Origin of the sequence: Paenibacillus lautus NBRC 15380 (assembly GCF_004000945.1) — a bacterium.
GTDB classification, from domain to species: Bacteria; Bacillota; Bacilli; order Paenibacillales; family Paenibacillaceae; genus Paenibacillus_AQ; species Paenibacillus_AQ lautus.
Map to the genome: position 1 here is coordinate 1 of NZ_BIMF01000003.1, position 57671 is coordinate 57671.

Sequence of the window (57671 nt, forward strand, 5' to 3'; positions counted from 1 at the left end):
CCCTGATGACGGCAACCGTGCAAAACATGAAGAAGATGGCGATCCACCTGGATCGCCTAAACAAACAGGGGTAATCTCTGTTAACCTCCTATTTTTTCGAACAACATATACACAATTACGTGAAGAAACCCTGATCCTTTCGAAAAAGGACAGGGTTTCTCGACATTCTGAAGACATCATTCATGATGTCTCCTTCGTCATCGTATATGGGTCCAGGTCAACATCCTCGAAGATGACTTCATGGACGGATTCCCCCAAAGAATACGCCAGCTGTCCATTGATAAAAACGGCGCAGGCCTGCTCATCGATGCCGATCCCGCGCTTCACCTTCTTAGTTCTCATCCCTTCCAGCAAATTGGACTGGTCGCTCCACTCCGTATAATGAACGCTAATCAATACATTCGAAAGTAAGCCTACCCCTTGCTTAAACAGCATTACGCTTTGTTCATTATCCAGCGGCGATATGAGGCAGATCTCCGGAAGAATCAAGGCGCCTGCCGAATTCCCCGCAATTGGAACACCGTTCCCGTAACGATCAATTAACAGCTCTTTAAAAGGACCTGTTGCGTAATAGTGCTGGTATTTCTCCGTGTTGCCACCGCCAATAAATATTCCCGTAGCCTGTGACAACACCTGTTCGGCATGTTCCATGTCCAGCTTTCCATCCTCATCTGGGACGATCACCTGCATATCCTCGGCACCCGATTCTTTCCACATCTGCTGAAAAAGGGGAACATATCCCTCCCAGCCCGGTCTGTTCATGATGCATAATGCGATTCTGGCGTTGGAACCGCCGGCTTGCTCTATAAATTGTCTATTGGCCTCTGCTTGAAAGGAATGTCCTCCGAGCAAATATAGATATCGATCCCTCAAGATAACGCCCCCTTACTACTTCTTTTTCGGACCTCGTTTGTAAACATAGAACAGCAGCACGGATATAAAATAAATCGGAAGCAGGATCATGCCAATCACGGCACTCAGCAGGACGATGGAGACCTGGCCGCGGTCTGCCATAGCATCGTAATTCACATACCCGTATACAATCCAAACCAGCCATACCAACGTCACGGCATATCCTATTTTATAAGGTAATCTCACAGCATTGTTCACATCCTAGAAGTTGTTTGCGTGACACATTCATAAACATTTCGAATACAACAACTCAACAAATTCATGTTGGTTCCGTTCCATCCATTCTCTTCTGATCAGAAGTTGCTTCAACATCAGGTGGAAATAGGAGGCAATGTTCCTTCCGGCCAAATGCTGTCCGATATAGATGCTTAATAATGAAACATAGTATAACTGCATAATGTAGGGGATCCACTGAATCTCTGCAAGGGTTAACCTCATATATTTTCGATATTCATCTAAAAACAACTCGACCTTCATTAAGGTCTGGTCCTCATGCTGAAGAAGATGGTTCAGACAGATGGATATTTCCCATATCCGGATGTCCATAGCCGCAAAATCAAAATCCAACACACCGCTCATTTCCCTGGACTGGGGATCGATCAAGAGATTAAAAACTAAAATATCATGATGGACCATTTGCTTAGGCAGTACATTCAGTTCAGCTACATGGTTAAATCCTGATTCATAGTATCCTTGCAATACAGCTATCTGTTCGGCATCAATTTCAAAAGGAGGGTATGCCAAAAACTCATTAATTTTCGTCTCAACTGATAGAGAATGGAGATTGTAAAAATCATGGAACGCAATCGCAGGACAAACCACATCAACGGAATCTGATTCGAATTGCTGAAGAGCATATGATACTTCCCCAACTGTCCGCCCATAACTAAGCACATCAGGAATTCTGGATAGATCAGGGAGCTCTCCTTCGATAAACCGTGTCAGGGAGCCCAGGGAACCGTCCGACAGAACCACGTACTTCGCATTATCCTTACTGGAGACGAAACATGGGACATCAAACGATAAGGAACAGCGCTCTAGATAAGCTGTTAATTCAACCTCAAACCGCAATCTATCTTCACTCTTCGTATGACGATTGTATATTCTTGCGACGTATCTCTTTTGGTTCATTACGACAATTCGGGAGTCATTCGTCATGCCGAATGGCACAGTCTCGATCGAATGCACTGGGCCATGAAAATAATGCTGCAACAGCTCCTGAAATAAGTGGTCCAGTGTTTACACCTCTTTTCTGCAGCGCATTCCCTATGATCACGGGTATAAGTCTTTCTACGTTGATACACCTCACTCCAGAATCAGGCAAATATTGACGTTCCGAATCATTTGGAGATCAGAGATAGTCACGTGGTCAATCTTTAACCTTTTAGAAATAATCTTCGTCGGGTCATCCCCAATCCAGACAGACCATATTTCTATGGAGGACTCAAGAGGATTTCTCTTCTCTAGGTATAGACATAATTGTTCGATATACTTGGGATCATGATCGATTACAATCTCGTAGATGTGCGTTTTATTGGTATAGTCTTTTAAGTAATACGGTGGCCGGGGACAGTATTCAACCTGAAATTTTCCTTGAACCGAATCATCAAATCCATGGACTATAGTAATGTCATCCGGGGGGGACTTAATGGGAAATTCTTCATTGAGCGTAAACCCTAATTTCCTATGTTCCTGCAGGGTCATTTCAACAAAACGACATCCACCCGGATTAACCTCCGGGAGCTGGCAATCCGATGCAATAAATTGATAGAGAGTCAAGACAAATCTCCTTTACTAGTGCTGGCAGTGTTAATGGACAAGACCTCACACGCCCTGCTCTTCCCTGTAATGACTGACATCCCCATGCAGGATAATAGTAGGCACCTCATCGCTCAGCTCGATCTTACTTAGGCATGTCGGGTGGATATATGGCAGATCCCACAGCCGGTCCATGCTTCTCCCTTCAAAATGAGCCATTAACAGCTTGACCACCACGGTATGCGTGACCAGCAAAATTCTGGCGCCTGGATTCGAAGCAACAATATCGACAAGTTTGTTAACCGCACGTTCTCTGACCTCATGAAAAGTCTCGCTGCCCTCTACGCCGAACAGCTCCGGATGATTCCAGAAATGCTCCAGCTGCTGAGGATATAATTCGCCGATCCGTTCCTGTGTCTGTCCTTCCCAAACGCCTAAATTAATTTCTTTGAATTCATCGCAAGCCGTAACCGACACATTTCGGTTCCCTCTAATAATCTCGGCTGTATGAAATGCTCTGTTACTGGTACTTGAGTAGATGAGGTCGATAGGGTCATGCTGCAAGGCTTCGCCGAGCCACTCCGCTTGCTGAATGCCCAGCTTCGTCAGCGGCGAATCCATATGTCCTTGAAAACGGTCCAACACATTCCACTCGGTCTGTCCGTGTCTGACGAGGTAGATGGTGGTTGTCTCTTTTATGATCTTTCCTCCCTAACATCGTGAGTCATCGACTATTTCATCAAACGGTCTTCTTGACGTATGGCATAAGCCAGCTTGTACAGGTCCGCAATATCTTGCCTGCCGGTCTCTTCAAATCGCTTAACGGCTTCCTCCAAATCAACCGCCTCTACCGCGATGACCTGCTCGCCATCTTCGGGATTTAGCGGTTCTCCGACGATGCGTACGTCCCCGTAACCTACCAATCTGACAAAATGAGGATGGGGAATATGCGGCCGATAGGGGGTCTTGCTGCTGGATTCACAACGAAACTGGCCGAAGACCCGATACGACTCAAGTTCTGCACCCAGTTCCTCCCTCACTTCCCGTCTGAGTCCATCCATATAGGACTCCCCGGGTTCCAGGGTTCCTCCAGGAAGCTCCCAGCTTCCGTCCGCTACCTGAAAAATAATGCAGCGATCCCCGTCAAATGGAAGAATGGTGACATTGCTGACCTTCGATTCTTCGATTTCTTCCTCAAAGGCAAACCTGGCTCGAACTACGCCCCAATGGATATCATTCGAGAGAGCCGGGTACAGGCTCAAATCCGTGTTTTTTCTCATACACGCAATTCCTTTCGAATTTTACAATTATTCATGCAGCCTATGTAGCGCTGTATTCATGAACCATAAGCACCTGCTCCATCGAGCTCGTAAATCCAAGCTCCTTCAGCACGTTCACCAGTTTCTTATGCGAATCCCGGATGTTGAATGCGGATCGCTTGCAGGCAAAACCGGGTTGTATCATCTCCAGTACCGCGGTCTTCATCACGGCTTCTGCATCCGGATGTCCTGGAGCGGCCTCACAGCGAAACAGCGTAATTGCTGCCAAACTACCTGTGGCATCAAACACCCGCTTAAACAAACCAAAGCCCACCTGTTCTTCTCCTTCATACACAATAACGCATTCGCCATCCTTGATACTGGAAGCGTCTGTCTGCCAGACTTCACCGGATCGATAGAAGGCTACCGATGCAGCCTCCGCTGCTAGGCCTCTGACCAGCGTATACGGTGAACGGGTATTCTTCGCATCTTGCTGCTCCGGAGGCTGTTCATTCGTCATGATGAGCAACCGGTCGATGATATGATATCCAACGCTTTCGTAGAGACGAATCGCTGGCGCATTTGTACTGATCGCCTCTAAATAGGCACGACGGACGCCTTGTTCTACGTACAGCTCTTCGTTTTTCTCCATCATGTTCTTGCCGATTCCCTTCCCCCGGAAATCGGGGGCTATCGCCGTCCCGCCGTTACGTGCAATCTTAACGCCATCTTCCTCCCGAAAGCTGTTCATGACGATGCCCGCCGGTACGCCATCCATGTAACAAGCGAGGGATCTCTCCATGCACAGACCATCATTTCCGATACGGGCAATGAAACGGTCCAGCGGCATCGAGGCGTTCACCATGTATCCTTCAAATGAGTGATTCCAGAGCTCCGATACTTCCCGTATCGGAAGCTCGCTTAACGGTTTGTATGTAATCATATTCAAATCCTCCTAATTAGCCATGAGTGAGTAAGGCATATTTAAAAACATGCAGGAAGAACACCTGAGTAACGTACTCATCGTGTTCTCCTGCATGTCTTAGCCATGCTTATTTACGTTTAAAGAGCTGCATCATCTACGCTATCCAGCCAAGCCTCGATGCTGCCAATGACGGAAGTGACACAGCCATCCTCGAATGGGGAGATCAGACCTGCCACCTTCACCAATTCGGTGAACGACTTGCTTCCGCCTTGGCGGCAGAGGTGCAGATAATCTGCCCATGCAGCGGATTGATCCTCATGCATCTTTTTCCAGAATTGGAATGCACAGATTTGAGCCAGCGTATAGTCGATATAATAGAACGGCGAATTAAAGATATGACCTTGTTTATGCCAGAAACCGCCTTGTTCCAGATACGCATTATCTTCATAGTTCCGGTGCGGCAGATATTTCCGCTCAATCTCGCGCCATGCCTGTTTCCGTTCAGCCGGCGTTGCATCCGGATTTTCATAAACAAAGTGCTGGAATTCATCAACCGTAACCCCGTAAGGAATGAAGATAAGTCCGCTTGCGAGATGGTCGAAGCGGTATTTATCCGCCTCATCTTCGAAGAAGCGGTCCATCCACGGCCATGTGAAGAATTCCATACTCATGGAATGAATTTCACACGCCTCATAGGTAGGAAATCCATACTCCGGTACTTCGAACCCTCTGCTCTCGTACACTTGGAACGCATGACCGGCTTCGTGCGTCAGCACATCAATATCACCGGACGTCCCGTTAAAGTTGGAGAAAATAAACGGTGCGCCGTACTCGCTAATATAGGTACAGTATCCGCCGCTCTGCTTGCCTTTTTTGGCAACCAGATCCATGAGACCGTTCTCCTGCATGAAGGTAAAGAACTCGTGAGTTTCCGGAGACAATTCTTCATACATCTTCGCACCATGGTTTACGATCCAATCCGGGTCACCCTTAGGTGTTGCATTCCCCGATTTGAATGAGAAATTCTCATCGTAGTACAGCAGTTGGTCCACATCGATTCGTTTCTGCTGACGTTCTTTCAGCTTGGTTGCAACGGGAACAATATGCTCCAGCACCTGGTTGCGGAAATTAGCGACCATCTCCGCGTTATAATCCGTGCGGGCCATGCGAGCGTAACCAAGCTCTACGTAATTGTTAAATCCAAGCTTCTTGGCAATTTTGGTTCTCACCTTAACCAGATCATCATAGATACGGTCGAAGGTTGCTTCGTTCTCAGCCATGAAACCGCTGGACGCCTCCATTGCACGTTTACGCATATTGCGGTCCGTCGATTGCTGGAAAGGAATCAATTGCGACAAGGTACGCTCTTCACCTTCGAACTGAATTTTGGCAGAAGCGATCAGCTTCGAATATTCCGTCGTCAGTTTATTCTCCTGCTGCAAATCCTCGATGATCTCAGGGCTGAAGGTTTTGAGAGAGAGCTCTGCCAGCTGGAACAGCTGCCGCCCCCATTTGTTCTCAAGCTCGGCTCTGAATTTCGAATCCACGAGGGCCCGATAATAATCCGTTATGTATTCCTGGATGACCGGTCCGTTCTCGTCGAAGAAATCCTGCTCTGCCTTATAGAACTCGTCGTTCGTATCAATCGAGTGACGGATGTACACCAGTTGACCCAGGGTATCCATCTCACTGCGGAGTTTGTTAATGCGGGTCATCGCCTCATCCTGCTCCTCATACGTGCTGGCGGAGGTGAAGGCGCTAAGCTGTTCCTTAAACTTTTGCTCAAAAGCTTTAACGTCGGGGCGTTCATAGCGATATTCGCTGAATTTCATAAGATACACCTGTCCTCTCCCATATAAAAAAATACATCCTGGCGTCTGATCGCATGGATTCAAAACACCAAACTATATCTAAATTCTATATGCTAATCACAATATCCTTCACAGTTTCTATGAAATTCTACACACCCCGATTGATTACGTGATGATCTTAAGACCAATCGCTGAAGCCAGGATTAAAGCAATGAAGAAAACCCGACGCGCTTCCTTCGGTTCTCCGAACGCAAACATCCCCAGCAGGGTGCTGCCGGCCGTCCCCATTCCCGTCCAAATCGCATAAGCGGTTCCCATGGAAATAAAGGCCATCGCGTACGTCAGCAGCAGGAAACTCGAACCAAGCGAACAGGCTAAAAAGATGTAGGAGCCCAAGCTTCGAGTCAGGCTCACCCTTCTTAATGCGATCACACCCAACACTTCACATAACCCTGCGGCGATCAGAGCGACCCATTCCATTACGCACCACTCTCCTTCGCCTGATTATCCGTATCTTTCGTGACCAGTTTGAGTCCCAACACCCCTGCAGCCAACATGCCAATCAGCAGCAGCTTGATGGGATTCGCCTGCTCGCCAAACACGAGGATCTCCACCAGCACCGTACCGGCTGTCCCGAGTCCTGTGAAAATCACATAGACCGTACCGATGGGAAGTTTAGCCGCAGAGTCCAGAAAAACTTTGAAGCTGAATATAATCGAAGCGATGGTAATGATCCACTGCCACCAGGTATCGGAATGCTTCAAACCGGATACCCATACAACCTCCAGTGCCCCCGCCAATAATAAGAGCCACCATGCTTTTTTCATCCTCCAACATCCTTCCGCTCCGTATTTGTATATAAAATGTTTGTGATGTAGTTGTGATTGTAATCTAAAAATGGCATACCGTATAATGATAATTAGTAATGAGGTCATCATTTTTAGTGATGTCTGGAGGAGAGAGAGGATGGTTTAGATGGAGCTTACCGATCTGAAGGTTTTTCTGAGGATTGCCGATGAAGGGAATATCACCCGCGCTGCGGAGCAACTTGGGTATGTGCAGTCTAATGTTACGGCCCGGGTCAAAAAGCTCGAGAATGAGCTGGGGGTTCCCTTGCTCAACAGACACTCCAATGGAGTGACCTTGACGGAAAAAGGGCGCATGTTCCGGGACTATGCATGTTCCATTCTCAATCTGTCTGAAGAAGCGGTGCGGGCTGTACAGGAAACGCCTTATCCAAGTGGTTCACTGACCATTGGCGTCGTGGATACGGTGCATTGCGGACATTTCATTAAATCCTTGTCGGACTATCAAACCATGTACCCGGACGTCACGCTATCGCTCTTGACCGGCAGCTCTTCGGAGCTGATTGCCCAAGTATTAAACTATCAGCTGGACGGTGCATTTGTGACAGGAAACATTCCGCCGAAGCTGGTTGCCGATTATGTAGAGGAGGACGAGGTTAAACTGCTGACCCAATCGAAGGAACAGCCCTTTCCCGATCTTGCGGTGACCAAATGGGCCGTTGCTCCGGCGGGATGCCCGTTTCGAAGCCTTCTCGAAAGATGGCTGTTAAGCGAAGGAATTCCGTTAACCAATATGATCGAAGTCTCATCGTTAGAGACCCAGTTAGGCATCGTACGATCAGGTCTTGCCGCTACGCTGCTCCCCACCTCCGTCTTAAGCGGAGAATTTGCGAATATGGGCAGCTTCTCGATCCCGGAAGCCTTCCGGCATACCTCGACAAGCCTGATCCGGCGCAACGACCGGTTCAGGAACAAGGCATTTTCCGCTTTTACCGAGCTGGTTAAGGTTAATTTCGATAAGACGGAAGGTTTATGAACTGTGACGCTTTCAACATCATAATTGTCCTCCCAGGGTGGATATGGTGGTATTCTTCCGCGATAGTTCCATCTGCTGCTCGATATAATGGGCGACACCATCAAGCTCATTCGAGTCGATAATATGGTCAGCCAGCTGCAGTATCCTCTCGTGCGCGTTTCGCACCGCAATCCGGGTGCCCCCGGCTTCAAACAGCCCCACATCATTGATGTGGTCGCCGAAGACCACCGTGCTCTCCAGATCAATCCCCATATGGGAGGACCATAATCGGAGCCCGTCACGTTTGTTTGCTTTGGCATGACTGAATTCCAGGAAATAGTGGTTGCGAATGTAGTAATCCGGCATCATATGCGCGTGAATCACATCGCCGTATAATGCCATGACCTCTTGCCGAATCGGCTCCAATTCCTCATGTAATCCAATGTATGTAAGAGCTAAAGTCCGGTAATCCGGCGGGCAGCTCAGGTTCTTCACTTCCAGGAATCTCGGATCATGGGGGCGGCTATCGTAGAAGGACATTTCCCCCTCTCTGCGCAGCGTCTCATGCAGAACACGCTCCCGCTGATCCATATCAAGCGAAAAATAAAAGGGAGTAATGCCAAACTTCCTCCCAACGCCGATAATTTCATTCGAGATATCCCGCTCCAGCCAATATCCATCCATTACGTTTTGATTCAACCCGTCATATATCAAAGCACCGTTATAGAGAATCACGGGGTATTTCCACGGGATATCCGAGACAACGCTTTGAGCGCTAATATAGCCGCGGGCAGTGGCAAACGTAACAACCACGTCCTGCTCCAGCGCATTCGAGATAACATCCCTAGTATAGGGTGAAAGTGTCTGATCTGATCGTAGAAGCGTTCCATCCAGGTCCGTAATATATACTCTTTTCTTCATCAAGAAGCAATGCCTCCTTCGCCGTCCAGTATGTGACAAAACCCAGCCATAGAGCAGCTCTATCTAAGACTGGGTCATTATTATGAATTAGACGTCTTCCTGATTATACAACTTCTATGATAGAGATGGTAAAGGTTAATTGCTTATTTCGCTTCAATCCCCATTTATTTTAGATCCTTTACCTGATCGGATCATGTCAACACTACCCCAAAACAACATTAAAGCAATGACCGGGTGAAGTGCAGATAGAAATCCGATCTGAGACGAGAATGCCGCTGTTAGGAACATCCCGATTACCATACCGAATAAACCTATGCTTTTCCGAAGTAATCGTCGGGAAAGTCCTCCTATCCATGCCATGATTGCCATGATGAGTGGTACAAAGGCAAAATATCTTGCAAAGCTAACATGGGCTGCCCAACTTCCTGGATCCACAAACAGTGCCATTCCGGCGATAAGAACTTGAAGCGCAACACTAACACTGAATATCAAAGTGAGCACGATAAACGAAGCACGGGAAACTCGAACCAAGTTTATGTTATTCATACCTCTCATCCCCCCAACCTATAGATCCCCATGCTTCCGGTTGCAAATGAGAAATCACCTCTTTTATTGCTGTTACGTCGGTTTGAGGAATGGCATATATTTGCGGCACGATAGGAATACGAAAAGTAGTATGGTCGTGAAAAAAACGCGTGATTAAGGTACCTATCGCCCTTCCATTATCATAGTGAATCACGCTCCAAAATCGTCTTTCCCTCTCTTCCCATGGCCCCCAAAGCTCCTCAGATTGTGGAAAGGCACCCGGCATTACGGGTTTAGGGGTTAAACCGGCTTCGTATACCTCTGCTTCCAATGGACGGAATAGCTTGGAACAAAAGAGTCCGTAAGCATAATCTCCTTTATTTTGGAAAATATGCTCAAGCTCGTTCTGGTTCTGTTCCCATACATTCTGCCACTGATCATCCATATATCTCTGGCAGTAATGAGCCAATGCCTTCATCATGGATTCGTTTAAATGCTCTGTTAAGATCATAATCTATCCTCCACCTTTTAATTTGGATATGTGAGTTATACACGATGATGATCAGATCTCCAGTTCCGGATAGCAAGCTTGATATTTTTGGATGATAAGTTTTCCTTAACAGCTTTCTCACACAGCATTAGAAACTCATCATCCGCAGCAAATCGAAGTGCAATGATTTGTTCTATTGTCAGATTTAGATCCGGGAGCCTCCCTGTCATTACAAAATGCCTTAGGTTCTCTTCTGCTCGAATTACGCGATCTTGCACCTTACATACGAATTGCCGGATGAGAAATAAGGTCATAACCACCGAAAATGACATGAGTATGAGAAGCAATGCCGTAAATAACGATATTCCACGCATATTCGTCACAAACAGATAAACGAGTGCTGCGGCAACCAGAGCAAAGCTAAGCGGCACAAGAAAAAAATGAAATGCAGGTACATGTCTTTCATGGTTGCTGTAGGATTGATTTTTCATAGGAATACCTCCTTTCTCTATTGTGAGTGAGCACACACTCATTACGGGATATAATGTTTCCTAACTCATCCAAGGTGAATGCCTTGACTTTGAGTGAGTGCACACTCATAATACAAGTGGAACCATTACAAAGTCAACAGAGCGAGGGGATTATTTTGGATTTAAAGAGCAAGATCGCCGATGCAGCGGAGCTAGTCATTCGCACAAATGGATTGGCCAAAGCAACAACGAAAGAAATCGCCAGAACCGCCGGGTGTTCAGAAGGCTCGCTGTACAATCATTTTAAGAGCAAAGACGATCTATACCTTCACATTTTACGCGGACAATTACGAAATTTTATGCAGACACTCGTATCTCTCAGAGATCTTATCGGAAAAGATACAGTACGTAGTAATCTGGAAAAAGTGGCTCGTGCGGGCCTATCGGATTACTATCAATCCATGCCTCTGATCAGTTCCATCTTCTCTGAGCCAGGACTGTTAGCACAACATAGGGAAGGTTTCACCACTCGGAATGAAGGCCCCCACCGGGCAAATGAAGCAGTTGAATCCTATTTGCTAGAGGAGCAGCGACTTGGGAGAGTATCGGAGCATGTTAAACCGAGATCCGTTGCGGACATGCTGCTTGGAAGCTGCTTCCAATATGCATTTCAATTAAACTTTCTAGGCCGACCTTTATCCGATGAAGAACAGAATGAGTTTGTACATCGGGTGTTGGATACATTGTTTTTAGGGATTGGGAATAAATGACCGGAGAGCAACGGGTGGTAACAGAAGAATCGCAGCATATGAGAGTCCCTGTAAGGGACTGCCTGCCTCAGGTGGAAACATGAAGCTGTACAGCGTGAATTGGGTGATGCAGACAAATAAATTAAGAACTCATCACGTTGCCTCGGCCAACATTCCCGACAGAATGCCGGCCCTGCGGATGACCTCAATCCTTTCCTCGCGGCCTTCAATCGCCCTTATCATTTCGATGGCAGTATCAAAATTCATTACGACATATCCGGTTGTTTCATAACTTTCTGGAATCTCCGCTATAAAGCTCAGCACAGGGATGGCACCTCCGATACTTATTTAGTGATACGCGGCTGAAGATAACCTACGACTTCTTGTATATGCTGAATCTCGGCAAACGGAAAAACACCCATGCTGTTCATTCTCGCGATGTCCCCGCGATAGGAGATAAAAGAAATTCCTGCGCTCTCGGAGGCTTTGCCATCCACCCAGGCATCTCCGACAGACAACCATTCCTCCGGCGATGTATGAGGGAAATGCTTCAACACCTCCATATAACCATCGGGTGCCGGCTTTAACAAGCCCATGGCCTCCCTGCCAATAATGAGATCAAAATAATGCGCAATCTTGTTCTCTTCCAGTGCGGCCACCGCTGCTTCCACCGCATTATTCGTCACAATGGCCAGATGCAGCTGCCCATACAATTGCTGAACAAGCTCGCTTGCTCCCGCTTCAAGAACCGCACTCATCATCCCTCTCATCTCATGTTCCTTGGCAATTTCCCACATCGCGTGACGAAGATCTTCCGACAGCAGCCCTGTATTCATGGCTTCAGCAATGATGGTTGAGGTGGTGTGGGTATCCATGGCCAGACCTTGGGGCAAGATTCTGTGATGGCACAGAAAGTCGTAGACGTCCCTCTTCATTGCGCCAAAATCAATGGTGGAATGCAGCAGCGTATTATCCATATCAAAGACAATGCCTTTTATCGTAAAAGCGATATCTAATCAACTCCAGTCATGGAAATGCCTTGAATTGCTGCCCCGTCAGGCAATCCAGATTTGGGTATGCTGATCAAGGATGTGACGCTTGCCTGACCAGGGTAACCCTCCGTCCCTTCATCCTGTTGTGACGCTAAAGTTCTCCTAATCATGCACAACTTCCGTACCGGCGATAAAATCGTGAAGGGAACGCTTATCCTCGCGCATCGCAACCATAAAGATGCTCACAATGAGTCCAATTCCAAACGTCAGCGCATACACAATTCCGGCTACGAGGTTGCGGAGCAGCATCGTTCCAATGCCCGGCGGCTCAAGAAAATCGAATTTGCGAATGCGAATGCCGCATATGCGCTTGCCAATCGTGTAACCATTCCAATACACGGGCACCAACATAGCATACAGACCGTAAATCAAATCAGAAATCCGCTCATTCTCAAAGTTTCCCGTGATAATTCCTGCAATGATGGATAAAGGAAGAGCAATAATTAGACCATCCAGAAGATTGGCGCCTAGGCGGATCCAAAAGCCGGCAACTTGGTTTTCCCCCATCAATATACCCCCTTAAAAAATCAAAATAACATTCAATTATGGACTCCTATCGGCGTTGTCTGGCTGGTCAATCTCCTCCCAGTTATGCTTGATCTGGTTCAGGTCATTCTCTGTCCATTTACGAATGATGGGGACGATGATGCATAAGATACCAATAATCAAACTGATGATGCTGAATATCCACGGCCCTTTTCCTATTTCCGATAACAAAACCTCAAACACCCAGGGGTTACTTATTCCCGCAATCGCGGCCGTTAAGTACCGGATACCGTACAAAAAAGCCGAAATACAGATAAAAATCATGCCCATCGTTTTATGGTTCATAGTGTGTGTAGTCCTTCCTTTTAACGGTGCCGCACACAAAGCAAGCAGCTGCCATGATTATACCCTTTGGGCGATTAGCTCACTTCTGGCTGCGATTAACCACGGATGCACCAATTTCATTTTGTCACGCTGATTCCATACATGTTCCAAATACACAAGCGCCGCTCCGTCTAAATCCAGATCGTCCAGTTTATTGCGCATGCCCGCTTGGTAGGCGTGATCGCCTTCAAGTTCCCATGAGATCTTATCCGCAACGAATAATACCTTATCCAATTGGCTTGCCCCGGCTTTTAACGTTGTATGGCATTCAATAGCGTTCAAGATGTCCGGTGAGGTGCAGCCGAAGATGCGCTGAGCCATTTCCATGGAAAGCTTCTGATGAATGATCCTGATATATCGATGTTCCTCTTCCATAATGGGTAGAGACCATTCTTCCGCGGCCTCCTTCATTTTACTTACCGAAATAGCATTGCTGATATCATGCAGCAGCGCCGCCTGCCGGGCTGCATCTGGGCTTACATTAAATAACGGTGCGATGACTAACGCCTCTCGTACTACATTCATGATATGTTCAAACGTTTCCTGCTCTCCATGCTTGATTAGAAAAGCTTCTACATCATCCCTTAGGTTATATGTAAACTCTATGCCATAAGTCAGCTTACTAAACACGGAATTCCTCATCCTAGACCACACCTTTCCGCACAACATTTTCCAATCGCTCATATCATTGTAAGCTTCGGTTCCTGTTCGAACAATAGTTATTTTCCACAATTCCCCATATTACTGTTATCCAGATCAAATAGAGAATGTAACGTTAACACAACAAAATCAGCCACACATAAAAAAACAGAATGACTTCCCTACATCGTAGTTAAGCCATTCTGCTGACTGTTATACACTATTTTAGGTATGATCGAAATATGCGGTTACGGTTGTCTGCCCCTTGATTTCATGATGACCCCTAGCAAACCATAGCCAATGGTAACTCCTACCGAATTCAAAATAAAATCATCCACATCCAAGCTTCCCCGTCGCGAGATCATCTGTGTCATTTCGAGCACGAATAACCCGGCCAAAAAGTAAGCAAACATCTTACGAAATCGAATTTGAAATGCAAGCGGAATGAGTACTCCAAAGGGTACAAACACAGCGATATTCCCAACGATATTGATCAAGGAGTCCAAGCTGCGAATCGGAAAATACCTTGCCATCGTCGAGAATGGAACCAGATTATAACTGAATTCCGGCTGAGTTGTCCTCCCGAATCCCCAAATCATCCAGCATGTTAACAAGCCGGTATATCCAATGAGGAGGATCAAGGCGATCATTTTAACATGGGATTTCATGAAGGTCTCCTGTAAAAATGAATTCACACATATTTATCCAATACGTAATCCTCGATCATGTCAATATTTCGGCGTTCCTGTGCGTACTGTTTAATGTGCTTCTTGATATTCGGATACAAAATAATGTCGTCCAGTTGCTCGAGCGAAATCCATTTGACATCGGTTTGATTCGGATCTGGCACAGCCGGAAGTTTTGGAGACGATCCTTCATGTGGATAACATTCAAACACGATGTATACTGTATGGATGCCCGATATGTTATCTCTAGACTGTTTATGCGGAGCATTCTCGTACACAAAAGCAACAGGCCCAGTCTGCGCTTCCAGCGTGGTTTCCTCATACAATTCTCTCAAGGCACCCTCAGCGATCGACTCTCCTGGCTCGGCCCCGCCTCCTGGCAAATTGTAATGCAATCCGTTCTCATCTACATACTCGACCAATAAAACATTCTCATTCTGAAAGACTAACGCTGTCGGCCTCACCCGAATATGATACGTCATCATCATAACCACCTCTCCACGGCTTACAAAAACGGCCGAACGTATTTGATCTGTCTATCATACAATCAATGCGGCTAACATGGAAATATTATGTATAATTGCAGGTCAAAAAGGTTATCAGGCGAGGCGATTCACATCGACCTCCCCAACAACCTCCATCCCTCAGGGAATCGCATGGCGTCTGATCCGTTATCGTCCTGTTCGATCGTTATCTTCCAGTCTCACGGTTTCACCCTTTTCGCGGGAGACATTCGCAGCCTCCAGAAAACGAATGATTTCCAGCGTCTCAGATAAATGAACATCCGAGACACCTGTCGTGAACATCTTCATAATCTGTTCCAGCAGACTCGCATAATAGGGTTTGGGATGCGCCATGATGTCCACAAAGCTGCTGGCCTCCGTGCGATGAATGGTCATCCCGAAGCGATCATTGCCTGCACGGTTGCCTCGAATCGTCCCGATCCTCCCGTCATTCCAAACCGCCGTTAATACCTCATGCAACGCTGTCACGGCGACATGTACGCTGACGCATCCGGGTCCGAGAACGCGGTAAAGCATCTCCGCCGCGTGGATTCCATACCAGAAAAATCCCGGCTGCGTCGGTTGAAGGGGAAGCGGCCCGACGCAATCCACGCCAATGATATCATCCACACCGCCGCGAGCAAGCTCATCCTGAAGTCCTTGTGCATATCGAAGGGACGAACTGCTCATAACGGTAACCTGAAACTGCTCCGCCAGTTCGGCAATTTCCATTGCGTCCTTACTGCTCACCGCAAACGGCTTATCAATAAATACCATTTGGCAATGAGGAGCAATCGCGCGAAACAAGGACAGATGCGACCTTCCGTCGACCGCTTCGAGCATGACGGCATCGACCTGTTTGGAGACGTCTTCCGGAGAATCCAATATTTCGGTTCCCCATGCAGCGAGTTCCTTCGTATATCCCTCCACCCGGCTTATGCTAAGCTCGAAGTCCGGGGATCCTCCGGGAAATGCCGCCGTAACCCGTGCACCGGGAACATGATAGGGATGTGTCTTGTCATGCAGCATTTTCGAGAAAATGGAGACATGCGATGTATCCAAACCAATCATACCGATTTTCAAAGTCATAAGTTCATTCTCCTTTACCTTCAGCATTTTAGATGATCACGCTGGCTTCTCCATTTCGCTGCGTTACTGAGGTTATCCAGCAGGCGGGCATAGGCTTTTCTTTCAATCATCATATCACCCTGAACGACTAAAGGACGTGACTTTAATTCGTCTTTTAACCTGAACCCGGATCCCATACAAAAAGACCGCCTCCATCTGATTATCCGACGTTGGCAGTCTTTCTAACGGACTTATAAATGCGTCGTGCAGTTTAAATAAGGGGCAATTCCAGATACTCTACGGCTGCATCCTCCATCTTATCACGATGAGGCGGTTGACCAGAGCCACAAAAGCAAACACGATGGCAAACGTTATAAAGCCCGAGGATACCTGGCATGCCACCGCGGTTGCAAATATAAGAAATTCGATAAGCAGCACCACGGCAAGCGGCAGCTTGATCCTTGCCTTCGGAGAGATGGTCATGCCCCAGATGACGGCTGCAAGCAGTGGAAGCCCAATACCGAGTGCAACCTGTGCCATGAGCCCGGAGCCATAATGGAAGCCCCAGTAACCTATCGAAAATAATAGAATCAATTCCAGGATAAATCGGAGAGCAAGATTCAATACTTTGAACATATTGAAGCACCTTTCGTTTCCTGTTGTATACCTAAGGTCAATGCTGTAATCACAGCTCGATTTGCTCCAAATGATGAATCATATGATCAACATAATCGTTAAACAACCACTCCAGCGTGACCTCCGTTTTATCGGGCAGCACACATTTTTTCTGAAAATCAGACGAATCGGCTTTTTGCATGACACGCAGAATCATCCGGTTCATCTGCTGCCACAGCGACAACACTTCCGATTGATCATATTGATCCTGGTAATCGTTCACCCGGACCCAATCGTTCTGCGCGTACCCCTGAATGGCAATCGGATAATCGGATAGCAAAATTTTTACAAACCGGATATGGTTATTGACCGCCGAATCGCAAAGGTGACCCAGGATCTCCTTCTTGGACCATTTATCAGGCGCAAGCTTCAGATTGAATTCGACCTCATTAGTCGCCGTTACAATTTCCGTCATTTCGGCAATCAATGATTCCAATTTCATGATCGACTCCATATTATCTTCCTCCTAAGAGCTCTCTCAGCCAATAAGCTTAGAGAGCTTGATTCCATTCTATTCGTGTCATCGGCATTCCCACGAAATCGCTATATTGCTTGGCAGCTTCCATAAACTCCTCTTCTCGATCGTTCCTTAGCGAGAACGGACTAAACGTGATTTCGATGCCGCTTCGCTTAATTTCCCGCTTCCAGACACCGACCACTTCGCCGCCTGCCACCATCATGGGTTGAAATACCCCGTTGCGATGGGGAGCGATCTTCGCATCGTGCTCTGTATCTATGATCGCGCTGCGGTCCTTGTAACCCAAGTAATATTCATCAAAACCCGGAAGCAGAACCACCGAATCCGTATCAGCGGACACGGCCGGTGCAGTGACAGAGCTCCAGTATTCAATGCCGTTGACAAAATCTAAACGAAGATTTGATTTGACCGCCTCAAAGCCTCGTTTAGCTTCCGTCAGCGTTAAACCGACCCACCACGCAAAATCCTGAATCGTTGCGGGCCCGTGACCGGTAAAATAACGAAGCGCCAGCTCCGCCAGCGATTCTTCAAACGTAAGCTCCCTTGATTTCGGGACCCACTCATCGAGCAGCACAAAACTCTGCTGTTTGCCTTCATGCGGGCCGAAGCAGATCATGCCTGTCCGCCCCAAATATCCGAGAATGTAATAACCGCGGCCGTTCTTGGTGTTGATCCCCGCATCCTCCAGCAGGTCCATCAGTTTCGGTCGGGATACGGGTGAACAACCACTCAGCGCGTTGCCAATGATCGTACTGCATCGATGGAGCGTACCTTCGTCAAGCTCAAGTTCCGCCCGTTTCTTCTTGTCATGCGTTTGAAAACGCGATTCCGTCAGCTTCACCATCCACTTGGCGTCCTCGGCCGGCACAAAAAATATCGTCCCCCGCATCGGCCAAGTTAGCACGATCTTGCGATCGATCATGGCCTGCTCTACATCGGACAGCTTGGCAGATTGTGTACGGAGACCGATTCCCCATACCGCTTGATGATAATCCTGAGCTTGCACCGCGCCGAGTCCTCTGACGACTTGCTCCGGACTCTCATGCTTCATGCCGGTTATCCCTTGATTGAACAGCCTTCGATTCGCTATGATTCGACTTGGCACAATGGTCACTCTCCTAGGTCATGAATATCTCGCGAGCTTCAAGCCTTCATTTTAAATCCGGAATGGACATCCAGGCGCGTTCGTTCTGCCAGCTCACCTCAACCGGCGTCTCAAAAAACGAGCTCAAATTGTCGCTTGTCAGCATGTCCTTGGAACGCCCCTTCCCGAATACGGTGCCCCGGCGGATGAGCAAGGAGTGCGAGAAAATCGGCAGTATTTCTTCGATATGATGCGTAACGAACAGCAGGGTCGGCGCATCAGGCTTTGAAGCCAGTGCCGTAATACTGGACAGCAGCGCTTCCCTCGACAGAAAATCCAGTCCATTACAGGCCTCATCCAGAATCAAAAGACGCGGAGAAGCCATGAGCGCACGAGCGATCAGCAGCTTCTGCTTCTCCCCTTGAGAACAGGTTTCGTATGTACGACCCAGCAGATGAATACAATTAAAATCCTTCATGAGCTGCTCGGCCTGTTCCCGGTCCGCTTCATCCACCTTCTGATACAGGCCGATCGAGGCATGTTTACCGCTTATCACGACATCCAGCGTGGATTCGCTCGGGCGGATTCTTTCCTGCAGTGAGGAGCTGACCCAGCCAATTGATTTACGCAATTCTCTTAAATCCACCCTGCCAAAAAGATGCCCGAGCACCGAAACCGTACCGCTAGTCGGCCAGATATAACCATTAATCATATTCAAAATGGTTGTCTTCCCGGAACCGTTCAGTCCAAGCACCGCCCAATGCTCCCCTTGCTGCACGGTCCAATCCACGCCTGTAAGAACGGTCTTCTGATCCCGTTTCCAGGTTACGTTATTCAGTTCAATCGTCGTGTTCATTGCTGCTCCCTCTCCTTTGTCATTCTGCTGCGTCACTGCTTTTCTCTTTTCAAGGATTATACCAGCAATTACATATTCCTCAATAGTCTGATGAGATCCAGCCTGGGAATCCAATCTTTGACTTGGGATCATTCTATATAATTAGTCCGGACCCATATATGAACGAGGGTTTCAGTCAACGAACTCGATATTGACAAATAATTATTTTTATGTTATGATGAAATGTTTTTTTATTTACATCAGTTTACAGATTTGATAATCTACTTCTGCTCAGTCTTCTCTGGAAGTTGAACTTGGGAGAAGAAATCCCCGTATTGTGGAGGTATGTAATATGCTAATCGATCAAGGCATTCATATGCTGAACATATCAGCAGCCATGATGGGACGAATCGAAACGATCCACCCGACATTCCTATGGGATCATCAGGATCTGGTTCTCATCGATACCGGCTATCCCGGCCAGTTCGCGCTCATTCAGGAGCAGTTATCGATCATCGGGTTTTCTGTTCAGGACGTAAACAAAATTATTATAACACACCAGGATTTGGATCATATCGGCAGTTTGCCGGCCGTTATCCAACATAGCAAGCGAGCCCCCGAAGTGTTCGCCAGCGAAATCGAAAAGCCTTATATCGAAGGCGATACAAGGCTTGTCAAATTATCGCCCGAGGCTATCGCTCAAGCTATAGCATCGCTGCCGGACAACGTGCCTACAGAGTGGAGAAACGCGTTTAAGCACACCCTCGAGAACCCTCCTACAGCCCCTGTGCATCGTATTGTGCGCGACGGCGAGGAGCTGCCTTTTGGAGGCGGCATGATCGTGATCCATACGCCGGGCCATACCCCCGGCCACACCAGCTTATATCACATACCGAGCAAAACCCTGATTGCCGCAGATGCCCTGAACGTAATCGATGGACGGCTGGTCGGACCGGATCCGGCAACCACCTATGACTTGGCATTAGCACAGCTCTCCTTGCAGAAGCTCACCCACTATGACATCCGCAACGTGATCTGTTACCACGGCGGATTATTTACGGACAATCCCAACCAGCGCATTCGTGAATTGGCTTATGTTTAAGCGTTGTCGATCCACTGCGAATCAAGAAGACTTCACTTCGTTCTTCTGTCCGTCAATCCAGCTAATCTCAAGGTACCACGTATACGTATCACCGGCCGGCACCTCTGCCGCTGCCTGACGCCCCATTGCATACGAGAGATCATCGAGCAGCCCCGTAGCAGGCTCAAGTGCAAGATGGTATTGTCCCTGATAGCCGCCGTAATTCGCCCATATCGCTAAATAAGGCACCTGCTCTTTAGGAAACGTCATGCGGAGTCCTTCTCCCGCAACCGGATCGTAAATGGAAGCTTGCCCATCCGGCAGCTCGCCTGCAAAATAAAACTTCTCTGCGGTTGCTTCAACCTTGCTGCTGGTTCGATTCAAGCGAATATTGGGGTATTCCTCCCATGGCTGCGGCCATTTCCGAATATCGCCGAATTCTCCCAATCTGCCGTTGGCCGAATACGATACAATGATCTCCGTCAGCTTGTCCGAAACGATAATCTCGACGCCTTCATCGATTTGAAACAACGGATGTGCAGCCCACAGGAAAGAGAATGGGAACGGGCTCGGATTATGAACAGCATAATCAATCCGCAAGGTATCTTCACGGGGGAAGGAGTAGGTTTTGCGCAGCTGATAAGGAATTCGGATCCCCTGCACGCTGCAGTGAAGCTGTTCCTCCTCACTGTGCGCCTTCCATGGAATGGACCATACCTCGCCATGATCCGGAAGCTCCGTTCCTTCCCATGGATACGCGGGATACCGGCAGTCATTGATCGTTGGAAACATTTCGTCCCAGCCGTTGCCGTCCCGCTTTCCGAAGGAACTTGCATACCCGTGCGTTTCCAGAGCTCCAGCAGGCTGCACCAGCCATTCCCGGCCAGTCTTTCGATTACGAAGCGAAATGACCCTGCTTCCGAGTTCAAGCACCACGATCATCTCCATAACCTCCGTGCGCCCTGTCCAAACCTCATATCCATCCAGCATGCCTTTGGTCCAGATCATCATCGCCATCCTCCTCCGTTCTAGTCAACGCATCGCCCGGGATGCACAAATGCTCAAGGACCGTTCCTACCGGCCCTTGAGCATGAAATATCAATTTCTTACATCAACGTCTTGCAAAGCGCCAAATGCAACGCAGCTCCTTGATGGTGAGACTCCAGCTGCAGCACCTCACGGAACAGAGTTTCCGCGGACTGCCGGTCACCAAGTCCAAGATGCCCAAGCCCCATCATGTAACGGCAATGAATTTCGTTTCTTCGGTCCAGATCTTCATCAAACACGAGGAAGTCCGGCAGCGAGACGGCAAAGTAATCAATGCTCTGAGGCTCGAATATATGCTTCTCCCCGTAATCGATCAGCTTGTTAAACCGGCTGCGGGCTTCATTCTCCTGGCCCAGCCTCCGCAGCGCGGCCCCTTGATAAAAAATCATGTGCGGCGGCTGATCGTTGTAATACATCGCGCTGGTCGGCTCATCCAGCCCCTCCGAAGCTTTCAGGAAGCACGCCTCCGCCTCTTCGGACAAGCTCAGCCCCTCATATGCGCAGCCCAAGTAATAATCGATGTTATTCTCCTGCGCTCCCGTGAGTTTCCCTTCATTGATGTTGAGCGGATATTGCTTGGCAGCAAGCAGCTGCTCTATAGCATCCTCGTAGCGACGATCCTGAAGCAGCTGCTTCGCTAGCTCAACACGGGCTAATACATACTGGGCCGGCACCTTGCCCTCGCCGCCTTCCCAAGGGTGAAAGTTGCGTTTCAGAATCAATGCCAGCGCCTCCTCATAACGATTCAGCGTATTGTGCAGCGTCAAATATTCCAGATATAAATCATCTCGCTGCTCGACCAGCTCCATGTGCTCCTCCATCGCTTTCAAGCGATCAGCGGGAGCATGACCGAGCTTTGTATACAATTGGTCCAGCTCGTAGAAGACCCTGGCGTCCGCCGGATTCAGCGAGAAGGCTGTTTGCAGGGATGCCAATGCTTTGTCGTGGTCCTGCCTCTTGTTATAGTAAGCGAGCGCCAGATTCCGATGCGGCGTCGCGAAGCTCTCGTCCAGAGCGACCGAAGCTTCCCAGCTGCTTATGGCTTCATCGTAGCGCTTCTTGTCGTACAGCAGATTCCCTAAGTAGTACATCGCCTTCGCATCCTGTGGCTGTACGTCGAGCGCCTGTCTTAACGTCACGTAGTCATGCAGGGAATTCGGGAAACAGTACGACGGATCGGCCTCTGAGGCTAATCGGTAACAAGCGACTGCCTCTTCCGCTCGGTTCATCTTCATTAGAGTACTGCCCTGATAGTAATAAACCATCGGGTAGACGGCAGATGCCGTAAGGCGTTCGATGCGCTCCAGCACATCCAAAGCATCGCCATATTGGCCTGCATCCGCATAGTCCTGAGCCAAGGCGATGTAATTATGCGGATTATCACGCAGGAGCTGGACAAGCGATTCGTAAACATGCCGACTCTTGTCCTCTTGCTTCAAATCTTGATATACGGCTGCCAGCTCGTTCATTGCTCCGGCATCCATAGGATCCAGCTTCAGCGTTTCCTCAAGCCATAACTCCGCATCCGCCAAGCGCCCCAGCTTTCTTAAGACGAAACTCTTGAGATGCCGCGCTTTATAATTACGGTACTGGGCAGCCAAGGACCGTTCGATCAGCTCGAACGCCTCCTCATATTCCTTCTTCTCGCAGGCAATCTGGGCCAAACCCAGATAACCGGCCCCTTGCCAAGCCCCCGACCAGACCGACTTGTACAGATAAGCGTACGCTTCATCCAAACGCCCCTGCCATTTCAAGGCTTTGCCCAAATGATAGAACGGTTCGCTGTCATAGGGCCGGGCATTGTGGCGGGTCAAGGTTTCAATGGCTTTTTTAAAATAAATCTCACTCTGCGTGAAGTACCCTCTGCGCAGCAGGAGCAAACCATAGGCATTGTTCAGCCTTGCGTCACCCGCATCGCGCCGAAGACCTTCTATATAATAGGCTTCCGGTTCATAGGTTGCGTGCCTGTACTGTTCCAGATGCTGCCCTGCCAAGAACAGCGCTTCGGTATTCTTCAGGTCCTCCGGCTTGCCAATCGCCGTGGCCGGATCCGGCGTTCGCTCCAAGGTACGCGGCTTGGGCTGGTAAGCGACCAGCTCTCTGCCGTCCGCAGCGAATACCGCGACCCGTATATCTCCTTCTCTGACATCGGGGTCCAGTTCGATCACGGCCTGGAAGGTATCGACCAGCGACAGCTTGACCTTCCGTTCCAAATAGGTGCGTCCCGCTCCGGTCACCAGGATGCGAGCCCCTTCCCTGACCGAGGTGGCATAGACATGGACAACGGCCTTATGGTCGTGAACTTCGAGATTTACGGCGGCGTCAATGGACGCGTTCTTCACCAGCCCGATGTCTTTATAGGGCATGAAGTACTGCTTGAAGCTTTTCTCCTCATACGGCGCCAGCCAGGTGAAATCGGGCTGGTTATCGGTATACACGCCGGTCATGAGCTCGATGTACGGGCCGTCTTCGTCGGTCAGATTGCGATCCCAGGCTTGGCCGAATTCGCCGTGCCCCCATGTCCACTGTTTTTTGCCGGGAGATATATGTTTATTGGCCACATGCAGAATCCCCGCTTTCAAGCCATGGTCATATCCGCCGACGAAATCATAATCCGAATGATAAGCCATATAGGAAGTCGGAACGGGAATGTTGCGGTACATGGAAATATCGACGCCCGCCGAATAGTCCTGCTTATAATACGTGCCGGTGGCGATCGGAAATTTGGACACGTCCCGTTTCCCATGGTCGAACACCGCATGAACATCCGGCGGAAATACGGACTGGGTATGATCGTTGACCGCTACGGCCGGATTCGCCCACCATAAAAAGGTCTGCGGCTCCGAGGTCCGATTGTACATCTGCGCGTGAATTTCAAGATACGCCTTGCCCGGATACAGCGTGAAGCCCGTAGACACCTTCGTGCCGTACATCCGGTCGATCTCGCCGACCCATACCGTCTTGCTGCCATCCGGGTGATCCGTTAGGCTCCACTCCACCTCGCCATAGGTGTTCGGACGGTGATGCTGAGGCCAGTTAAACTCGATTCCCCCGGATATCCATGGACCCGCAAGGCCAACCAAAGCCGGCTTGATCACTTGATTGTGGTACACAAAATCATAGTTGTTGGTTTTATCGATGGCCCGGTAGATGCGGCCGCCAATCTGCGGCATGATCTGAATCTGCACATAATCATTTTCTAGGAAAATGATCCGGTAGGGCTTTACTACTTTCTCATCGTGAATTTTATCGATGACCGGCAGCGGATAGACACGCCCCGAGCTCCCCTGATATACCCGTTTCTCCAAAAACATCGGGTTCAGGTCCGGCTTCCCCACTTCATACGTGGGAATCTCCACGGTCTCCTCCCGTACGCTCACTTGCAGCTGTTTTGTCATGAGTCGTCATCCCTCCATTGGTATCAGCGTTGGCTGCTTCATGTCTCTATCTTATATGCCCGCCTGCCCGCAGAGCCATTGACGATATCATGCACATGATGGATTATATTCTGATTCTTGAGCGTTTTATAAGGTTGACAAGACTGCCGTCCCGATTCATAGTAAAGCTATGGATACCATACGAAAATCAGACGGATTCGAGTCTCAGAAAATCATTGTCCTCCCGGATCATATTATGAAAGAGGCTGCCCGCCATCCGCTTGTGGAACCGCTGCACGTAACCGACATCGGATACTTTCCGCGCGCGCTGCATCACTACCGGGAACGTCCTGAGGGCAGCGGCGCTTATATCTTAATCTACTGTGTAGAGGGAGAAGGCTGGTACCGGGTGAACGGCGGCAAAACCTATCGGCTTCTGAAAGGACAGGCGGTCGTCCTCCCGCCGGATACGCCGCATGAATATGCTTCATCGGAGTATTATCCCTGGAGCATTTACTGGTGGCATATGAAGGGGGCGCATGCTGGGTTAATGTTCGAGGGCTTTAGCCATTCGGCGGAACCTGCCGTCCTTCCGGTCGACCAGTCAAGGAGCATCGTGGAGCTGTTTCAGGAAAGTTATGAGCTGCTGCAAAAAGGGTATACGCTCAACCATATCATCCATGTCTCGCAGCTCGCCGGCCACTTGGCGGCCGTGATCCGCCTCGCCCGGCTCCAACCGCAGCAGGGGCTTCACCAGCACAATAAACATGACATGGAGCAGACGCTGCTGTACATGACCGAGCATCTGGAGCGCAATGTAAGCCTGAAGGAGTTGGCGGCTAACGCCAATCTGTCTGTTCCGCACTTCACCTTCCGGTTCAAGGAAGCGACGGGCTACTCCCCGATCGATTACTATCTCCGGCTCAAAATCCAGCGGGCCTGCCAGCATCTGGACCTGACCGGCCAGAGCGTCAAGGAGATCAGCCACCGTCTCGGCTTCCAGGATCCCTACTACTTCTCGCGGCTGTTCAAAAAAATCATGGGAAAATCCCCTTCCGAGTACCGAGATACCCGGAAGGGGTAGGTCCCCTTATTTCCTCTTAACAGCAGCGCGTTTCCATAACGTCGCTGCTTGTTCTTTTTTGGCGTCGTTTCCTCGAAGGGACCATGCCCCTGCACTTTCTCCTGAACCCGCTCCTTAATCATTCAATAATGAAAGAATTTGTGCATCTTTCGCCTACAGGCCCGATTTCCATCAGGATACAATGGGAGCTATCAATAGGCGAGAGGTGATTAATCATGAATGCACAAACGGTACAGTCGTCGGACAAGGCCGGACTGTACAAGGGGTTGAAAGCGGTTGCCAAAACATTCAAAGGACGCTGGAACGCGCCGATAGCCGGCTACCTGTTCATCGCCCCCTGGCTGCTGGGCTTTCTCATTTTACAGCTGTGGCCCATTATCCAGTCCTTCTATCTATCCTTCACCGAGTATTCGCTGCTGGAGCCGGCCCGCTGGATCGGGCTCGAGAACTACCAGGATATCGCTCAAGACCGACTCTTCTTCAATTCGCTGAAGGTGACATTTCTGTACGTGATCGCTTCCGTGCCGCTGAAACTGCTGGTCGCGCTGGTTGTAGCCCTGCTGCTGAATCGGAACATCCGGGGCATATCCTTCTACCGGACGATCATTTACCTGCCTTCCCTGATCGGCGGAAGCTTGGCAGTGGCCGTGCTGTGGCGCAATATTTTTGGCCTGAACGGCTTCATTAATCAGCTCGTGATATGGGTCGGAATCGCCCCCAAAAACTGGATCGGCACCCCCTCCACCGCCCTCGGCACCCTGGTGCTGCTGACAGCCTGGCAGTTCGGTTCATCGATGATTATTTTCCTTGCCGGTCTTAAACAAATCCCAAGTGAGCTATATGAGGCTGCCTCCGTGGACGGGGCCTCTCCGCTCCGCAAGTTCATCCGGATTACCCTGCCCATGTTATCCCCGGTCATCCTGTTTAATCTGATCATGGGCATCATCAACGCATTCCAAATGTTCACGTCGGCTTTTGTTGTAACGAATGGCGGACCGGTCAATTCAACCGAGATGTTTGCCCTGTTCCTGTACAACAAAGCCTTCGGATCTCTGCAGATGGGCTATGCCTCGGCCTTGGCCTGGATACTGCTTGTTATTATCGGCATCGCCACGGCGCTTAATTTTATCGCCTCCAAATACTGGGTCTTCTACGAAACCGAAACGGAGGGCCGCAAATGACAGGTGCTCATAAAAAACAAAACTGGCTGGTTCATGTGCTGATGATCGCATTCTGTTTTGTGATGTTTTATCCCGTGCTTTGGTGGATCGGCGCCTCCTTCAAATCGACGCCGGAAATCAGTCTACCCACTCTGTTCCCCAAAGTATGGTTATGGCAAAATTATACGGAAGGCTGGATGGCGCTGCCCAAGTATACATTTACACGCTTCTTTATGAACAGCCTCAAGCTCAACGTGGCGTCCACGATTTTACACGTCATTTCAGCCAGCCTGGTGGCTTTCGGCTTCGCTAGACTGTCCTTTCCGCTGAAGGGGTTATGGTTTTCCATCCTGCTCATGACCCTGATGCTTCCGGGACAGGTCACGCTCATCCCGCAGTATACGATGTTCCATTCCTTCGACTGGATCAATACGTATCTGCCTCTGATTGTCCCGTCAGCCATGGGCGGAGCATTCTTTATTTTCCTGATTGTCCAGTTCATCCGCGGCATTCCGCGGGAGCTCGACGAGTCAGCAAAAATTGACGGCTGCACCTGGTTCGGCATTTATCTGCGCATCATCATGCCGCTGACCCTGCCGGCACTCATCACGGTTACGATTTTCTCGTTTATTTGGGGCTGGGACGAATACTTTGGGCCTCTGATTTATCTGAACACCGTGGACAAGTATACCGTCCCGCTCGCGCTCAGGATGTTCATCGACTCCCAGTCGGCCGTTCCGTGGGGGCAGCTGCTTGCCGTATCCCTGCTCTCCGTTCTGCCGCCGGTGATCATTTTCTTTCTGGCGCAAAAGCATTTCGTGGAAGGGATCGCCACATCCGGGCTGAAAGGTTAAGTATTAGAGCGGTAAACGGATAGCTGTGCCGTGTTATTCCAGCTCTTCTTCAGGTAACGGTCAAGCCGGACAATCGCGATCATCCGGCTTCCGCCATCATGGGCATTGAGGCAGCATCGCGAATGCTGTGTCCTCATGTCTTCCAAAGGAAGGGGAAAACGCATGAATCCGTTTCGCACGTTCCGCATCGATTACGTTTTTTTCTTCAGCTTTGCCGGTTTTATCGCGATCCTCATCACGATTATGATGATTGTCAGCTATCGGTTTTCGGCCGATGAGCAGGCGGACAGCGCCTCCAAGTACCAGCAGGCGGTGCTGCAGCAGCTCAACAAACAGCTTACCGACCAGATGAGCGCTGTGGAGCAAACCTCGCTCGCCGTGTCCATCAACTCGCCTCTGGTCAACTACGTAACGATGAAAGGAGATTATTATGAACGCAAGACGGCCAGGGACGAGCTGAACCGGGATTATTTGGCGCCGATGCTGAACAGCTCGCGCTCGATGTTTTCCTTTCAGATTTATATGAGCGATCCGCTTCAGGTCGATCCCAACGCCAACATTCAGTACCTCCCGCTCGCCTCGGCCAGCCGGGAGAGCTGGTATCCGGCCGTCGACAAATCCGATTTTCTCTGGATCGGCCAGCGGGAGGTCGGTTCGCCGCAGGGAAAGCAGCAGGTGATCAGCTTTGTCCGTAAAATCACCACGCTGGACGGTGTGAATTGGGGAATTCTGATCATCAATGTCCGGGTTAAATTTCTGCGGGAAATTCTGACGGAAGACAACTCCTCGGCCAGCCGGCTGCTGCTCGACTCCGGCGGCCGGATGATCATGCACACCCGGATTGCTCCGCCGCCCGGGGAAATCAATGCCATCCTGGAGCGGGTGAGCGGGGATACCGGCCATGCGCATCAGCTGCTGGCGGCCGCCGGCTCGCTGCCGGAGAAGAACATGCTTACCGTATGGTCCCGGACGTCCCCTGGCAGCTGGATGCTGGTGGAGCTTACGCCCTGGAAGGAAATCACCAGCGGGAGTGTCCGCCTGGCGTGGACAATGGCCGTGGTGGGAGCCGCCGCCATTCTGCTGTCCCTATTCTTCACGTTGTTCCTTTCCCGGAATTTCACGCGGCCGATCCGGAGGCTGGTTCAGCTGATGCAGGCTTTCAATCCAGGGAAGCGCGGGCAGCCGCTGCCGACGGAATACCGCAACGAATTCGGCAGCCTGTTCAGCGGCTACCGCAAGCTCACCGAGCGGATCGAAACGCTGTATCAGTCGCTGGAGCAGCAGTATAAAGCGCAGCGCGAAGCGGAGATTAAGGCGCTTCAAGCGATGATTAACCCTCATTTTCTCTACAACACCCTGGATCAGCTGAACTGGATGGCGCTTGAAGCCGGCCAGGAGAAGATCAGCCGCGTGCTCGAGCTGATGGGGCAGATGTTTCGCATCGGCCTGTCGGGCGGCGAATCCATGATTCCGATTCAGGAAGAGCTTCTGCATGTTAATTGCTATCTGAAAATCCAACAGTTCAAGTGGGGCGAAGGATTGGAATGGCACATCGATTGCCCGAAGGATGTACAGCATCTGATGATTCCAAAGCTGACCTTGCAGCCCTTTGTGGAAAATGCCATTATGCATGGTTTCCATGGCAGACGCCAGGGCCGGATCCATCTGACTTGTGCAGAAGAAGACCGAGGCATCCGGATTTGGATTCGGGACGACGGCATCGGGCTGCGTGAAGACTGGAAAACGCGAAAACGCCATCCAACGGGCGGATACGGCATCCGCAACGTGACGGAACGCATTCAGGTTTATTTCGGCCCGCCCTTTGGCGTTTCGCTTCGCAACCGTACCGATGTGCCAGGCACCGAAGCGGAGATCTATTGGCCAAAGCTGAATCAGCAGCGCAATCACGAAGGGGGAAGAATACATGTGGACCATCGCAATCGTGGATGACGACCGGCAAGTGCTCGGCGGCATGTCTCGGCTGATCCCTTGGGAGCAGCTCGGAGTACGGCCCGCCGGAGAGGCCATGGATGGCGAAGAAGGACTGAGGCTGATTGAAGCAAGCCAACCCGACATCGTCATCACGGATATTTATATGCCGGTCATGAACGGTCTCGACATGATCGAACAGCTCCGTAAGCAGCAGTACACCGGCAAAATCATCATTTTGAGCGGGTACTCGGATTTTGACTACGCTCGTAAAGCGCTGCGGCTACAGGTCGACGATTATTTGCCCAAGCCGGCCTCACCGACCACGATCCGCGAGGTGCTGCAGCGCGTCACCCGCGAGCTTGCGGAGCGCCGGGCTCTCAAAAACAGGGAGCGGGAGCTTCAAAACCAACTCATGGAGTATGAGCCGTATCTGGAAAGGGAATGGGTCAAATCCGTCCTCACCGGAGGGACATCCTCCCCGCTGACGGATCCCTCCCGTATGCTGGAGCGGCTCGGCTGGAAGAATGCCCAATTTATGATGCTGGCCTTGGAAATCAAGCGGCAGGGACGCATGGAAGGCATCTCCGTCCGGGATTGGCACCTGTTCCGTTTCGCCGTAGGCAACACGGTGGAGGAGCTGGCCGGGCAGGACGGGCTGCGCAGCTATTTCCTGGAGCTGCATAGTCACCACATGGCACTGCTGCTGTATAAGCCCCTCTCCTGGCCGACGGAAGCGTTCCGCTCGGAAGTTCTGGCGCTGGCAGGGCGAATCATTTCGTCCGTGCATCGATTCCTCAAGGTCAAGCTGCACATCGGCGCCGGTCTTCGCAAGGACGACTGGCTTGCCATCTCCGACTCCACCGAAGAAGCGTTTCAAGCACTCGCCGAGCGGCGCGAACCGGATGTCGCCTTTCCTTGTGTCTACGTATATAACGAAGGCGGCTACCGGCATACGGCACCCCGGAACGTGCGGCCGGTGCGGTTTTTCCAGGAGATGACCGACGCCGTGCGGACCTTTGACGAGCCCAGAGCGCTGCTGGCGCTGGACGACTTCTTCCGCAAGGACAGCGGCGCGGCTCAGCTCCAGCCCGACGAGCTTGCCGCCATCGGAACGCAGCTGTTCGCCATCCTCTCCTTTACCCTGTACGAGTCCGGCATCCGGCTCGACGATGAACTATCTCTCACGGACTTGACCAAAGAACTGGGGCAATTGGAAGATGCCCGGCAGTGGAAGGCATGGGTAGCGGAAAAAGTGAACCGCATCTGTTCGCGTTACACGCCAAATGAAAACCTCAAGCATAAGGAAACGGTCGATTATATCATCCAATACATTCATGAGCATTACGCCGAGAACATCCATCTTCAGGATGTGGCCGACCAGGTCTATATCTCCAAAAACTATCTCAGCACCTTATTCCGCCAGTTTACAGGTGAAACCTTTGGCGATTATCTGACCAGGGTGCGAATGGAAAAAGCCAAGAGCATGGTTCTCGAGAAAAAGCTGCTGATCGCCGAAATCGCCGAGCGAGTCGGTTATCGGAATGTTCCGTACTTTACCACCCTGTTCAAAAAGCATACCGGACGCAGTCCCACCGAGTTCCACAAAGCTTAAACGGACGGTCCCGTTTACTCCTGGTGACTGAGCATCTCGCCAACCCTTCATTCGATCATCGTAAAATACTGAAATGATTTGTTGATTTGTCCCCTACGAGAAGGACCCAGGACTTGGTACGGTAAAGGAAGAAGATCAGTTACTTAAGGGAGGTTCATTTCCGATGAGAAAATCATGGCACCGTCTCGCCGCCGGCGCTGCGGCCGTGCTGTCACTGTCCCTGGTTCTTTCCGCTTGCAGCGGGATCAAGAAAGAAGAAACCGGATCCGCGGTGTCGGGAGACGGCAAATCCATCACGCTCCGGATCATGTGGTGGGGCTCTCAGGCCCGGCATGACGCAACTTTGAAAGCGCTTGATCTGTACTCTGAAAAGCACCCGGGTATCACGTTCGAACCGGAGTATCAGTCGTTCGACGGGTATCAAGACAAGCTGTCGACCCAGTCCGCGGGGAAAAACACGCCGGATATTTTTCAAATGGATGCTGCCTGGTTCAACGATTGGGCGTCCAGCGGACGGCTGGAGGATCTCTCCTCCATTCCGGCGGACCATATCGATAAGGTGCTGCTCGAGACAGGCACCTACCAGGGCAAGCTGTACGCAATGCCGCTTGGCAACAACGCCTGGGGCATGGTGTACAACAAGACGATGATGGACAGCCTCGGCGTTCAGCCGCCGAAGACATGGGACGAATTTTTTGCCATGGCGCGCGACCTGAAACCGAAGCTGGCCAAGGACCAATACCTCACGCGGGACCTGACCGCGGACGGCGCATTCTACATGTCGTATCAGCTGAGCATGGGCAAAGGTTTCTCCATGAGCAAGGACGGAAAATTCCATTATGACGAGGCTACCTGGAAGGATTGGATGAACAAATGGGCTGAGCTGCGCAAGGACCAACTCGTAACACCCCCTGACGTGACCGTGTCGGATAAAGCGCAGGACGCGCAAATGGACCTGCTCATCCAGGAAAAGATTCTGCTTCGGGGCGCGCATGCCGCGGAATTCGGCGGAACGGATGCCTTAAAACCCGGCGTGATGGCGTTAACGACCCAGCCGAGGGGAACGCAGGCCGGCGGCTGGCTGAAAGCCTCCATGTACTGGAGCGTCAGCCCCAACAGCCAATATAAAGAAGAAGCGAAGGAGTTCATCGACTGGTTTGTCAACAGCGAGGAAGCCGGAGAAATTTTGGGCACTTCGCGGGGGATTCCGGTCAACAAAACCGTAGCCGATGCGCTCCAGCCCAAATTTACGGACGTTGATAAAAGCTCCCTCGGCCTGATCAACGAGGTGTCCAAGGACGGGGCCGCGTTTGACCCGGGCCCAGGGAATAAGGGCGGCTGGGCCAACTTCACGAAGGAATACGACAACATCACGCAGTCGATCATGTTCGGTAAAATCAGCATCGACGAGGGCTGGGACCAGATTGTCAAATTGAGCAAAAGCCTGGAGTAATCCATGCCCACAAGCTGTTGTTTTGTTTGGATAGAACCGCCACGCGGAAGCGGTGGCACCAAAAAGCACCTGAACGTATCGGGTGCTTTTTCTCGTTGATTTTATAGCCCAGCAGAATGCAAAACCAGCCGCATTAAGCAGATACACCCTGATTCGAGCAGGTCGGTAGGCTGTTGATAACAACAAGAAAATCATCATGACGATCGATGCAAAGCTAGAGAGCTATCCAGTAAAGCAAAACCCAGGATAGTAATCACATTTCCTCCCTCCCTTAACTTCATGATGCAATATAATATCATTCATAACATTGAAGTTAACATGGAAGTCAACGGCAAAAAAACGCCGCATTGTCTATTAGACAACACGGCGCTTTCTATTTTAGGATATCTTATCCCTGTTTCTGAATGCGATACACCAAGCTATCGAAATCCCCTCGCAGCGGCAGCTCGATCCCGATGTTCATGAGTGCCCTGCCGCTCCATGTACCTTCAAGCCCCTCGATGCCATACGACTGATCGGCTTGCAGTCCGGTCAGCCGTAGTCTCGGCAGCGGTTCGCCCAGCTTCTGGCTGTGCAGGAACGCAAACAGCACGTTGTCGCTTCCGTCTTCGCTGCCGTACTGCACGGCCGTTACGCCTTTATGCTGTAACGAGGTCAACCGATACTGGCTGCCGAACTGAACCAGATGGCGAATGGATTTATACTGCGCCACATATTCGGCCGATTGCTCAATCAGCTCATCTCTCCATTCATTCAGGTTGGAGCCGATGCCGAGCGTTCCCATCATGGCGCTGTGGAAGCGGTACTTCAGGGATACCTGTCTTTGATTCATCCCTGTCGGCGACTCCGTTACCCAGCAGGTCATCATTCGAGGAGCATAGGTGTACGAGAAGCCCTCCTGAATGCTGAGGCGGTCAAAGGCATCCGTATTATCGCTCGGCCAGGATTGGTCGGCATACCGGAAGATGCCAAGATCGATGCGCGCTCCGCCGCCGGCGCAGGTTTCAAACGCCACATGCGGGAACTTGCGCCGCAGCTCCGCCCAAATCTGGTACAGGCTCTGAACGTGGCGAATCCAGATTTCTTTCTGGCGGTGAAGCGGATGGTCTTTCATGCCGGGTTCGGTCACCGTCCGGTTCATGTCCCATTTAATGAACTTGATGTCATGCTTCTCCAGCAGGTCCGTCATAAACTGCAAAATGTAAGCCTTAACCTCCGGCTTCGAAATGTTCAGCAGCAGCTGATTGCGAAGCTCCGAGCGCTCCCGCGTATCGAAATGGTAGACCCAATCCGGGTGCTCCCGGTACAGGTCGCTGTCCGGATTGACGGCCTCCGGCTCCACCCAGATGCCGAAATCCATGCCCAGCTCATGCACCCGGTTAATCAGCTCGCCGAGACCATTCGGGAACTTCTCCCGGTTCACGAACCAATCGCCAAGACCGGCGCGATCATGGTTGCGTCCGCCGAACCACCCATCGTCCACGACGAACAATTCCACGCCCATGCGCGCGGCTCTCTCGGCCAAAGCCATTTGATCCTTGGCATTGACATCGAAGTACGTCGCTTCCCAAGAGTTATACAGGACCGGTCTCGTATGGCTGCCCGGCAGGAGATCCGAATATTGATAGCGATGCAGCCGCCGGCTCATCCCGCCAAAGCCGCCGCTGCTGTATCCCCCGACAAAGCTTGGCGTATCGAAGGCTTCTCCCGCTCCCAGCACCCACTCGCTGTCGAAATCGTTGATGCCCCCGGTCACCCGGACATGCTCGAACACCGTCCGCTCGGCCGTAATCTTCCAGTTCCCGCTCCAGGCCAGCGCGCCGAACCAGACCTGCCCCGCCGACTCCGTGGCATGTCCGTCATCCATCGCAAACCAAGGGTTGGCGTGGCTGTCCGTAAAGCCCCTGCGGGATTCCAGCACCTTCTTTCCTTCGGTGAGGAAAGTGCTGCGCAGCTGAAATTCGCCGGACCATTTTCCCGTCACGTGCGTGAGACGGTAATCCGCCAGATAGGGGATGACCCATGCCGCGGATTGCGCGTTCTCCAGCACGATGTCCGCCTCGCCGCGGTTGACGATCCGGGCCGAACGTTCGATCAGGTCACACTCAGGAATCGCCCGATAGGACAGCTCCACTTCCAGCGGGTACGCTTCGTCCTTCATGACGATGATCAGCGTCTCCCTGCCTTCCGTCTGCAGCGTGCGGTGTCCGGCATAACGAACCGCCAAGTCGCGCACCCCATCCGGCATGCGGACCTTCAGGCTGGGCTCGCTGTATTTGACGCCGCCCCAGAAGCTGTATTCCTCCACTTCCGAATGGACTTCCGCGTCAAACGAGCTGTGCGATCTCGGCCGCAGCAGCGGCGCAGCGTCTTCGATCGCGACGGGCTCCCCCCAGTAGAGATGCTGCAGATTGCCGCTGTCGTTGATGCCGAACAGATAGGAGCTGTTATCGGTTTGTATCGCAAACACGCGAAACTTCTCTTGGTATTGAATGGTCACAGATATCATCCTTCCGATTCGTGTTGATCTGGTTTTTGCCTGCGCAAGAAAAAAAGGAGGAGTCAAAAGACGAAGCATCTTTTGACTCTCCTTGGTCAGATTATTTGCCCCACAGCTCTTGACGTTTGTTGAAGTTGTCCGTATAAATCTTTTCCAGCTTGGCCAGGCCAGCAGCCTCGATCTCGGCCATCATCTGGTTATAGGATTCCACCACTTGGTCCTCGGACGGCGACAGGGCCATCTTCAGGAAATATTTATTGATGGTGTCGTTCACCTTCGTTTCCATAATGGCTTCCGGCGTTCCACCAGCCGGACCCAGGTTGTCATATGGTGCCGTATCAAACGACGTATCGGCCAGGTTCTTGATCGCCAGATCCGTGACTGGATCGGTCTGGTAACGGCCCATCAGGTCATACGGGGTTCCGTCCTCGCCGGGACCGTTCTTAATCATCCAGGTCCACTTGCGAATGCCCGTCGTACGGGAAGCTTCGTCCCAATTCTTCTTGAAGGCGTCCAGCACTTCTTGTCTTGGCACATGCTTGCCGTCCTTTATGTCCCAATGCTCGCCCTCTACTCCCCACATCAGCAGATACTGGCCTTCCTCGCTGGCCAGGAAATCCAGCAGCTTCATCGTACGGACCGGATCCTTGTTGGAGCGGCTGATGGCGACGCCGTCCCAGCCCAGGGAGCTCTTCGGTCCGTAAGTGGCCTCTTCCGGCTTCACGCCCGGGGCCAGCACTTTGTATTGGTAGAACTGACGCTCGTCCTCGGTGGCCTTATCGGCTGCCTCGGTTTTGAGCAGCGCATTCGCATTCCCCACATTCCAGAGCGCTTCCGCCGTGGCGAATACGTTGCCGTTGCCCAGCTTCTGCTCGAACTGCTTGGTCTTCATCGTCGCCCATTCCTTATCGAGCAGGCCTTTGCGGTACAGGGAGTTCAGGAATTTAACCATTTCGAGATAACGCGGATCGCGGACGTCCTTCTTCAGCTCCCCGTTCGTTTCGTAATACGGCATCATGCCGTACATGCCCTTGAAGCTGCCGGTCACGGCTCCGACGTTCTCGCCATTGAGCGTCATCGGAATGCTTTCTTTGCCGTCGATGGCCTTGTATTTCTCCTTGAACTTGACGAGCAGCTGCTCGAATTCCTCCGCGGTAAACGGTTCGCCGTTGTTCACTTTATCGCCGACGCCCAGCTCCTTCATGATGTCCATGCGCATCATAAATCCGAACACCGGGTACTGCTCCAAGCCGTACCAGTTGGAGAAATAATAATTGTTGCCGTCCTCGCTTCGGGTTTTGGCAAGCGTGTCGCCGTACATTTTTTGGATATTCGGTCCGTGCTCTTCGATCAGATCATTCAGCGGGACGACCGCGCCAGAGGTAATATACTTGTTCATGATATCGCTTCCACGACTCATCAAAATAACATCCGGAAGATCGCCGCTGGCCAGCATCAGATTCAGCTTCTCGACCGGATTGCCCGTAGGCTGCTGGATCTCGACGGTGACGCCCGTCTTTTCCGTTATCACTTTAGCGACCGGATTCGTAAAGGCATCCCCCGTGTTTTGGTCAAACCAGGTTAACGTGATCGGCGCGTTACTGTCCGCATCCGTGCCGCTGTCTCCGCCCGATGCCGCCTTCTGGTTGCCGCCACAAGCCGAAAGCGTTGTCATAACGAGCGCTGCTGCCAGAATCCATTTTAGTTTCTTCATTCCCTGAACCCCTTTCTAAGGTCGTCATATTCATATGCTCGAATATATCTATCATTGTAAAAATCGGGAGTTCATTGATCTATAACGCAATCTTACAATCCATGATGCAAAATGTCTTTCATTCAGGGTAACGCCTGCTGTGGGTCCCGTTCGTTTGCAGGATGCCTATCGGAGATTACAGGTATCCGAATGGTCACCGCGGTTCCGATGCCGAGCCGGCTGAAGATGCTGACTCCGTACTCCTCCCCGTAGGTAAGCTTGATCCGGTCATCCACATTTTTCACGCCGTATCCCGACAGATTATCCGATTTGTTCAGCGCATGATCAAGCTGTTCGGGGGTCATGCCGATGCCGTCATCGATGACCTGGAGAAAGATGTCATCCCCCTCCTGCTTGAGCTTCACGTTAATGTTGATTCCCGTTTCGTCCCCAATGGCATGATTGATGCAGTTCTCGATGAAGGGCTGCAGAATCAGCTTGATTGTCGTAGTCCCGAACAGCTGCTCATCCAAGTCGTAATGCATATGGAGCTTGTCCCGGAACCGGATCTTCTGGATCGCTACGTAATTCTTCACCAGATTGATTTCCTGCTCCAGCAGAATGATGCGCTTCCCTTTATTCAGCGACACCCGGTAATACTTGGCCAAATAATTGACCATCTGGTACACCTGCATAGCCCCTTCCTTAATCGCCAGGGAGGAGATGGAGGACAAGGTGTTGTACAGAAAATGGGGGTTGATCTGGGCCTGGAGCGTATTCAGCTCCGACTCCTTCCTTGCAATCTCCTTCACGTACACGTCATGGATCAGGGATTGGATGGTCGAAGCCATCTTATTAAACGCAAAGGACACCTGGCCGATCTCGTCATGCCCCATCGGCTTAATCGACAGCCGGAAATCCCCGCGCTCCACCTTCCGGATCTGCTGCAGCAGCACCTCGATGCGCTTGGTCATGACCTTGGTCGTAAAATAGAGCAGCAGGATGGCCATGCCAATCGCCAGCACGGAGAACCAGATGACGTTCTTGGTCGCCTGATTCGCATTGGCCAGCAGCTCGTCGTAGGGCACGGTGATGACCGTGGACCAGCCGTTGCTGAGCTTTTTATATGTGAAAAAACGCTCCTGCCCATTAATCTTAATATCGAATGAGCCTGCATCCTGGGTCATCCGCTCCTGAATCGGAAACACGTCGAACAGCTGGTTCGATTGGAGGTTCTGATCCCCCGTGCTGATCACGCCGCCAAACTCGTCGATAATATAGACGCTTTTGTTGTCGTTCTCCATTTTGATCAGGGAGTAGAATTCGTTCGCGTTAATATCCATGGTCAAAATCCCGTACGGATGCTGCAGGCTGAAATAACTTAACGAACGGGCAATGGTGATATACGCATCATCGGCCTTGAAATTTCCGGAATGGAAGTACACCGTATTGCCGGCGGCATCCAGCACCTGCTCCTCCATCGCCCGGGGCAGCTCTTCCGTGTATTTGACGTATTGGCCGTCGGAATAAAGGGTATGGTTCCCCGTATAAATCGTGATGCCCAGAATGTTGGCATTCAGGGTCATCAGGGACGGCAGCGTCCGGTTGATATATTGGAAGGCATCCAGATAATAGTACGCTTGCTCATAATCGGTAGAGAGATAATTGCGGAGCTGCGCATCCATGTAGAGGATGTTCGACAGCTGATTGTAATACTCCAGCCTCTTCTCCACGTTGGTGTTAATCTGTGCCAGCGATCCGCCCAAGGCCGTATAGGTATGCTCCGTAATCGTGCTGCGGGTCGAAGAATACGAATAATAGATCAGCAGCGAGAACGGAAGGATGATCACGATCAGAAAGATGAAAAAGAACTTGTGCCGGAGCCGCCAATTGGTGTAAGCGCGTAAGTGCGCGAACGGGAAAGCCCCTGCCAGACGGCCCCACGGGCCGGACGGGCTAGATGTTTTTGCGGTATTCATTCGGCGTAACTCCTTGGCTTTTTAAGAATAAGGAAATGAAGTAGGATGTGCTCTCATAACCGACCCTTTGGGCGATGTCCTGCACTTTGAGCGAATCGTCGGCCAACAGCTCCTTGGCTTTGTTCAACCGGATTCTCGTTAGGTAATCATGAATCGTCATGCCGGTTTTCTCCTTAAAGATGGAACGCAGATAGTTGGGGGACAGATACACCTGATCGGACAAGCTGTTAATCGTGATGGCCTGGTGATAGGTCTGGTCGATCGTCGTGCGCACCTGGTGCACCAGCCTTGCATTTTTGTCCATGAACCGGTATTCCAGCGTCCGAATCGCATGCCCGGCGTAATCCATGATGATCGCTTCGATTTCAATAATGGTTCGGCACTGATAGATGGCATGGTAAAGCTCCGCACGCTTGTGGCTCTCCGTGATCGGTTCGTGGATCCCCTCCAGCAAACGCTCCACCAGTCTGATGGCAAAGTCGCACACTTCGGTTTTTCTGATCCGCAGCATGACCAGCCGGTTGAAGTAATCCCGCAGCTTCTGCGCGGCCTGCTCGGACACCAGCTGATGAATGTCATCGAAATAGGCCGTCTCTTGGAAAGGAGGAATTTGCCGGCTCTCCAGCTGCCGCAACACGTCCTTGGCATAGATGACTCTCCCGTTCCCGACGTAAAACATCTCCTCCAGCATCAGCCGCGTCTCCCGGTATAAATCCCGGATGCAGGACAGCTCTTCCGGCTCTTCGTTCACGGCCGCGGTCATCGTAAAGCCCAGCGTATCCTGCATCTGCTTCATCAGATCCTCCCACGTAAAGCGGCTCAGATGGCTGGCGGCATCCATGAAGACGCCCAGCTCGCCTTCCCGGCAGATGATCAGATCCGCTTCCAGCTTCTTGTCCGAAAGCCACTCCTCCACAAACGTCTGCAGGCGCGCCATGCCATCTTCGAGGGACAGCCCCGGCTCTGCAGCGTGCGGAGCATCGATGCCGAGCAGCGTAAGGGTATACGTTCTCGGCTCACTATGGCGGGACAACTTATGGTAGCTGGCGGCGAGGTTTCGGAATCGCTCCTCGTTCTGCTCGAATATCATCTCTCGTACAATATTGGATTTGGTCACGCGAATGGAGCGGTTCTTCATCCGCACTTCCTCGCAGCGCCGTTTGACTTTATCGATAACGCTTACAATTTCGCTCAGATCCAGCGGCTTCAATAAATAGCCGACGGCTCCCACGTTTAAGGCCGACTTCACATAATTGAATTCATCGTGTCCGGTCAGGAAGACGAACTGAATCCAGTCGAATAACTCACTCACCCGTTTCGCCATATCAAGCCCGTTCATGACGGGCATCTGGACATCCGTCAGTACGATATCGGGCTGAATCACCTCGATCTTCTCCAGGGCATCCCTGCCGTTCAGGGCTGTTCCGGCTACATATATCCCCATCTCTTCCCAACGAATATAATCTCGGATCATCTCAAGCTCCAGTTCTTCGTCATCTACGAGAAAAATGCTATACATGCTCATACCCCCTGTGTCGGCTTTATCCCTTCATATTATAGCGATTTCGTTATTTTAACTATGGGAACAAGCAATGTAAGTTATTTTCAAGCATCTTTCGTTACATTGTCATATCGACACTCATTTTTTCCGAGTCTTATAATTTGAGTTAACTTGAGATGCGAGGTGCCCCATATGAAACCTGCTACAACCTTACAGACGCGGAGTGACTTGAATTTAAGTCCTCATCGAAAAAGCCGCTGGGCGATGCTGAAGCAGCAGAAGTATTTATTCCTGATGATGCTGCCCGGACTGATCTGGGCCATTGTGTTTGCGTATACGCCCATGGTTGGTCTATACATGTCCTTCGTCAATTACCAGCCGACGCTCGGCGGCTTCTGGTCGACCCTGTTTACGAGCGAGTTCGTCGGCCTGGAATGGTTCCGTTACTTCTTCAACAATGGCGACTTCTGGATCGTCATGCGGAATACGCTGGCCTCCACGCTGATCACGCTTCTCTTCTCCTTCCCGATGCCGATCCTGATCGCCATCGCGATTAATGAGATCAAGAATGTAAAGTTCAAAAAGACGGTGCAAACCGCCTCCTATCTTCCCTATTTCATATCCTGGGTCATCGCGGCCAACATCATCGTGACCCTGCTCTCCTCGGACGGCGCGATTAACGGCATTTTGAAATTCCTCCATATTACCGATGAAAGCGTTTTATTCTTGCAGAACGGCAAGTACTTCTGGTGGATCGTCGCGCTCGGCAATACGTGGAAGGATATGGGCTACAGCTCGATCATGTATTTGGCGGCCATCTCGTCCATCAACCAGGAGCTCTATGAAGCGGCCAAGGTCGACGGCGCCAACCGTTTTAAGCAGATCCGGTACATCACCCTGCCTCACCTGAAACCAACCATTGTCATTTTGCTGATTCTGGCGCTTGGCGGCATCCTGAACGCGGGCTTCGACCAGCACTTCCTGCTCGGCAATGACCTGACGCGGGATTACTCCGACGTCCTGTCCACCTATTCGTTCCGCTATGGTATTCAGAACGGCATGTTCTCCTATGCGGCAGCCGTCGGCATGTTCAGCTCCGTGGTGGCTTTCATCATCGTGGTCATCGTCAACTATACGGCGAAAAAGCTGAACGGGCAGTCCCTATTCTAAACCATAAGGAGGTACATCCATGTTAAGCAAAAAAACCGTGCCCGAGCGTATCTTCGATGCCTCTTTATACCTGTTCCTGACCGGCATCTTTCTCGTCACCTTCTATCCGTTCTGGAACATCCTGGTCATCTCCTTGAACGATGCAACCGATACGATGCGGGGCAATCTGTACTTCTGGCCGCGCGTGCCAACCATCGAGAGCTACCTGACTATCTTCCGGAATCCGGAGATCTGGAGCGCCATTCAAATCACCGTGCTGCGTACCGTCGTCGGGACGGCAGTATCCATCTTCTTCATCACGCTGCTCGCCTATCCGCTCAGCAAGCGCAATCTGCTCGGATGGAAATACTTCTCCTTCTTCTTTGTGTTCACGATGTATTTTGGCGGCGGGCTGATCCCGACGTATATGATCATCAAATCCCTGGGGCTGATCGACTCCTTCTGGGTCTATATCTTCCCTGGCTTAATCGGCGTGTTCCTGATGATTCTGGTGCGCACCTTCATGGAGCAGATCCCCGGCGAAATCGAGGAATCCTCCAAAATCGACGGCGCAAACGACCTGCAGACGTTCTTCCGCATCATCATGCCGCTGTGCGTGCCGGTGCTCGCCACGATCGGCCTGTTCCTGGCCATCGGCCATTGGAACTCCTGGTATGACTCCTATGTGTATACCTACAAGCCGGAACTGAAGACCCTGCAGGCCGTCCTGGTCAAAATCCTTAACCAGTTCCAAACCGCCGGCATGATGTCCGATGCCCAGCAGCTGGCGCAGGGCTCCAAGCGGATCCCGGTCTCCAGCGAAAGCATCCGGATGGCGGTGACCATGGTCGCCACGCTGCCGATCATTATGGTGTATCCGTTTGTGCAAAGGTATTTTGTGAAGGGGATTATGATGGGGGCTATAAAGAGTTAGATAGTGGGGAAATAGAGAACCCCTTACTATAATTGTAGTAAGGGGTTCTCTAAAGATTAGAATTTAAAATGATGCCATTTAATCTGATTAAGAGCTAGGGCAGTAATAAAACAATTATTAAGTACATTGAAAAAATTATACTCCCCTGTCTTATAAATTAATCCTGTCGTATTTATTAATATAAAAATAGCAATATAAATTAAATTCATATGAGAAATTAATAACTCGCTAGTATACTCCTCTTTTATATTTTTTTGTCCCATTATAGTAATGTAAGAACGGTTTACTTTTACTCCTATGATTCGATAAATAATTAAAAATACAGTTACAATAATGTAAAATAAACCTGAAACATTAAATTGAAGTTCCTGGTAGAATCTCGAAATGAGGCTGCTTATGAGAAGAACTAGAATTAAATAAGCAAATGAAGTTACTATCAAAGTTGTAATTGTTGAGTATAATTTAAAAAATATTACGACTATAAAAACTATAAGCGCATCTACTACCAATGTAATAAGAAATATTTTTGCAGTGTTACTAAAGATACTTACACCTAATAAAATCCCCAGTAGCATAATTACTAAAAATTGATTAATTTTTAGTTTGTAATTAAGATGGGCAAATATCATTACCAGTCCTAATAAAATACCAATTGCTGAAATAAGCGTAGCCAGAATTGCGAAATATAAAGTATTGAATTCTACACCAATCTTCAAATCAGATTCATATTTGTTTAGTGCAAGCAACGAGACTGTTAAGATTAATATACCCGTTAGAGAAAATCCAATTTTTAATTTCGTTGTTGTGTGGGGGTTAAAAAAGGTGTTATTCATAGTATGAAACAAATCACTCCCAATCAAATAAATAAGTGATTCAAAGCAATTTATTGTTACAATATCAAATCAATCTCAAGTCATTATAAACAGCTGAAATTTTTGGAAATACTTTCGGGGCAAAAATCACGACCTACTCAAGAATAGAGGCAGAATAGTTTCCACTCCTTGAATAACAATAATAATTTCAGTAAATTAGCAATTCATGACATTCTGTAACTGCTCAAAATAAAAAGAAGACGGGGCAATTTTTCTATACTGATTAAGCACTTTATGAAACTTGCAAGCACCTAACCGCTTCCCACAATTGCATGGACATTTTTGTTTATTAGCAAATCGCTTGTTAAAACTAAGGAGCCTAAAAGCATGAATAACTTGAGTCTTATTCTCTAGACCAAACAATTCTAAGTAATCATCAATAATTCCCTTCTGACCATGAGAAAGTTCTCCGAAAATAAAGCTGCCACCATTGTTTATTTTATGAGAAACAGCATACAAGTATGGAACTAAACACTCTTCTACAAAAGTAACAATAGTTGGACTATAACTTAATATTCTCAAAAGTCGGAGGGGGGAACCCAGACACAATGAATCATCTGGATTAATATGATAATTTTGATCCCTAGGTATTTTTCCTCCAACTTCTTGTACCACTGGTAATTGAAAGGGGAATTTATAAGGAATAATGATTGATAAACTATAAGAATCCTCAATATCTGGCATCCCCTTTGCTGCTGCCTTAAACTTTAATATTCCTTTCAGTGTGATATCGTTTCCTCTGGATGGTCCAATAGTCATTCCAGGATAATCTTCTAAAAAATCTAATACGCCATGTTGGTACATGATCACGACTCCAACTCGCCATCTTTCCAAGGTTTGGGAGGTTCAATGATTATATGTTGTTTTGAAGAAACTGTCGCCATCTCTGCCGTGGTTACTCTAATACTTTGAGCCAATTTACCCGGATTAATATTAAGTGAAAATTTCAATTGAGCTTGTTCTGCAATAAATTTAGTATCATTTGTTGATGTAATATGAGCGAAATCAATCTGCGCCTGATGAAGCCAGTTTCTAAAATTTCGCTCAAGATTTAAATGTAGATACTCCAGCATACCCCATCGATCAGCAAAATCTTCTTCAGGATTCACAGGATTAGGGACCCTTGGACTATTCATATTAACATGGGTACCCATTGTCGATAAAATATTGTTAAGCGCTGATACTATATCTTTTTCACCATTGTAAGCCCTCGCAGCAAGGGTCGTAATGATAATAGAAATAGGCTTTGATTCGTTATCCCCAAACATTTGATCGCGATGTCGTTTCAATAATTGAATGCAGCGTTGAAGTGGAGTTTTTCTCTTGTAAATAGGGACTCTATCAACTTGAGCCTTCTCCATAAGAACCTGTTCTTCGTACTTTCTCATACGATGCTCAAACCATTTACCATAACCTTCTGGATTACTAATATTCCAATCATCACAGACTTTTTTAAAACTTTCGTGCCTATCATCCGTTATGGCTACCGATAACTTCGATGCACTTTGTGCCACGAACTCTTCAAGTCCGAACTTAACCATCGATTCCAAAAGAAGTTTCTGTTTACTATCTTCTTCAGGAATACACGGTACAATATCTAAATGGAAACTGATATCATCTTGATATTCTAATCGCCAGCAACGGTGCTTCGATACCAAATCTTCCTTAATATTACGAGCTATTCTATAGGCCTTAAGTTCCTCACCAATAATTCCTTTAAGTGATTCCTGAGAATGTGATTGTTTTGTAACTCCAGTTCTGATTTTACATGCTAAATCCAAATCGTATTCTTCTGCTTCATTTATAGGTCTTATTGTTGTTCCTAACATAAAAGAACCCTGAGGGAATATGTGTACCTCGTTATCTTTAAAAAAAGATTCATCTCTATTAAACCATCTACCTAAATCTTCATAACGATTAATCGCTCGTTCATAGGAAGAATCAGGTAAATCCAAAGCTTCTAAGAGTTCTTTAAAAATTTGCTCCTTTTGTTCTCTTGTTATCATGATTTGCCTCCTCCAATATTCAAAGCTTCTAAAAACGATCCTAGATCATTATTTTGATCGTAAATTATCCACGGCATATCTGCTTTAGGCATCCTTGCTCTTCCCATTTCAATTGAAAGGGAAACAGCCATAGCAGGAAATATTCTAAGTGGAGTCTCAAAACCATGCTTTTCTTTTATCTGAACCATAAGTTTCCGTATCACAGTTCTCATCAAAGATAACTGAGCTTTTTCACGGATTGTATCATTGCCGATGTACTCATCCATAACTGTCAGTTCCCAAATACATATTTCTTTGCCCAATACATTATAGATTCTATCGTGTGATATTTTATCGGTAAGTGAGATAACTAATACAGGAGGATTGTTGAAAGAAGTCGGCTCTTTAACAATAAATTCAAATCCCTCCGGGAACTCTTGCCATTTCCATGTTTTAGGTTCTCTTATGGGCTGATAAACATCTACATCAATTTTATCTGTAAATAATGTCCCTAGTTTAATAAGTAATGGAATAGGTGCCAGAGCGAATACCGAAAAGTGTGCCAAAGTGGTTTCATCTTCAATTCGCCTATTAATCTCACTTAAGAATTTAGACTCTAAGTGCTTAGACTCTGTCACCCAAAACTCTGGTGAGTTATCTCGATGGGAACAGATCATTGACAAAACAATCGGTCTTTCTTCAGCAGGATATCGTTCAGGAAACATTGCATCAATTGCTTCAGATTTCTGAATAATTGACTTCTGTTCACCAATATTACTACCATAAAAAACAACATGTGATTTTCGATTTGATGTAATACCTGTTACAGTCACAACTCTACCCTCGTGACTCTGCTTCCATTGTTGCAATAAATTTGCTGAATACTTTGATCCTGTCTTATCCTGATCAATGGTTGTATGACATCCATTACACATCAACATTAAGTTATCGATGTTGTTTAAATCCTCAGGATTTTTCTTAAATGGCCCCCACCCTCTTGGCCCTGTTTCTGAGAATGAGTATATATGTGCTTTTTCAGAAATATTGACTCTCTCTTGCGTGACTGGAGACCTATATAGTAAAGTATTGCACCCTTGAAACTCACATCTTCCAGCAGCTCTCGCCCATAATTCCCGCTCCACTTCTCTTTTGATATACCTAGTAACTTCTTGTGTTTGACCCTTTGCTTCATTTTTTGCCAAGATATACTCCCTCTCTCATTTCTAATCACAAATATAAAAAGATTTAAAAACTAAACCTAGCCTTGAATCATATACCTCATTAGCGTTGTAAAAACCTAATCTCTTTCTTAAAAGAGCTTTCTCTTTATATTGTTATTCGACATAGTTCTCTTTCCCCCTTCCAAAAGAACTAAATCCCTCCAAAAAATCAGATTAAAATATGTCTAGAATCATGGAATCTATATAGTTTAGTCAAACTAATAATATGGTCAAGTTCTATTGCCTTATATTTTCTGTCTTTGACCAGTTTCTTTCCCCCTACCTAAAGCCCACCTCAATCTCCTTCCTCCCATAAAACACCTTCACACTCCCATCCTCATTCCCCTTCACCCTTGCCTCAACCAGCTTCCCATCTTCCCAGCTCATATCCACCTCAATATTCCCTTTCGCCTTCAGCCCTGTCACGCTGCCCGTCGGCCATATGGTCGGCAGTGCAGGCAGGAGATGAATCTCGCCCTCGTGGCTCTGCAGCAGCATTTCCGCAATGGCGGCGGTGCCGCCGAAATTGCCGTCGATGACAAAGATGTTGGCCTCGGCTCCGGCTACGCCGGGTTTGGAGTAGGTGAGCATGTTGTCGAAGCACAGCTCCCCGATCAGGTGAGCAATATGCTGGACGGCTTGGTCTCCGTCATGTAATCGGGCGTAGAAGAGTCCGAACAGCGCCGCGGTAAATTCGATATCCTCCAGGTCGGCCCGGTTGTTCCGGTTCTCCAATGTCACTCGGGCTGCCGCAGCTAGTTCCGGCGTACGATGCGGCGTGATTTGGCTGCCGGGATACAGGGCATATAGATGCGACAGATGGCGATGCTCCGGCTGCGCCTCCTCATAGTCCTCCAGCCATTCCTGCAGCTGCCCCTTCTTGCCGATCATCAGCGGGGGCAATTGATCCAGCGCAGTCTGCCACTTCTGCCGAAGCTCCTCATCCACGCCCAGCGTCTGTGCAGCCTTCACGCAGAACGCCAGCAAATCCCGGACCAGGACTTGATCCATGGTCGGACCCATGGACAGCTGCTGATGCCCATCCTCCGGATTGTCGGTATAGAAGCTGTTCTCCGGCGAGTTCGACGGCCCCGTCACCAGCCAACCCTCCTTCGGATGCACGGTCATGTAATCCATGAAAAAGGCCGCGGCCTCCTTCAGGACGGGATAAGCCAGCTCCTCCAGAAAAGCCTGATCCCGGTTATACGCATAGTGCTCTATCATATGCGTCGCGATCCACAATCCGCCCGTCACGTTGAGCCCCCAGGAGGTTCCCCACCCCGGCGACGCAAATCCCCAGGCATTGGAGAATACATGGGCCACCCAGCCGTCGGCATCATAATAATGGCGCGCAGCCGGGCGACCGGCCACCGACAGCTGCTGGATATACCGCATGAGCGGCTCATGGCTCTCGCTCAGGTTCGCGGCCTCCGTCGGAAAATAGTTCATCTGGGTGTTCACATCCAGGTGATAATCGCAGCTCCAGGCCATTTTGTTGGCTTCGCCGTCATTCCATATGCCTTGCAAATGCATGGGCAGAATGGAGTCTTGTCGTGACCCGCTAATCGTCAAGTACCGGCCGTATTGATAAAACAACGCAAACAACGCCGGATCATCCCGCTTGCCCTGCTTAAACCTGCCGATCCGCTGGTCTGTAGGCAGACTGGAATACTGGCTGCTTCCCAGATCCAATCGTACACGGGCATACAGCGGTTGATAGTCTGCCAGATGCTTGGCTCTCAGCGCGTCATATCCCAGCAGCAGAGCCTGATCCAGCTGCAACGCGCTTTTCTCCCGCCAGCTTTCACCTTCTTGACGGTAATCCGTATTCACCGCAAAATAAATCGCCGCTTCATCCGCCCCGGATACGCTTATGGTGTCATCCGATGAGCTCACCTGCCCGCCTTTCGCTGCAACACGCAGCTGGCCTTGGCAGGACACCCCGCACTCCCCATTGCTATGTACGCTTTCCAGTGCCTGTCCCCGGAATTCGATCGTGTCCTTCCCAGTAACGGCAGCATGAAAAGGACCATTCTCGCCTCGAATCGAAATGCGGAATGATACGCCTGACGAGGCATGGGTGCTGCGGATCCGGGAAACGATAACCTGATCCGCATGGGAAGCAAATACCTCTCGCGTCATCTCCGCTCCCGCTCCATCGATCTCGCAAACAGAACGTGCCACCGCCTCCTGCAGATCCAGTTCCCGATGGAATAGCGGCTCAGCTGCTGCATCTTGTCTCCCGCTCTCGAATGGCTTCACGTTATGGTCAAATTCCAGCACGACTTGGCATAGTCCCAGATTGGTGCCAAAATTCAATTTTTCCGGCTCCAGATGCTTCTTGGCCAGTCGATCGCCTTCGCGATAATCGCCCTGGAAGAAGTGCTGCCGCATCCGCTCCAAATCCGCTTTGCTGTTGCTTCGCCCTTGAGTCGGCTCCGATTGGCCGGACCAATAGGTGGTTTCGGTGATATTCCATATTTCTCTGTCAGGAGTGGATACCACCACATTCCCCATCCGGCCATTGCCGATCGGCAGCCCTTGCGACCAGCCCTGGGCCGGTTTTGTATACCAAAGCTTCATATCTGACATGTTGCATTCCCCTCTTCATTTGATTTTCCAATATCGAGACAAGCACTACCCTTACAGCAAAAGCAAGAAATCGCGATTCCCGGGTGGAGCCGAGAACCGCGATGAACTTGCAGTTGTACATGATGAATCGATGACTTCTTGTTATGGATTAGGGACGATTTTATAAAGCTTGGATTCGGCCGCTTTTAGCGTCACATCCAGCGAAGAGCCAGACACCGTCTGAGATTGGCCGCTCCATACATCCGTCACCGTATAGGACGCCGCCCCTTCCGAAGCGATACCGGCTCGAACGAGATCCACGGTGTGCTGTGCCGCATTTTGCGTATAGTTAAATACGGCTACATAGCGGGTTCCTTGATCGTCCAGCACGAATACGTTCGCTGCCTGCGTGCCCGTGTTGCCTTCTACCGGCCGGAACGCCTTGCCCTTCATGGCAAGCCCGTTCACTTCCGGATTCGTCAGCAGCGTTTCCATGTACTGCCGTGCCGTCGCATCGGTTACGTCATCCGAATTCAGGAAGACCGTGCCGGAGATTGCGGCCGCATTGACGCGCGACTGCGCGCCTTCGATCGATCCGCCTTTGGTTAAGTGCATATAGTCCGGATCGGTATAATGATAGATCGTTCCGTTCTGCCACCAGCCGTACGTGAGATTGTTCAGCTGGTATTCCGTGCTGCCGATACTTCCGTCGATATCGCACGAGATGCGGCGGCTGTGCGCATATTGGCTAGGGAACAGCGGCGCGATGGAAGCGCTGATGAACATGGAGCCGTCCAGCACTTCATTCAGGTAAGCCATCCCTTGATTGTAGGCCTGGACGCCGGTTTGAACGTTGGCGTCATCATGCTTGCCTTCCATTGCTCCGTGGCTCAGAAAATCGATTTTGATATATTCAAAGCCCTTGCTCTTGAACTTATTCATGTAATAATCGATCCGCTGTTTCACGCCTGGATGTGTCGGATCTACGGCGTAAGCGCCGTCCAGCGTCGGCAGCACGTTGCCGTCCATATCGCGCAGCACGATATCGCCGTATTTATACTTGCCGTTCGTCCCTTCGACTTCCTGCTCCATATTGTTGCCCCAGTACACGAACGGCGAATAATAGATGCCGGCCTTCTGTCCATTACTATGAATGAGCTGAACCAGATCCGTCAGCTGCTGATCCGTCATGTTATCCCAATAGGAATCGAGATTGATGTAGATATCGCCTTCATTGTTGAAGGAATGGTTCTGAATTTGGTCTTTAACATAATTCGAGACCGAAACTGCCTTGTCAAAGCTTAAATCGCTGGCATAAGCTCCCCAGCTGTTCCAGCCGACCGGAACGCCTTCAGGAATGTCTTCGCCAAAGGCTAACGGAGGCTGGATCGCTGCATTCACCTGGCCAAACTCCTCCAGCCCGGTCCGGTAATCCTCGAAAAAGCCGACCATGATTTTCGGCGAAGCAATCTGCTTGCCCGTTACTTTTCCATGCGGGATCGTGTCCCACGTGGAGGTGGATGACGTAAATCCGCCATATACGCGCAGTTTGTTCAATTTGTCATTCGAGCCGCTCCAATAGATGCCGGTTTTCCACGTGTCATGCGTCACCGATCCGATGACGAGGCCGTTCCGACTCGTATTGTCATAGATGGCCGTCAGCTCAGAGCTGACATACAGACCGTTGTTGAGGCCGGTATTCATCGACTTCGCTTGGTATCTGGACCAAGCATCATTGTCGAAAGGAACGACGAGGACCCGGTTATCGTCATAGCTGCCGATGTCGATGCCGCCTCTCGCTTCCATCGCGATAGGTGCAATGTTCCCCGTAGATATTGCGGAATGATGGGAAGCGACCGTTTCCGTAAGCAGATACGGCCCGTCTTCATAGACGTAATAGATTTGGCTGAGCGATGGCATTGCCCCATCCTCATTAACGACCGTCACTTTAATGCCCTTGCCGGTGGCATCCTGGAATGGGACCACCTGATTTTTATAGAATTTATGATGTTTATAATCTGTACTTGCAACCATCCGGTCGAGCTGGATCTCGCTGTATAACCCCTTGGCAACCGCTTTGCCGTTCCAATTGTATTGCGACAACCCGGTCGAGGTGTTGTACAGCAGCTCATACGTCGGATTGGATACCTTAAAGCCGTTGGCATATTCGGTTAGGGTGATAGAGCCATAACTCGTGGCTTTCTTTTGCTTGCCTAAATCGCCAATGCTTCCATCAGGGCCTGATCCGTCATCGCCGGCTGAATCAAAGGTCAGCTCAATCTTGTCAAAATCGGGCGAGTATCCGCCTGCGTCATCGAACAGAATCGTGTTGCTGCCCTGATTCAAATCAATTTGAATCTGATAAGTGCCGATCGTGTTCCAATCCGCTGTTTTCGGAAAACTGAAATTCTCCTTCTCCGCTCCGTTCACGGAGATCGAAGCCGCGCGGGAATCCCCGGAGATGTAGAACATGTTCATATTGTAGATACCGGCCTTATCGGCCTGAATCCCGTTGACCGTCAGGGTGGAACCGCCGTACAGATTGCCGGCTTTTTGCCCGCCTGAACAGAAGCCGCAATCGACCGCTCCTGCATTGCCGGTAAACGTGTTCTGAGATGCCTCAGCCTCGTAGGAAAGGATGCCTCCGGCCGTTTGACTCGGCTGCTGCGGTTCTGCCGAAGCAAAGGAGCTGCCTAGCACAGACCCCACTAACAGAATCGATAAGAACAGCATGAATGGTTTTTGGAAGAATTTGAACGGATGAATACTCACTGAACCTCTCCTCCTTCTATTCATTGATTTCGGCTTAATTTCAGGATTTTCGATTCGGCTGGCGCCAGCTCGACCGTGAGTGTACCGTCCGATTGACCTGTCGTGCTTTCCCATACATCCAGGACCGTATAGGAAGCGTGCGCCTCGAGGCCGCACCGCTCCAAGGAAACCGTCTTCTGTACGGGCTCGGCCCCGTCAAAGTTAAATACAGCAATATACGTTGTTCCCGCTTCGTTTGGATGGGTCAGCACAAACGTATCCGCAGCCTGTTTCCCGAGATTCCCTTCTACGGGCACAAAGGTCCTGCCCAATCTGGCAATCTCGATGATCGCCTCATTTCCCAGCCAGTTCTTGGCGCGCCATGCCGCTTCCTCATGCCGGAAGTCATCGCCCAGCAGCAGCACCGTTCCCGAGATCACGGACGCGGTCAGACGGCTTCGCCCTTCATGGCGGGTCGTCGAATCCTGATTGAAGCTTTTATAGATTACGGCATGGTCCGGATCGTTAAAACGGTACAGCGTATCGTTCATCCACCACCCGTGCGTCAGCGAGTTCAGCAAATATTCCGTATCCTGGATCGTTCCGAACACATCGCAGGAAATTCTGCGGCTGTGCGCATAGGAATAAGGGAACAGCGGCGCAATCGACAGGTTGATGTAGAACGGTCTGCCGATCCGCTCCGGGGAGAGTTTATCCGTCAGATACGACAGGCCGTAATTGTACGCAGCGATTCCCGTCGTAATATCCGGGTTATAATGCTTGCCTTCCAGAGCCCCGTGAGCCATGAAGTCCAGCTTGATATACTCAAATCCCTCGGAGATGAATTTATCCATGAACCAATCGATTCGCGCCAGGTTCCCGGGATGCGTAGGATCAATCGCAAGTCCGCCGTCAACATCCGGCAAAATCTCGCCATCCTGGTCGCGAAGCAGGATATCGCCATAGGTGTACTTCCCATCGGTGCCCTCCACGGGGTTCCCGAACCCAGCCGGACTTCCCCAGAAAGCAAACGGCGTCCAATATGAACCGGGTTTGTGCCCGTTCTCGCGGACCCTTTTCAAGGCATCCTCCATCTCGGCAGGCGTCAGGCGATCCCAGAACGCATCGAAATTAATGTACAGGGTATTCTCGTTATGAAAGCCCTGCGGCTGAACCTCCCGCTTCAGAAAATCGCTTGTCGCCACATAGAGGTCGTAATCCAGCGTGCTCATGGCGGCCGACCAGCTGTTCCAGCCGATCGGGACGCCGCCGTCCCAGCTCAGAGCAGGCGCTACCTTCGTATTCGCTTCCCCATACGCTTCGAGTCCTGTCCGGTAATCGTCGTAATCCCCTACCATAACCAGCGGAGATTCGACGCGCGTTCCTCTTACATAGCCATGCGGCTGGGAATCTCGGGTCATGATGTCGGCCGCGCCAGCGTACAGCTCCACTTCATCCAGCTTACCTGCAGTTTCCCCTTTGACGCGAATGCCGGTCTTCCATACCTCATGGCTGATCGATCCCAGGATCAATCCATAACGGCGATCCGGCTGGAACAAGGCCGTCACTTCGTAGCTTTCCGTCTCCAGCGGGGCCGTCTCCGTCAGATAGCGCACCCATTTGTCATTATCATAAGGTACGCGCAGCACATGCAGTGCTTCTCCCGGAACCGTCTCGCTACCGCTGGATACGCTATCGGTTTTCACCACCGCAATGCGGTTAACCTTCATTTCTTCTTCGCCGACAATGACGACCCTTGTGATGAAAGATGAAGCTCCCTCATAGACGTAAAAATGCTGTTCCAGGCCTGGGAGCAGATCGGATTCATGCTTAATCACGGCATGGATTCCTGTTCCCAACGGATCTTGGATCTTCTCCGGCTGCCCTGTCATATAGTGGCGGTCGTAATGTCCCGTATGGTATTCCCGGCCCTGCCAGCGAAAGCCGCTTCGTACTTCTTTCAGAGCGAATCCCCTGCTGCCTGCGTAGGCGTAATCGCCTTTTTCCAAATCCACCTCAATGGCCACCAGACCATTCCCCAAGCGAATCTGAGTTTCGGCATTCACCCCCACGTTCACCGCCGTATCACTGCTTCTTAACATCTGTGGATTGCCTCCTTCTGCGTGCATCTGTGCTGCATTCAGGCCGTTATAGCATCAAGCGCCTTTTACAGCTTGCTACCATTATAGAAGGGCGGGTAAAGCGCTTACTATACAACGATCTTCCGATCCATATCGGGATATAACGCATCTGGAGCGACTCATTTGTTAAAATGCAATATGGGCTAGACCGTGTTCATATGGAGTTTAAATATGTCATTGACACGACACCAAATGGTGACCTAAAATTAAAATATCACTAAATGGTGTCCAATTAGAAGCTAACCTTTTGGATAGTTTAGAACCCGGATCAATTCCACTTAAAGGATGACCAATGTAGCGATTGCGCAGTTTATTTTATGACAAGTATGGGGGAACATCTAAAAATATTACCGATGACGTTACAAGAGGGAGATGGGGCAATGAGTTTTTTTCAAGATATGTTCTCCATATTCAAGAAGAGAGAACTATCATTTATAGAAAACCGCCAAGAAACAGAGGATGTCTATTTTTTCTATTTGAAAGAGAGAAAGATTTAACCTGGAAGGCCGGGCAATATGGTTTGTTCAGCATTACTCATAAGACCATAAAAAACCCTACAAAACCATTCAGCTTGGCAGCTGCTCCTACAGAGAATATGGTTAAATAACAACGCGTATCAGTGATGATCCCAGTGATTTTAAGAAAGCTCTGTTAGAATTAAAACAGGGAATGAAGGTTAAGATGAGCGGCCCTGTCGGTTCTTTTTATTTGCAAGATAACAGTCCTTCGCTTCTGATCGCAGGCGGAATTGGAATCACAAAGTAATCAGATTTCTAAGCGGAATATCAAAATGGATGCCTTTTTTGGGTATTAGTTTAGAATGGACATTAGAGATTAACGCTAACTCTCTAATCGAGTGATCGTCATTTCCAGGTATATCTGAAAATTTCACTTATAAAATCATGAGGCAGAGGTGGTGAAATTAACGGCGGTCCCTTCACACATCATTAGATTACTAACAACAAAATTAGACTTTTAGGAGGGTTGTCGTGATTGAGAATAATCCGTCCCGCGATGTATTTGACGCGATTGCAGATCCCACCAGGCGTCAACTGATTCATCTGTTATCACAGGCAGAGGAGAAACCGCTTCATGAACTAAAGGCAGAATTTTCAATGGGCCGTACAGCGGTATCCAAACATTTGACCATCCTTAAAGAGGCCGGACTGGTGCTCGACCGGAAAGTAGGCAGAGAAACGCGATTTAGGCTAAACGCCGATCCGCTTAGAGAAGTTCAAGATTGGGTGGCTTTCTATAGCAAATACTGGACTACAAACATGCTGCGCTTGAACCAGCTGTTCGAGGAGGATGAAAATTGAGTTTAATCTTATCCATGGATTTTCAGTACACGACATCGATCGAGAAGGCATGGGCCGCCTTAACCGATTCAAGCAAGTTAGCAAAGTGGATCACGGAAAATGATTTTAAGCCTATCGTTGGACATCGTTTTCAATTTCGCCATGAGCCGTCCGAATATTGGGATGGAATCGTTGACGGCGAAGTACTTATCGTAGAGCCACCCAACCGGTTGTCCTATTCTTGGGCTACCGGAGACGAGCGGCATACCGTCACCTGGACGCTGCAAGATTTAGGAGACGGTAAAGTTAACCTTCATCTCGAACAAACGGGATTCTCCCATGTTCATGGACTCGAAGGGGCCAGATATGGCTGGAAAGAATGGTTCGGCAAGTTTGAAAACGTGTTGGATCAATAACAGAGCGTTAACCCTGCTTGACTCGAATCAAGATAAGATGACAGGCATATGGTCAGCGAGATTCGCCAAAGTCCCTAGCCCGTATTGTCAACCCAGTTTTACACGCAGCCTGTGCTTGGAACCCACCCTGATCGCTAGAGCTGAGTAAATAGCTGTCGACATTCGGGTTGACCGCTTTCGTGCCTGAATCGCTATATACATTCGCCGGGCTTGATGCGACTTCCTGATCGACTGCGAAGTAGCGTGGGTCTATGCTAAATTATAGCGAATTAAAAAAGGGCACCTGCGATAGGTGCCCTTCGTTAGACCTATTCTTACCTAAGAATATCCGGCCGTTATTCTTATCCATAAGAAGACCAACCGTTCAGCTCTCAATTATACCTTAATTGAAGGTCATCCATGCCGTACTTCCTAGAATCTCGAAATTCTGCTTGAACCAGAAATTCCGTGATTTATCCAGGGAATAGACATACATTCTTTTGTTAGGATACTTCGCTTTGAGCCAGTTCACGAAGAAAGCCGCGTATCCTTTGTTTTCGAATTCTTTGAGTACATCCAAAGCTTGGATAAAGATAAAATCCTTCTTATTCTTGACATCAATATAGAAGTCCTTCTCTAAATACCGCTCATCGGCGCTAAAATAATCTTGTTCGGCCTTCTGCATGAGCTGCTTCCCGTTATCGTATTCCCACACGACTCCGTACCCCACCATCTCATCTTCCGCCTCAATAATGTAGATTTCCTCCGGTAATTCCGCGAGGTCCATCGTGCTCAGTTCCCCCGCATGATAGGCCGATGTAATTTCACTTAGACATCGCTGCATTTCATGATCAAATGACTTTGTAATCATCGTTGGCATTCTCTATTCTCCTTATGATCCATTAGCAAACATCTTCAAATCAAAAAAAGCAGGGCTCACATACGTTCCCTGCTTCTCCAGTTGAATGTGTATGGGTTATTGTCCTTCGCAATTCTACCACAGATTCAGCTGTGGGTAACCGTTCAACATATGATAGCTAATTCATTGAAAGATCACGTCGACCACTTTGGTCAATACCACGCACTCTATGACAAAGATCCCTAAACAACAAAAATAGAACACGGACAGCTTCAGCTCTCCAAATTGATCCTTCCAAAACCGTCTGCGGAACAAGGAGATGATATCCGGCGTAAACGAATACTTAACCGACTGCTTCAGATCATCCACATCATCAAAAACCCTTCTGAAAATCCACTTGTATATCGGAATGTTAAGAATAAACAAGACCACATACATTAGAAGTTCCACGAGGCCACATCACCGTCCCAGCCTAAACATGCTTCCACCAGATCCCCGCGCATTCCGGCACGGTGGACCATTGGTTCGCCTGAATCTTGTCCGTCAGCTCTTCTCCGAAAAAGAATCCCGTGTTATGCAGCGCCTCTTCAACTGTTTCAAAAACATAATCCGTTCGAATCCACTGATGGTTAAATCCATATTGATGCTCCAATTGTGCGTAATAACCCGTTAAGAAATCGGGAGGATTCGGG

General features: G+C 49.7%; 55 protein-coding genes and 1 pseudogene (1 of these 56 running past the window's edge). 14 read left to right on the forward strand and 42 right to left on the reverse strand.

The features are described 5' to 3' along the window. Positions 1–180: 180 nt before the first annotated feature. From PLA01S_RS06995 to PLA01S_RS07035, 9 genes are all read right to left on the reverse strand, one after another. Positions 181–873 (reverse strand): cyanophycinase, encoded by a 693-nt coding sequence (locus PLA01S_RS06995; protein ID WP_127591111.1) that lies wholly within the window; start codon positions 871–873, stop codon positions 181–183. A 15-nt stretch (positions 874–888) separates the two neighbouring features. Beyond that, a complete protein-coding gene (locus PLA01S_RS07000; RefSeq protein ID WP_127591113.1) occupies positions 889–1098 on the reverse strand; it encodes a hypothetical protein in 210 nt (69 codons plus the stop codon). A 39-nt stretch (positions 1099–1137) separates the two neighbouring features. Continuing rightward, positions 1138–2100, reverse strand: coding sequence for a phosphotransferase enzyme family protein (locus PLA01S_RS07005; protein ID WP_371860399.1), 963 nt, complete (start codon positions 2098–2100; stop codon positions 1138–1140). Positions 2101–2736: 636 nt separating this feature from the next. Further along, on the reverse strand, positions 2737–3369 hold the full coding sequence (locus tag PLA01S_RS07010) for a histidine phosphatase family protein (protein ID WP_127591117.1): 633 nt from the start codon (positions 3367–3369) through the stop codon (positions 2737–2739). Between the two features lie 32 nt (positions 3370–3401). After that, positions 3402–3950, reverse strand: coding sequence for an NUDIX hydrolase (locus PLA01S_RS07015; RefSeq protein ID WP_127591119.1), 549 nt, complete (start codon positions 3948–3950; stop codon positions 3402–3404). 40 nt (positions 3951–3990) lie between these two features. Then, positions 3991–4872 carry a GNAT family N-acetyltransferase gene (locus tag PLA01S_RS07020; protein ID WP_127591121.1) on the reverse strand — a complete coding sequence of 294 codons (882 nt, stop codon included), beginning with the start codon at positions 4870–4872 and terminating at the stop codon, positions 3991–3993. 119 nt (positions 4873–4991) lie between these two features. Next, entirely contained in the window at positions 4992–6686 is a 1695-nt protein-coding gene (locus PLA01S_RS07025; RefSeq protein ID WP_127591715.1) for a M3 family oligoendopeptidase, read from the reverse strand. A 144-nt stretch (positions 6687–6830) separates the two neighbouring features. Next, a complete protein-coding gene (locus tag PLA01S_RS07030; protein ID WP_127591123.1) occupies positions 6831–7145 on the reverse strand; it encodes a DMT family transporter in 315 nt (104 codons plus the stop codon). After that, positions 7145–7492, reverse strand: coding sequence for a DMT family transporter (locus tag PLA01S_RS07035; RefSeq protein ID WP_127591125.1), 348 nt, complete (start codon positions 7490–7492; stop codon positions 7145–7147). Before PLA01S_RS07035 ends, PLA01S_RS07030 begins: the two co-directional genes overlap by 1 nt. Before the next feature lie 148 nt (positions 7493–7640). Here PLA01S_RS07035 and PLA01S_RS07040 point away from each other — a divergent pair, with 148 nt between their 5' ends. Further along, positions 7641–8507, forward strand: a complete 867-nt coding sequence (locus PLA01S_RS07040) for a LysR family transcriptional regulator (protein WP_127591127.1) — start codon at positions 7641–7643, stop codon at positions 8505–8507. An 18-nt stretch (positions 8508–8525) separates the two neighbouring features. Here the strand turns inward: PLA01S_RS07040 and PLA01S_RS07045 are convergent, their stop codons facing one another. The 4 genes from PLA01S_RS07045 to PLA01S_RS07060 all read right to left on the reverse strand — a co-directional run bounded on the left by PLA01S_RS07045 (position 8526) and on the right by PLA01S_RS07060 (position 10913). After that, complete coding sequence (locus PLA01S_RS07045) at positions 8526–9407, reverse strand: HAD family hydrolase (RefSeq protein ID WP_127591716.1); 882 nt, start codon at positions 9405–9407, stop codon at positions 8526–8528. A 153-nt stretch (positions 9408–9560) separates the two neighbouring features. Then, positions 9561–9953, reverse strand: coding sequence for a DUF6220 domain-containing protein (locus tag PLA01S_RS07050; protein ID WP_127591129.1), 393 nt, complete (start codon positions 9951–9953; stop codon positions 9561–9563). Next, positions 9946–10443, reverse strand: coding sequence for a DUF6022 family protein (locus PLA01S_RS07055; protein ID WP_127591131.1), 498 nt, complete (start codon positions 10441–10443; stop codon positions 9946–9948). The genes PLA01S_RS07050 and PLA01S_RS07055 overlap by 8 nt, the downstream gene beginning before the upstream one ends. A gap of 35 nt (positions 10444–10478) precedes the next feature. After that, a complete protein-coding gene (locus PLA01S_RS07060) occupies positions 10479–10913 on the reverse strand; it encodes a DUF6526 family protein (protein WP_127591133.1) in 435 nt (144 codons plus the stop codon). Positions 10914–10987: 74 nt separating this feature from the next. Between PLA01S_RS07060 and PLA01S_RS07065 the strand changes: the two genes are divergently transcribed. Continuing rightward, on the forward strand, positions 10988–11662 hold the full coding sequence (locus PLA01S_RS07065; RefSeq protein ID WP_246059375.1) for a TetR/AcrR family transcriptional regulator: 675 nt from the start codon (positions 10988–10990) through the stop codon (positions 11660–11662). A gap of 132 nt (positions 11663–11794) precedes the next feature. Here PLA01S_RS07065 and PLA01S_RS31880 read toward each other — a convergent pair whose 3' ends face one another. The 12 genes from PLA01S_RS31880 to PLA01S_RS07120 all read right to left on the reverse strand — a co-directional run bounded on the left by PLA01S_RS31880 (position 11795) and on the right by PLA01S_RS07120 (position 19552). Further along, complete coding sequence (locus PLA01S_RS31880) at positions 11795–11965, reverse strand: hypothetical protein (protein ID WP_164817348.1); 171 nt, start codon at positions 11963–11965, stop codon at positions 11795–11797. Between the two features lie 20 nt (positions 11966–11985). Then, on the reverse strand, positions 11986–12651 hold the full coding sequence (locus PLA01S_RS07070) for an HAD family hydrolase (protein ID WP_307719752.1): 666 nt from the start codon (positions 12649–12651) through the stop codon (positions 11986–11988). A gap of 144 nt (positions 12652–12795) precedes the next feature. Then, the gene (locus tag PLA01S_RS07075; RefSeq protein WP_100538291.1) at positions 12796–13200 is read right to left on the reverse strand and encodes an RDD family protein; all 405 of its coding nucleotides are present in this window, start codon (positions 13198–13200) and stop codon (positions 12796–12798) included. Positions 13201–13236: 36 nt separating this feature from the next. Continuing rightward, a complete protein-coding gene (locus PLA01S_RS07080) occupies positions 13237–13524 on the reverse strand; it encodes a hypothetical protein (protein WP_127591139.1) in 288 nt (95 codons plus the stop codon). Between the two features lie 57 nt (positions 13525–13581). Beyond that, on the reverse strand, positions 13582–14247 hold the full coding sequence (gene yqeK / locus PLA01S_RS07085) for a bis(5'-nucleosyl)-tetraphosphatase (symmetrical) YqeK (RefSeq protein WP_127591141.1): 666 nt from the start codon (positions 14245–14247) through the stop codon (positions 13582–13584). A gap of 203 nt (positions 14248–14450) precedes the next feature. Further along, positions 14451–14870, reverse strand: a complete 420-nt coding sequence (locus PLA01S_RS07090; protein WP_127591143.1) for a VanZ family protein — start codon at positions 14868–14870, stop codon at positions 14451–14453. Between the two features lie 23 nt (positions 14871–14893). Beyond that, on the reverse strand, positions 14894–15370 hold the full coding sequence (locus tag PLA01S_RS07095) for an NUDIX domain-containing protein (RefSeq protein WP_127591717.1): 477 nt from the start codon (positions 15368–15370) through the stop codon (positions 14894–14896). Positions 15371–15559: 189 nt separating this feature from the next. Continuing rightward, a complete protein-coding gene (locus tag PLA01S_RS07100; protein ID WP_127591145.1) occupies positions 15560–16480 on the reverse strand; it encodes a Gfo/Idh/MocA family protein in 921 nt (306 codons plus the stop codon). 276 nt (positions 16481–16756) lie between these two features. Beyond that, the gene (locus PLA01S_RS07105) at positions 16757–17095 is read right to left on the reverse strand and encodes a YrdB family protein (protein ID WP_127591147.1); all 339 of its coding nucleotides are present in this window, start codon (positions 17093–17095) and stop codon (positions 16757–16759) included. A gap of 49 nt (positions 17096–17144) precedes the next feature. Beyond that, a complete protein-coding gene (locus PLA01S_RS07110; protein ID WP_127591149.1) occupies positions 17145–17588 on the reverse strand; it encodes a DinB family protein in 444 nt (147 codons plus the stop codon). 37 nt (positions 17589–17625) lie between these two features. Continuing rightward, on the reverse strand, positions 17626–18717 hold the full coding sequence (locus PLA01S_RS07115; protein WP_127591151.1) for a winged helix DNA-binding domain-containing protein: 1092 nt from the start codon (positions 18715–18717) through the stop codon (positions 17626–17628). A 46-nt stretch (positions 18718–18763) separates the two neighbouring features. Beyond that, a complete protein-coding gene (locus PLA01S_RS07120) occupies positions 18764–19552 on the reverse strand; it encodes an ABC transporter ATP-binding protein (protein ID WP_127591153.1) in 789 nt (262 codons plus the stop codon). A gap of 331 nt (positions 19553–19883) precedes the next feature. On the opposite strand from PLA01S_RS07120, the gene PLA01S_RS07125 reads away from it, so the two are divergent. Then, positions 19884–20633, forward strand: a complete 750-nt coding sequence (locus PLA01S_RS07125) for an MBL fold metallo-hydrolase (protein WP_127591155.1) — start codon at positions 19884–19886, stop codon at positions 20631–20633. Between the two features lie 21 nt (positions 20634–20654). Here the strand turns inward: PLA01S_RS07125 and PLA01S_RS07130 are convergent, their stop codons facing one another. After that, positions 20655–21620, reverse strand: a complete 966-nt coding sequence (locus PLA01S_RS07130; RefSeq protein WP_127591718.1) for an aldose epimerase family protein — start codon at positions 21618–21620, stop codon at positions 20655–20657. 98 nt (positions 21621–21718) lie between these two features. After that, a complete protein-coding gene (locus PLA01S_RS07135; protein ID WP_127591157.1) occupies positions 21719–25057 on the reverse strand; it encodes a DUF5107 domain-containing protein in 3339 nt (1112 codons plus the stop codon). Between the two features lie 169 nt (positions 25058–25226). On the opposite strand from PLA01S_RS07135, the gene PLA01S_RS07140 reads away from it, so the two are divergent. The 3 genes from PLA01S_RS07140 (at position 25227) to PLA01S_RS07150 (ending at position 28134) form a co-directional block, all read left to right on the forward strand. After that, positions 25227–26120 (forward strand): AraC family transcriptional regulator, encoded by an 894-nt coding sequence (locus PLA01S_RS07140; RefSeq protein WP_127591159.1) that lies wholly within the window; start codon positions 25227–25229, stop codon positions 26118–26120. Between the two features lie 215 nt (positions 26121–26335). After that, positions 26336–27301, forward strand: coding sequence for a carbohydrate ABC transporter permease (locus PLA01S_RS07145; RefSeq protein ID WP_127591162.1), 966 nt, complete (start codon positions 26336–26338; stop codon positions 27299–27301). Further along, positions 27298–28134: a carbohydrate ABC transporter permease gene (locus tag PLA01S_RS07150; RefSeq protein ID WP_127591164.1), complete on the forward strand. Its 837-nt coding sequence runs from the start codon at positions 27298–27300 to the stop codon at positions 28132–28134. The genes PLA01S_RS07145 and PLA01S_RS07150 overlap by 4 nt, the downstream gene beginning before the upstream one ends. Here PLA01S_RS07150 and PLA01S_RS31885 read toward each other — a convergent pair. Then, a complete protein-coding gene (locus PLA01S_RS31885) occupies positions 28131–28271 on the reverse strand; it encodes a hypothetical protein (protein WP_164817350.1) in 141 nt (46 codons plus the stop codon). The genes PLA01S_RS07150 and PLA01S_RS31885 overlap by 4 nt on opposite strands. 25 nt (positions 28272–28296) lie before the next feature. Here PLA01S_RS31885 and PLA01S_RS07155 point away from each other — a divergent pair, with 25 nt between their 5' ends. From PLA01S_RS07155 to PLA01S_RS07165, 3 genes are all read left to right on the forward strand, one after another. Then, complete coding sequence (locus tag PLA01S_RS07155; RefSeq protein ID WP_127591166.1) at positions 28297–30084, forward strand: cache domain-containing sensor histidine kinase; 1788 nt, start codon at positions 28297–28299, stop codon at positions 30082–30084. Next, entirely contained in the window at positions 30059–31678 is a 1620-nt protein-coding gene (locus PLA01S_RS07160) for a response regulator transcription factor (RefSeq protein WP_127591168.1), read from the forward strand. The genes PLA01S_RS07155 and PLA01S_RS07160 overlap by 26 nt, the downstream gene beginning before the upstream one ends. 163 nt (positions 31679–31841) lie before the next feature. Continuing rightward, positions 31842–33131 carry an ABC transporter substrate-binding protein gene (locus PLA01S_RS07165; protein WP_127591170.1) on the forward strand — a complete coding sequence of 430 codons (1290 nt, stop codon included), beginning with the start codon at positions 31842–31844 and terminating at the stop codon, positions 33129–33131. A 388-nt stretch (positions 33132–33519) separates the two neighbouring features. Here the strand turns inward: PLA01S_RS07165 and PLA01S_RS07170 are convergent, their stop codons facing one another. From PLA01S_RS07170 to PLA01S_RS07185, 4 genes are all read right to left on the reverse strand, one after another. Beyond that, on the reverse strand, positions 33520–35640 hold the full coding sequence (locus PLA01S_RS07170) for an alpha-galactosidase (protein ID WP_164817382.1): 2121 nt from the start codon (positions 35638–35640) through the stop codon (positions 33520–33522). Positions 35641–35731: 91 nt separating this feature from the next. Continuing rightward, a complete protein-coding gene (locus PLA01S_RS07175) occupies positions 35732–37345 on the reverse strand; it encodes an ABC transporter substrate-binding protein (protein ID WP_127591175.1) in 1614 nt (537 codons plus the stop codon). Between the two features lie 122 nt (positions 37346–37467). Further along, the gene (locus PLA01S_RS07180; protein WP_127591177.1) at positions 37468–39303 is read right to left on the reverse strand and encodes a cache domain-containing sensor histidine kinase; all 1836 of its coding nucleotides are present in this window, start codon (positions 39301–39303) and stop codon (positions 37468–37470) included. Further along, complete coding sequence (locus tag PLA01S_RS07185) at positions 39281–40822, reverse strand: response regulator (RefSeq protein ID WP_127591179.1); 1542 nt, start codon at positions 40820–40822, stop codon at positions 39281–39283. The genes PLA01S_RS07180 and PLA01S_RS07185 overlap by 23 nt, the downstream gene beginning before the upstream one ends. 174 nt (positions 40823–40996) lie before the next feature. Here PLA01S_RS07185 and PLA01S_RS07190 point away from each other — a divergent pair, with 174 nt between their 5' ends. Together PLA01S_RS07190 and PLA01S_RS07195 are read left to right on the forward strand one after the other, a co-directional pair. Next, positions 40997–41974 (forward strand): ABC transporter permease, encoded by a 978-nt coding sequence (locus tag PLA01S_RS07190; RefSeq protein ID WP_076325175.1) that lies wholly within the window; start codon positions 40997–40999, stop codon positions 41972–41974. Between the two features lie 19 nt (positions 41975–41993). After that, positions 41994–42887 (forward strand): carbohydrate ABC transporter permease, encoded by an 894-nt coding sequence (locus PLA01S_RS07195; RefSeq protein ID WP_127591181.1) that lies wholly within the window; start codon positions 41994–41996, stop codon positions 42885–42887. Positions 42888–42943: 56 nt separating this feature from the next. Here PLA01S_RS07195 and PLA01S_RS07200 read toward each other — a convergent pair whose 3' ends face one another. The 7 genes from PLA01S_RS07200 to PLA01S_RS07230 all read right to left on the reverse strand — a co-directional run bounded on the left by PLA01S_RS07200 (position 42944) and on the right by PLA01S_RS07230 (position 54388). Beyond that, positions 42944–43720 carry a hypothetical protein gene (locus tag PLA01S_RS07200; RefSeq protein WP_127591183.1) on the reverse strand — a complete coding sequence of 259 codons (777 nt, stop codon included), beginning with the start codon at positions 43718–43720 and terminating at the stop codon, positions 42944–42946. 195 nt (positions 43721–43915) lie between these two features. Next, a complete protein-coding gene (locus PLA01S_RS07205; protein WP_127591185.1) occupies positions 43916–44563 on the reverse strand; it encodes a hypothetical protein in 648 nt (215 codons plus the stop codon). Positions 44564–44565: 2 nt separating this feature from the next. Then, complete coding sequence (locus PLA01S_RS07210) at positions 44566–45765, reverse strand: nucleotidyltransferase domain-containing protein (RefSeq protein WP_127591187.1); 1200 nt, start codon at positions 45763–45765, stop codon at positions 44566–44568. Continuing rightward, positions 45762–46946 carry an SAVED domain-containing protein gene (locus PLA01S_RS07215; RefSeq protein WP_127591189.1) on the reverse strand — a complete coding sequence of 395 codons (1185 nt, stop codon included), beginning with the start codon at positions 46944–46946 and terminating at the stop codon, positions 45762–45764. Before PLA01S_RS07215 ends, PLA01S_RS07210 begins: the two co-directional genes overlap by 4 nt. Before the next feature lie 297 nt (positions 46947–47243). After that, complete coding sequence (locus PLA01S_RS07220; RefSeq protein WP_127591191.1) at positions 47244–49556, reverse strand: glycoside hydrolase family 95 protein; 2313 nt, start codon at positions 49554–49556, stop codon at positions 47244–47246. 141 nt (positions 49557–49697) lie between these two features. Further along, positions 49698–52307 (reverse strand): carbohydrate-binding protein, encoded by a 2610-nt coding sequence (locus PLA01S_RS07225; protein WP_127591193.1) that lies wholly within the window; start codon positions 52305–52307, stop codon positions 49698–49700. Between the two features lie 20 nt (positions 52308–52327). Then, entirely contained in the window at positions 52328–54388 is a 2061-nt protein-coding gene (locus tag PLA01S_RS07230; protein WP_127591195.1) for an alpha-galactosidase, read from the reverse strand. Between the two features lie 419 nt (positions 54389–54807). Between PLA01S_RS07230 and PLA01S_RS07235 the strand changes: the two are divergent. From PLA01S_RS07235 to PLA01S_RS07245, 3 genes and pseudogenes are all read left to right on the forward strand, one after another. Further along, positions 54808–55186 (forward strand): annotated as a pseudogene (locus PLA01S_RS07235) (FAD-dependent oxidoreductase); the annotation flags it as partial. 230 nt (positions 55187–55416) lie between these two features. Further along, the gene (locus PLA01S_RS07240; RefSeq protein WP_127591197.1) at positions 55417–55746 is read left to right on the forward strand and encodes an ArsR/SmtB family transcription factor; all 330 of its coding nucleotides are present in this window, start codon (positions 55417–55419) and stop codon (positions 55744–55746) included. Next, positions 55743–56141, forward strand: coding sequence for an SRPBCC family protein (locus PLA01S_RS07245; protein ID WP_127591199.1), 399 nt, complete (start codon positions 55743–55745; stop codon positions 56139–56141). Before PLA01S_RS07240 ends, PLA01S_RS07245 begins: the two co-directional genes overlap by 4 nt. Positions 56142–56523: 382 nt before the next feature. Here PLA01S_RS07245 and PLA01S_RS07250 read toward each other — a convergent pair whose 3' ends face one another. From PLA01S_RS07250 to PLA01S_RS07260, 3 genes are all read right to left on the reverse strand, one after another. Continuing rightward, complete coding sequence (locus PLA01S_RS07250) at positions 56524–57000, reverse strand: GNAT family protein (protein ID WP_127591201.1); 477 nt, start codon at positions 56998–57000, stop codon at positions 56524–56526. Between the two features lie 162 nt (positions 57001–57162). Then, entirely contained in the window at positions 57163–57429 is a 267-nt protein-coding gene (locus tag PLA01S_RS07255; RefSeq protein WP_127591203.1) for a hypothetical protein, read from the reverse strand. A 22-nt stretch (positions 57430–57451) separates the two neighbouring features. Next, a protein-coding gene (locus tag PLA01S_RS07260) for a class I SAM-dependent methyltransferase (protein WP_127591205.1) crosses the window boundary here: on the reverse strand, positions 57452–57671 show its 3' end. 467 nt of this gene lie beyond the right edge of the window; 220 of the gene's 687 nt are visible here — the last part of the coding sequence; the start codon falls outside the window, past its right edge; the stop codon is at positions 57452–57454.

Bases quoted from the DNA above. Each gene is read 5' to 3' on its own strand.
- PLA01S_RS07015 (WP_127591119.1), bottom strand. From the start codon at position 3,950: ATGAGAAAAAACACGGATTTGAGCCTGTACCCGGCTCTCTCGAATGAT.
- PLA01S_RS07020 (WP_127591121.1), bottom strand. From the start codon at position 4,872: ATGATTACATACAAACCGTTAAGCGAGCTTCCGATACGGGAAGTATCG.
- PLA01S_RS07025 (WP_127591715.1), bottom strand. From the start codon at position 6,686: ATGAAATTCAGCGAATATCGCTATGAACGCCCCGACGTTAAAGCTTTT.
- PLA01S_RS07030 (WP_127591123.1), bottom strand. From the start codon at position 7,145: ATGGAATGGGTCGCTCTGATCGCCGCAGGGTTATGTGAAGTGTTGGGT.
- PLA01S_RS07035 (WP_127591125.1), bottom strand. From the start codon at position 7,492: ATGAAAAAAGCATGGTGGCTCTTATTATTGGCGGGGGCACTGGAGGTT.
- PLA01S_RS07040 (WP_127591127.1), top strand. From the start codon at position 7,641: ATGGAGCTTACCGATCTGAAGGTTTTTCTGAGGATTGCCGATGAAGGG.
- PLA01S_RS07045 (WP_127591716.1), bottom strand. From the start codon at position 9,407: ATGAAGAAAAGAGTATATATTACGGACCTGGATGGAACGCTTCTACGA.
- PLA01S_RS07050 (WP_127591129.1), bottom strand. From the start codon at position 9,953: ATGAATAACATAAACTTGGTTCGAGTTTCCCGTGCTTCGTTTATCGTG.
- PLA01S_RS07055 (WP_127591131.1), bottom strand. From the start codon at position 10,443: ATGATCTTAACAGAGCATTTAAACGAATCCATGATGAAGGCATTGGCT.
- PLA01S_RS07060 (WP_127591133.1), bottom strand. From the start codon at position 10,913: ATGAAAAATCAATCCTACAGCAACCATGAAAGACATGTACCTGCATTT.
- PLA01S_RS07075 (WP_100538291.1), bottom strand. From the start codon at position 13,200: ATGGGGGAAAACCAAGTTGCCGGCTTTTGGATCCGCCTAGGCGCCAAT.
- PLA01S_RS07080 (WP_127591139.1), bottom strand. From the start codon at position 13,524: ATGAACCATAAAACGATGGGCATGATTTTTATCTGTATTTCGGCTTTT.
- yqeK (WP_127591141.1), bottom strand. From the start codon at position 14,247: ATGAGCGATTGGAAAATGTTGTGCGGAAAGGTGTGGTCTAGGATGAGG.
- PLA01S_RS07090 (WP_127591143.1), bottom strand. From the start codon at position 14,870: ATGAAATCCCATGTTAAAATGATCGCCTTGATCCTCCTCATTGGATAT.
- PLA01S_RS07095 (WP_127591717.1), bottom strand. From the start codon at position 15,370: ATGACGTATCATATTCGGGTGAGGCCGACAGCGTTAGTCTTTCAGAAT.
- PLA01S_RS07100 (WP_127591145.1), bottom strand. From the start codon at position 16,480: ATGACTTTGAAAATCGGTATGATTGGTTTGGATACATCGCATGTCTCC.
- PLA01S_RS07105 (WP_127591147.1), bottom strand. From the start codon at position 17,095: ATGTTCAAAGTATTGAATCTTGCTCTCCGATTTATCCTGGAATTGATT.
- PLA01S_RS07110 (WP_127591149.1), bottom strand. From the start codon at position 17,588: ATGGAGTCGATCATGAAATTGGAATCATTGATTGCCGAAATGACGGAA.
- PLA01S_RS07120 (WP_127591153.1), bottom strand. From the start codon at position 19,552: ATGAACACGACGATTGAACTGAATAACGTAACCTGGAAACGGGATCAG.
- PLA01S_RS07125 (WP_127591155.1), top strand. From the start codon at position 19,884: ATGCTAATCGATCAAGGCATTCATATGCTGAACATATCAGCAGCCATG.
- PLA01S_RS07130 (WP_127591718.1), bottom strand. From the start codon at position 21,620: ATGATCTGGACCAAAGGCATGCTGGATGGATATGAGGTTTGGACAGGG.
- PLA01S_RS07135 (WP_127591157.1), bottom strand. From the start codon at position 25,057: ATGACAAAACAGCTGCAAGTGAGCGTACGGGAGGAGACCGTGGAGATT.
- PLA01S_RS07140 (WP_127591159.1), top strand. From the start codon at position 25,227: ATGGATACCATACGAAAATCAGACGGATTCGAGTCTCAGAAAATCATT.
- PLA01S_RS07145 (WP_127591162.1), top strand. From the start codon at position 26,336: ATGAATGCACAAACGGTACAGTCGTCGGACAAGGCCGGACTGTACAAG.
- PLA01S_RS07150 (WP_127591164.1), top strand. From the start codon at position 27,298: ATGACAGGTGCTCATAAAAAACAAAACTGGCTGGTTCATGTGCTGATG.
- PLA01S_RS31885 (WP_164817350.1), bottom strand. From the start codon at position 28,271: ATGAGGACACAGCATTCGCGATGCTGCCTCAATGCCCATGATGGCGGA.
- PLA01S_RS07155 (WP_127591166.1), top strand. From the start codon at position 28,297: ATGAATCCGTTTCGCACGTTCCGCATCGATTACGTTTTTTTCTTCAGC.
- PLA01S_RS07160 (WP_127591168.1), top strand. From the start codon at position 30,059: ATGTGGACCATCGCAATCGTGGATGACGACCGGCAAGTGCTCGGCGGC.
- PLA01S_RS07165 (WP_127591170.1), top strand. From the start codon at position 31,842: ATGAGAAAATCATGGCACCGTCTCGCCGCCGGCGCTGCGGCCGTGCTG.
- PLA01S_RS07170 (WP_164817382.1), bottom strand. From the start codon at position 35,640: ATGATATCTGTGACCATTCAATACCAAGAGAAGTTTCGCGTGTTTGCG.
- PLA01S_RS07175 (WP_127591175.1), bottom strand. From the start codon at position 37,345: ATGAAGAAACTAAAATGGATTCTGGCAGCAGCGCTCGTTATGACAACG.
- PLA01S_RS07180 (WP_127591177.1), bottom strand. From the start codon at position 39,303: ATGAATACCGCAAAAACATCTAGCCCGTCCGGCCCGTGGGGCCGTCTG.
- PLA01S_RS07185 (WP_127591179.1), bottom strand. From the start codon at position 40,822: ATGTATAGCATTTTTCTCGTAGATGACGAAGAACTGGAGCTTGAGATG.
- PLA01S_RS07190 (WP_076325175.1), top strand. From the start codon at position 40,997: ATGAAACCTGCTACAACCTTACAGACGCGGAGTGACTTGAATTTAAGT.
- PLA01S_RS07195 (WP_127591181.1), top strand. From the start codon at position 41,994: ATGTTAAGCAAAAAAACCGTGCCCGAGCGTATCTTCGATGCCTCTTTA.
- PLA01S_RS07200 (WP_127591183.1), bottom strand. From the start codon at position 43,720: ATGAATAACACCTTTTTTAACCCCCACACAACAACGAAATTAAAAATT.
- PLA01S_RS07205 (WP_127591185.1), bottom strand. From the start codon at position 44,563: ATGTACCAACATGGCGTATTAGATTTTTTAGAAGATTATCCTGGAATG.
- PLA01S_RS07210 (WP_127591187.1), bottom strand. From the start codon at position 45,765: ATGATAACAAGAGAACAAAAGGAGCAAATTTTTAAAGAACTCTTAGAA.
- PLA01S_RS07220 (WP_127591191.1), bottom strand. From the start codon at position 49,556: ATGTCAGATATGAAGCTTTGGTATACAAAACCGGCCCAGGGCTGGTCG.
- PLA01S_RS07230 (WP_127591195.1), bottom strand. From the start codon at position 54,388: ATGTTAAGAAGCAGTGATACGGCGGTGAACGTGGGGGTGAATGCCGAA.
- PLA01S_RS07250 (WP_127591201.1), bottom strand. From the start codon at position 57,000: ATGCCAACGATGATTACAAAGTCATTTGATCATGAAATGCAGCGATGT.